Genomic DNA, 56636 nt, shown 5'->3' with positions numbered 1-56636 from the left:
TGCCCTGTCTGCTGGAACTCGCCCTGCTGCACCCCGACCCCGACGACATGGACTGGCTCGTCCCGACCTCTCCGCAGGAGGTCATGACCCGGCTGCTGCGCGGGGTGTACGACGAGATCAGCGTCAGCCAGCGCCGGATGGGATCGGCCGTCGCGGCCTTCGAGTGGTACGCCGGACTGGGCGGCCAGGCCCCGTCCTCCGAGGGCGTGGCGATCCGGGTCCTGGACGGACCCTCCCGCATCCAGGCCGCGCTGGACGAGGCCACGGCGGCCTGCGCGACCGAGGTGCTCACCGTGCAGCCCGGGGGCATCCGGCGCGAACACGAACTGTCGGAGGGCCTGCACCGGGCGCTGGCGCTGCGGGGGCGGGGCGTGCGGATGCGCGACCTGTACAACCACGTCGCGCGGCACGGCCAGGGCCTGCTGAACTACCTGGAGCTGATGGGCGACGCGGTCGAGGCCCGGACGTTGGACGAGGTCATCGACCGACTGATCCTCTTCGACCGCACGGTCGCCTTCATCCCGGCCAACGCCGAGCGCACGATGGCCCTGGAACTGCGGCACCCCGCCCTGGTGGAGTACCTGGTGACGGTCTTCGAGCGGTTGTGGCGGCTGGCGATCCCGCTCACCGCGGCGCTCCCCGACACCGGCATCGAGGGCATCTCCCACCGCGAGCAGTCGATCGCGGCGCTGCTGGCGGAGGGGCACCAGGACGCCGTGATCGCGGAGCGGCTCGGCATCAGCGTCCGTACCTGCCGGGCCCACATCGCCCGCCTGTCGGAGACGCTCGGGGCGGCGAGCCGGACGCAACTGGGCGTCCGGATAGCGCAGGTCGGCCTGGACGGCCCCGCACGGCCGCTGTCCGCCGCCGAGCTCACCCTTCCCGACCAGGGCTCCCCGACGGCCCGCTGAGGCCCGTGACGGCCCCGCTCCCGGCCTCTTCGGCGCCCTGGCAGCCGCTCAGGGCCCTCAGGCCCCCGCTTCTCACTGTCCCCGTTCCAGCATCCCCGACTGTGCGATGAGATAGCCCAGCTGGGCGCGGCTGCCGCTGCCCAGGGCGGTGGCGAGCTTGGCTATGTGGGCCCGGCAGGTGCGGACGTTCATTCCCAGCCGCCGGGCGATGGCCTCGTCGACGTGGCCCTCCACGAGCAGCTTGGCGATGGAGTACTGGACCTCGGAGATGCCGTCGGGCGCGGTCTCGTAGGGGGCGCCGGCACTGAGCGGGACCGCTCGGCTCCACATGAACTCGAAGACCTTGATCAGGTAGCTCACCAGTCCGGGGTGGCGCAGTTCCAGGGCGACCTGGCGGTCGTCGCGGACCGGGATGAAGGCCACGCTCTCGTCGCAGATGATGAGCCGCTCGACCAGTTCGTCGATGGTGCGGTACTCCGCCTTCCCGTCGGCGAACTGTTCCATGTAGGCGAGGCGTTCGGGGCTGTAGCGGGCGGTGTGCTGGTACAGCGTCCGGATCCGCACCCCGCGCTCGATGAGCGTGCGATCGCGTTCCATCGCCTCGATGAGCCGGTTCTCGGGGCGCTTGCCGCGGCTCGGCTGCACCGTGAGCACCTCGGACCGGCACTGGGCGGTGGCCAGGTCGAGCGCGTCGTTGATCCGGTCCAGGCCCTCCAGGACGGTGATCGAGTGCGCGGGTGTGATCTGCTGGGCGCTCAGGGCCATGAACGGCTCGAAGGCGTCCGCGAGTTCGATGGACGTCCGCCGGCGCTCGGTGATCTCGCGCTCAATGGGATTGAGCCGTTGGGCCAGGGCGACGGACGGCGGCAGCGGCAGCAGCCAGTTCGGGTCGTCCGGATCGGGGTGGAGCAGCGCGAACTCCATCAGGCAAGGCGCGGCTTCCACCTCCGTACGGGCGATACGTCCTGTACGGAGGGCGTTGGCATAGAGACGACCGCCTTCGTCACACAGCTCGGTCACCGCGTGAGGATGCGTCGCCTTCGTCCCATTCGATGCCAAATCTCCACCCCCCAGGGTCCTGAACATGCAGGAACATGATGCATCGATTGTGTGGCCATGACGTGCCTGAATGAGCCATCGTCTTATCCGACGGGGGAAGAGGGGACCTTCAAGTGAGGACGAAGCCGACTATGCGTAAGAGAATGCTTCGCTCGGTGCTTGTCGCCGCCTTCTCCGCCGTTGTGGCCTTCGGAACGCTGAGTGGCCTCTCTGGTGCGAAGAGTGATGCGGCGACGGACGTTGTGCGGTCAGCATCAGTGGTGTCCGGTGATGGAGACGCGCTGGCGTTCCCGGCTGACACCACCTGGGACTGACCATGACCACTCCACCCGACGATCGCTCCTTCCGTAGAGAGATGGCCACCGCCTACCGATCCGGCTGGCACTTCATCGACCTGGCCACCGCCATCCCCCACAGCGGTGACTCGTTGATGGTGACCGTGTTCGGTGAGCCCGTCGTCGTCACCAGGGACGACGACGACGATGTGCGGGCATACCGGTGCCTGCGGCGGCCTCGGGGGGCGCCGCAGCCGGTGCGGTGCGCCATCCGGTACGGAATGATCTTTGTGAACCTGGACCAGCGTGACCATCGTCTGGCGGAGCCGGAGCCGTCCGCCGCCATGACCATCTCGGCCACCCCCCGCAGTGCCTGACGCGATTCCCCCGTCGTAACAGATCGCTCAGGTGCTTCCCCCCGCAGCGGCGTCACCGTGACCTGAACACGGTGACCCCGCTGCAGTTTTTGCGGATTTTTCGCGCTATCCCGGTCTATCGCACCCCCGTTCGAGTGTGGCCGGAAAGAGCCGCTCGATGCCGATGGCGCGTTCCAGGCTTCCTCCGGGTACTCCATAGAGACCCCGGGTCGCTCCCACCTATGCCCTTGAGTGGAATAGACTCAACTTTGTGGAAGTTGCCTGAGTCAGTCGCTCACGCAAGGAGGAGAACGGACACGTGGACGCCGAGCTGACCAACCGGAGCCGGGACGCGATCAGCGCGGCCGGCAACCGGGCCGTGACCGAGGGGCACGCCGACCTCACCCCCGCGCACCTGCTGCTCGCTCTGCTCCAGGGGCGGGAGAACGAGAACGTCACCGACCTGCTGGCCGCGGCAGACGCCGACCAGGCGGCCGTACGGGCCGGCACCGAGAAGGTCCTCGCCCAGCTGCCCAGCGTGACCGGGTCGACGGTCGCGCCCCCGCAGCCCAACCGCGATCTGCTCGCCGTGATCGCGGACGCCCAGGCCAGGGCCCAGGAGCTCGGGGACGAGTACGTCTCGACCGAGCACCTGCTGATCGGGATCGCCGCCAAGGGCGGCGCCGCGGGCGAGGTGCTGACGCGCAACGGCGCCGACGCCAGGAAGCTGCTGGCCGCCTTCCGTACGGCCCGCGGGGGCCGACGGGTGACCAACGCCGACCCCGAGGGCTCGTACAAGGCCCTGGAGAAGTTCGGGACCGACTTCACCGCCGCCGCCCGCGAGGGCAAGCTCGACCCGGTCATCGGGCGGGACCAGGAGATCCGGCGGGTCGTGCAGGTGCTGTCCCGGCGGACCAAGAACAACCCCGTGCTGATCGGTGAGCCGGGTGTCGGCAAGACCGCCGTCGTCGAGGGGCTCGCCCAGCGGATCGTCAAGGGCGACGTGCCCGAGTCGCTGCGCAACAAGCGGCTCGTCGCGCTCGACCTCGGCGCCATGGTCGCCGGGGCGAAGTACCGCGGTGAGTTCGAGGAGCGTCTGAAGACCGTGCTCGCCGAGATCAAGGACTCGGACGGGCAGATCATCACGTTCATCGACGAGTTGCACACCGTCGTGGGCGCCGGGGCCGGCGGCGATTCGGCCATGGACGCGGGCAACATGCTCAAGCCCATGCTCGCCCGCGGTGAGCTGCGCATGGTCGGCGCCACCACCCTCGACGAGTACCGCGAGCGGATCGAGAAGGACCCGGCGCTGGAGCGCAGGTTCCAGCAGGTGCTGGTCGCCGAGCCCAGCGTCGAGGACACCATCGCCATCCTGCGCGGGCTCAAGGGGCGCTACGAGGCCCACCACAAGGTGCAGATCGCGGACAGCGCGCTGGTCGCCGCCGCCACCCTGTCGGACCGGTACATCACCTCACGCTTCCTGCCCGACAAGGCCATCGACCTCGTCGACGAGGCCGCCTCCAGGCTCCGGATGGAGATCGACTCCTCGCCGGTCGAGATCGACGAACTCCAGCGCGCCGTCGACCGGCTGAAGATGGAGGAGCTGGCCCTCAGCAAGGAGACCGACGCCGCCTCCCGCGAGCGTCTGGACAAGCTGCGCCGTGACCTCGCCGACAAGGAGGAGGAGCTGCGGGGCCTGAACGCCCGCTGGGAGAAGGAGAAGCAGTCCCTCAACCGGGTCGGTGCGCTGAAGGAGAAGCTCGACGAGCTGCGCGGGCAGGCCGAACGCGCCCAGCGCGACGGCGACTTCGACACCGCCTCCAAGCTGCTGTACGGGGAGATCCCGGGCGTGGAGCGGGACCTGGAGGCCGCCTCGGAGGCCGAGGAGGAGGCCGCCAAGGACACCATGGTCAAGGAGGAGGTCGGCTCCGACGACATCGCGGACGTCGTCGCCTCCTGGACCGGAATCCCGGCCGGCCGGCTGCTGGAGGGCGAGACGCAGAAGCTGCTGCGCATGGAGGACGAGATCGGGCGGCGGCTCATCGGGCAGACCGAGGCCGTACGCGCGGTGTCCGACGCCGTACGCCGCTCCCGGGCGGGCATCGCCGACCCGGACCGGCCCACCGGCTCCTTCCTGTTCCTCGGCCCCACGGGCGTCGGCAAGACCGAACTCGCGAAGGCGCTCGCCGACTTCCTCTTCGACGACGAGCGGGCCATGGTCCGCATCGACATGAGCGAGTACGGCGAGAAGCACAGCGTCGCCCGGCTCGTCGGCGCCCCGCCCGGGTACGTCGGCTACGAGGAGGGCGGACAGCTGACGGAGGCCGTGCGGCGCCGGCCGTACAGCGTCGTCCTGCTCGACGAGGTCGAGAAGGCGCACCCGGAGGTCTTCGACGTCCTGCTCCAGGTGCTGGACGACGGGCGGCTGACGGACGGCCAGGGGCGGACGGTCGACTTCCGCAACGCCATCCTGGTGCTGACCTCCAACCTGGGCAGCCAGTTCCTGGTGGACCCGATCAGCAGCGAGCAGGAGAAGAAGGAGCAGGTGCTGGAGGTGGTCCGGGCCTCGTTCAAGCCGGAGTTCCTCAACCGCCTCGACGACCTGGTCGTCTTCTCCGCGCTGAACAAGGACGAGCTGAGCCGGATCGCCCGGCTGCAGATCGACCGGCTGGCCCGGCGGCTCGCCGAACGCCGGCTCACCCTGGAGATCACCGACGCGGCGCTGGCCTGGCTCGCCGACGAGGGGATGGACCCGGCGTACGGGGCCCGCCCGCTGCGCCGTCTCGTCCAGAGCGCGATCGGCGACCGGCTCGCCAAGGAGATCCTCTCCGGCGAGATCAAGGACGGCGACACGGTACGGGTGGACACCTTCGAGGGCGGCCTGATCGTGGGACCGGCCACGGGCAAGACGCTGTAGCCGCCGCGCGGATGCTTCTCGGCGTCACGGACCGCGCGGCACCGTGAACGCCGAGAAGTACACCCGGACGGTGCCGGCGCCCTCCGGGTGCACGGCCACCCGCACCCCGTGCGCCTCCACGCCGTCGGGAAGACCGCCCGGGGAGCGGCCGAGGTCGAGGCACAGGACCGCGTCGGCGTCCGCGCAGTCGGTCCGCGGGGCCGGGGCGTCCGGGTAGGTGCGGGCCAGCCAGCCGCGCAGGTCCGCGCGGGGCAGCGGGAAGTCCGCCGCGAAGGCGGTGGTGATCCCGTGCGTCACCGCGCACGACGCGGTCCCGGCGTCGGGCGGCAACGCGGCCCCGCCGAAGCCGAGCACCCGCGCGCAGCTCGCCGTCCCGGGGGTGGGGCTGCCGGTGTCCTCGTCGCCGGTGAAGAGGAAGGCCACCACCACGGCCACCGCGAGGAGGCCCGTCAGCAGGGCCGGCACGGCCGCGATCGCCGCGAAGACGCCCCACCGCGTCCGGCCGCGCAGGACCGCCCCCGCCGTCGTCGCGATGTGCCGCTGTCCCGCCATGGCCCCGCCCCCGCCTCCCGGTACCGGCCGACCGGCCGGATCGCGTCCGCCGACGGCTGACAGACTACGGCGGGGCTTGCCACCCCCCTCCCCGCATGGGGGAGGATGGCGGAATCCGTACGAAGGGAAATTCACGGTGACCATCGACCCGTCCTCGATTCCGAACTTCGGGGGCAAGCCCCAGCCCGAGCCCCAAGGGCCGGCGGGCCCCGTCGTCCCGGATCAGGACCTTGTGAAGCAGCTCCTCGACCAGATGGAGCTGAAGTACGTCGTCGACGAAGAGGGCGACCTCGCGGCGCCGTGGGAGCAGTTCCGTACGTACTTCATGTTCCGCGGCGAGGGTGACCAGCAGGTCTTCTCGGTGCGGACGTTCTACGACCGCCCCCACCCGATCGACGAGAAGCCGCAGCTTCTGGAGTCCATCGACGACTGGAACCGGCGGACCCTGTGGCCGAAGGTCTACAGCCACACCCACGACGACGGCACGGTCCGTCTCATCGGCGAGGCCCAGATGCTGATCGGCACCGGGGTCAACCTGGAGTTCTTCGTCTCGTCGACGGTCAGCTGGGTGCGCGCGGCCATCGAGTTCGACCGCTGGCTGGTCGAGCAGCTCGGCCTGGAGAAGGAGATCAACGACTCGGACGAGCCCGAGGGCGACGAGTAGGACGGCCCAGAGCCCTTCGGGAGCCCGGTCAGGGCACCGGCCGCGACGGCCGGGTGCCTGGGCCGGGCTCTGCCGTGTCCGGGGGCCCGGGAGCGGTCAGGGGAGCCTGTCGCCGTCCCTGAGCCCGGTCCGCCTCACCCCGCGAGAGTCTTCAACCGCTGTACGGCCTCCTCCAGCACCGCCCGCTGCTTGCAGAACGCGAACCGTACGAACGGCGCCCCCGCCTCGCGGTGGTCGTAGAAGACGGCGTTCGGGATGGCGACGACGCCCGCGCGCTGCGGCAGGGCGCGGCAGAAGGCGATGCCGTCGCCCTCTCCGAGGGGGCGGATGTCGGTGGTGACGAAGTAGGTGCCGGCCGGCTTGAAGACCCTGAATCCCGCGTCCGCGAGGCCCGCCGACAGCAGATCCCGCTTGGCCAGCATGTCGTCGCGGAACCCGGTGAAGTACGCGTCCGGCAGCGCGAGGGCCTCCGCGACCGCGTACTGGAAGGGCCCCGACGCCACATACGTGAGGTACTGCTTCGCCGACCGCACCGCCGTCACCAGCCCCGGCACGGAGGTGATCCACCCGACCTTCCAGCCGGTGAACGAGAAGGTCTTGCCGGCGGACGAGATCGTCACCGTCCGCTCGCGCATACCGGGGAAGGCCGCCAGCGGCACGTGCACGGCGTCGTCGAAGACGAGGTGCTCGTACACCTCGTCGGTCACCACCAGCAGGTCACGCTCGACGGCGAGCTCGGCGATCGCGGTCAGCTCCGCGCGCGTGAGCACGGTGCCGGTCGGGTTGTGCGGGGTGTTGATCAGCAGCAGGCGGGTGCGGTCGGTGACGGCGGCGCGCAGCTCGTCGAGGTCCAGCCGGAACGAGGCGCCCCCCTCGCCGTCCGGCCGCAGGGTGACCGGTACCCGGGTGCCGCCCGCCATCGCGATGCACGCCGCGTACGAGTCGTAGTACGGCTCGAAGGCGATCACCTCGTCACCGGGCTCCACCAGCGCCAGCAGCGCTGCGGCGACGGCCTCGGTGGCGCCCGCGGTGACCAGGACCTCGGTGTCGGGGTCGTAGGACAGTCCGTAACGGCGCTCCTGGTGCGCCGCGACGGCGGTGCGCAGCTCGGGAACGCCGGGCCCCGGCGGGTACTGGTTGCCGCGCCCGTCGCGCAGGGCCCGTACGGCCGCCTCGCGGACCTCCTCGGGGCCGTCGGTGTCGGGGAAACCCTGGCCCAGATTGATCGAGCCCGTGCTCAGGGCCAGCGCGGACATCTCCGCGAAGATCGTCGTCCCGAACTCGGCGAGGCGGCGGTTGAGGAAGGGGCGCTCGGTGGAGGTCATGGCCGTCATCCTGCGCGCAAGCTCTGGAGTTCCTCAACTCTGCTTTGGGCCGGGCGGCGGCCGGGCATCCCCACCGCACGCAAGAGAACGAGGCGCCCACGGGGGGCCGCTTCGGGGGAAACGGAAGGAGGGTGACGCCATGGTCTTCGGCATCATCCTGGCGCTCTTCATGGCCTTCGTGCTCGTGTGCATCGTGGCCTCGGTCCGCAGTGGCAGGAGGACGGTGGGCAACCGCTCGCGCCGCGGCAGCGGCTCGTCCGACGGCGGCGGCGGCTGGTGGGCCGGCGGCGGGGACGGCGGGTCGGGCGGCGACTCCGGGGGCGGCAGCTCCTGCGGGGGCGGCGGCTCGTCCTGCGGAGGCGGCGGTGGATGCGGGGGAGGCAGCTGACACGGGGCAGCTGAGCTCCGGCAGGGGGAACCGCATCCCTGCCGCGCGGCGCCCGCCGGGCAGCGGTCCGGCCGGGCGCCGCCCGCGCGCCGTCCGTGCGCCGGGCCGTCGTGGTTCACGCTCGCTCCGGCGTACGCCAACCTCGCTCAGTCGTACGCCCTGGTTGAACAGTTGAGCTGACGAGCCCTCTGAGGGATGGAAACCGCACGAAGTTGGGTAAAAACGCTGTGGCGTAGCCAGAGTTCATGATTCCCTCTACATCACCAACGCGGCCCTCGGACGTCCTGCGGACCCCGCCACCGACCGGGCTCCTGACAGATCCGCCGGGCCGATCTCCCGGTGTCGACCGGGGTGCGCCGGACCCACCCCGCCTTTCTTTGCGTGCTAGCGGAGCCGACCCATGCTCACGACCCTGAACACCTCCTACACCGACACGCGCGCGGCCGACCTCGCCTGGGCGCTGGGCCGTGAACCACTGCCCGCTCTCGCCGCCCTCGACCTCGAACTGGAGGGCGCGAAGCTTCAGTTGCGCCTCCTCGGCGCGTCCCACCAGGTGCTCCTGGAGGAGGAGCGGAGCAGCTGCTCGGAGACGGTGGCGTGCATTCCGGGCAGCAGCACACCGCTGCCGCTCGGCGTCGCCAAGCGGGTGGGGGACTGGGAGTACGAGTTCGCCGCGCGCGTCGAGGCACTGTCACCCGGTTCCTTCGCGGGCCGCGCCCAGGAGTTGCTGGCCCTCGTCTCCGACCACCCCCACGGCCTGGTCGGTGTCTTCCCCGGCAGCCCGCACGCCTTCACGGCCCTGCTCGCCCAGCACCACGAGGGCCAGGTCCACTGGCGCACGTGGCACGCGTACCCCCAGGACGGCCAGTTGGTCGCGACCCGGACGCGGGTGGGGGTCCGGCCGGCGCCTCACCGGCCCCGGGCCTCCGCCACCAGCCTGTCCGGCGACTGAGGGAGCTTCCGGGCGGGCCCGAGGGGGCGGTGCGGGGGGCGCCGCCTCCTGCGGCGCCCGTTCAAACGCCGCGGGCCCCGACGGCGCGCGGTTCCACACGTGTGGGTGACGAATACCTCCGCATCTGTGACGTAACGTCGCAGTTGTGATCGACCCGCACGCGCCAGCCCCACCCGGCACCCCGCCCGCCTGGCGCGCCCCCGCGCGGATCCCCGTACAGCAGACGACCGGACGGTTCCTGGTCCTCGCGGGAGTCTTCGTCTGCGCGGCCTGTGGACTGGTGTACGAGCTGGAACTGGTCGCTCTGGCCTCGTACTTGATCGGTGACTCGGTCACCCAGGCGTCGGTCGTGCTGTCCGTCATGGTCTTCGCGATGGGCATCGGCTCGCTCGCCGCCAAACGGCTGCGCCGTCACGCCGCCGCCGGGTTCGCCGCCGTCGAGGCGACCCTCGCCCTGGTCGGCGGGTGCAGCGCGATGGCCCTCTACGCCGTCTTCGCCTGGACCGGCGACTGGGGTGGCCTGTGGGCCGACGGCCCCCGCTGGCTCCTGGTCGCCTTCTCCCTCGGTATCGGGCTGCTGATCGGCGCGGAGATCCCCCTGCTGATGGAGCTGATCCAGCGCGTCCGCCGCCAGGACGCGGGCGGCGCGGTGGCCGACCTGTTCGCCGCGGACTACGTCGGAGCCCTGGTCGGCGGCCTCGCCTTCCCCTTCCTCCTGCTGCCGTTCCTCGGCCAGTTGACGGGTGCCCTGCTCACCGGCGCGGTCAACGTCGTCGCCGGCGGCTGCCTCGTGCTCGGTCTGTTCCGGCGCGATCTGACGTGCCGCGCCCGCCGGCTGCTGATCGTCGCCAACGTCTGCGTCCTCGCCGTCCTCGCCTCGGCCGCCGTCCTCGTCGACGACTTCGAACGCGCCGCCCGCACGGCCGTCTACGGCGGGGACGTCCGCGTGGCCCTGCGGACGGACGTCCAGGAGATCGTGCTGACCGGCGGTACCGAGGGCCGCCCCCTCGACCTGTTCATCGACGGCCGGCTGCGCGTCAGCGGCCGCGACGAACGCCGGTACCACGAAGCGTTGGTGCGCCCCGCGATGAACGGCCCGCACGCGCGCGTGCTCATCCTCGGCGGCGGCGACGGACTCGCCGCCCGCGAGGTGCTGCGCCACCCCGGCACACGCCGCGTCGACGTCGTCGAACTCGACGCGGAGGTCGTGGAGTTGGCGTCCAGGGATCCGGCACTCTCCGACCTCAACGACCACGCGTACGACGATCCGCGGGTGCACGTCACCGCGGCGGACGCGTTCCGCTGGCTGCGGGGCGCGCCGGCGGGTGCGTACGACGTGGTGATCGCGGATCTGCCCGACCCGGGCATCACGGACAGCGCCAAGCTGTACTCCCACGAGTTCTACGGCCTCGCCCGGCGCGTGCTGGCGGACGGCGGCCGGCTGTCCGTGCACGCCGGGCCGGTCCGCTCCCGCCCGGAGGTGTTCTGGACGGTCGAGACCACGATCCGGGCGGCGGGCCTGCGCACGGCCCCGCACCGGGTGGCCGGACAGGACTCCGCGTCCACCGCCGGCCGCGCCCCGCACGACTGGGGCTTCGTCCTGGCCGCCCCCGGGGGCACCCCGTCCGCGGGCGCGGACGCCGACGTCCCGGTGCCGCGTGTCACGGGGCTGCCGGCGTCCACGCTGGTGCATCCGAGGTACTGAGGTCACCGCAGAGACATCGAGCGAGTTGCCGTCGGGGGAGCGTACTTTCGGTCACCCCGGGTAGGCTCCGTCGGCATGGAGCATGAGGTGTTCGTTCCGGTTTCCCCCGCCCTGCTGGGCGCGGCGCTGGCCGACCCCGCCCGGGTCGCCCGGGCCGTTCCCGGGCTCCAGCAGGAGGCGGGTGCCGAGCCCGTCGCCGGGCGGCTCAAGGTGCGGGTCGGCAGTCACTCCATCACCTATCGGGGCACCCTGCGCGTCACCGCGCGGGACGACGGGTCGTACGCCGTCGAGGGCGAGGCCTCCGAGGCGCGCGGCACCGGCGCGGTCAAGCTCGCGCTCACCGTCCGGCTCCGCGACACCGACGGCGGCACCACGCTCACCGTCCAGGGCGGCGCCTCCGCCGACGGCCGCATCACCGAGCTGCCCGCGGACACGGTCCACTCCGCGGTGACCCGCCTGCTCGACCGCACGGCGGAGAAGCTGGCCACCGACGCCGGACAACGCCAGGAAGCCTCGAAGGCGCCGGTCGAGGAAGGCAAGGCCGGGGAAGGCAAGGCCGGGGAAGGCAAGGCCGGGGAGGGCAAGGCCGGGGAGGGCAAGGCCGGGGAGGGCAAGGCCGGGGAGGGCAAGGCCGGGGAGGGCAAGGCCGGGGAGGGCAAGGTCGGGCAAGGCAAGGTCGGGGAAGGCAAGGTCGGGGAAGGCAAGGTCGAGGAGGGCACAGCCGGGGAAGGCAAGGTCGAGGAGGGCAAGGCCGGGGAAGGCAAGGCCGAGGGAGGCCAGGTCGAGGAATCACAGGGCGGGGACGACGCCGCCGAGGCCCCCGCCGCGCAGCGGCCGGACGTGCCGCAGGCCCCCGACGAGGAGTGGCACGACGTGCCCGAGGTGCCCGACGACGAGGCGCCTCCGATCCTCGGCGCCGAGGTCCCGCCCCCGTCCCTCGACCCCACCACCGACGACCCCGACGTCCCGGAGAGCGACGTCGGGCAGCCCGGCGGCGACCAGGATTCCGACGACGCCACCGAGCCCCCCGCCGAGGCCGCGCACGCGCGCCGGACGATGATCGGCCGCAGCGCCGAGGAGGTCGACCACGCCCCGCCCCGCGGCCGCTACGCGCCCGTCCCGGCCCCGCAGACCGTCGCCCAGAACCCCACTCTGCGCTGGGCGGCCCCCGCCGCCGCGCTGGTCGTGGCCGGCGCCATCGTGCTCGGTCGCGCCCTGCGCCGCCGGCAGTGAGCGCGCACGACACGACGGGCCCTCTTGATCGCCCCAGTAGGGTCGTCCCGTGAGTAACGAACCCATCACGCTGACCGCGGGCGACGCGGAACTGACCGTGCGGCCGGACAACGGCGGCCGTGTCGCGGGACTGCGCGTCGGCGGCACCGAACTCCTGCGCCAGGGCGAGCGCTTCGGCTGCTTCCCGATGGTCCCCTGGTGCGGCCGGACCCGGGACGGCCGGTTCCACAACGGTGCCGTCGTCCACCAGCTGCCGCTCAACGCCCCGCCGCACGCCATCCACGGCACCACCCGCGACGGCGCCTGGACCACGGCCCGGGTCACGGACGACGAGGCGGTGCTGACGTACGACCTCGTGGACCCCTGGCCCTACCCCGGGCGCGTCACCCACGTCATCGGCCTCACGCCGGACGCCCTGACGCTGACCATGGCCGTGGAGACGTACCACGACTCCTTCCCGGCGCAGATCGGCTGGCACCCGTGGTTCAACCGGAACCTCGACGGCGCCGACGCGCGGCTCGACTTCGCCCCCGCCTGGCAGGAGGAGCGCGGCGACGACCACCTTCCCACCGGCAACCGTGTCGACCGCGGGCCCGGCCCCTGGGACGACTGCTTCGGCATGCCCGGCGGGGTCGACGTCACCGTCACCTGGCCGGGCCGGCTGGAGCTGAGGGTGACCAGCCCCGAGGAGTGGGTCGTGGTCTACGACGAGCAGGAGGCCGCCGTCTGCGTGGAACCGCAGACCGGCCCGCCCAACGGGCTCAACACCCTCCCGCGCCTGGTCACCCCCCTGGAGCCGCTGGAGGCCACGACGACCTGGCGCTGGACGCGGCTCTAAGCTGGGCTGCATGACCGACTCACGCGGCGCGCTGCTGCAGCAGATCAAGGACAAGGCCGTGGTGCACGGCAGGGTGACCCTCTCCTCGGGCCTGGAGGCGGACTACTACGTCGACCTGCGCCGTGTCACGCTCGACGGCGAGGCCGCTCCGCTGGTCGGCGAGGTACTGCTGGACCTGACCTCCGACCTGGAGTTCGACGCCGTCGGCGGGCTCACGATGGGCGCCGACCCGGTCGCCGCCGCGATGCTGCACGCCGCCGCCGCGCGCGGCCGCAGGCTGGACGCGTTCGTCGTCCGCAAGGCCGCCAAGGCGCACGGCCTGCAGCGCCGGGTCGAGGGGCCGGAGATCGCCGGCCGCCGGGTGCTGGTCGTCGAGGACACCTCCACCACCGGCGGCTCCCCGCTCACCGCCGTCGAGGCGGTGCGGGAGGCCGGTGCCGAGGTGGTCGCCGTCGCGACGATCGTGGACCGGTCGACCGGCGCCGCCGAGAAGATCCAGGAGGGCGCCGGGGTGCCCTACCTGTACGCGTACGCGAAGGACGAGCTGGGACTGGACTGAGTCACCCCTGCCGGGGCCCCTCGGAGCATCCCGTTTCGTCTGGAAGGATGGGGCCGACGATGACGTCGCACCCCAGGTCTAGGTCAGGGCCGTAAGTACGCAGAACGCCCACCCGCACATACAAGGAGCGGACAGATGCCCATCGCAACCCCCGAGGTCTACAACGAGATGCTCGACCGGGCGAAGGCAGGCAAGTTCGCCTACCCGGCCATCAACGTCACCTCGTCCCAGACCCTGCACGCGGCGCTGCGTGGCTTCGCCGAGGCCGAGAGCGACGGCATCATCCAGATCTCGACCGGCGGTGCCGAGTTCCTGGGCGGCCAGCACAACAAGGACATGGTCACGGGCGCGGTCGCCCTGGCCGAGTTCGCGCACATCGTCGCCTCCAAGTACGACGTCACCATCGCCCTGCACACGGACCACTGCCCGAAGGACAAGCTCGACGGGTACGTCCGTCCGCTGATCGCGGTCTCCGAGGAGCGCGTCGCGCGCGGCGAGAACCCGCTCTTCCAGTCGCACATGTGGGACGGCTCCGCCGAGACCCTGGCCGACAACCTGGCCATCGGCCAGGAGCTGCTCGCCCGCGCCGCCGCCGCCAAGATCATCCTCGAGGTGGAGATCACGCCCACCGGCGGCGAGGAGGACGGCGTCACCCACGAGATCAACGACAAGCTCTACACCACGGTCGACGACGCGATCCGCACCGCCGAGGCGCTGGGCCTGGGCGAGAAGGGCCGCTACCTGCTGGCCGCGTCCTTCGGCAACGTGCACGGCGTGTACAAGCCGGGCAACGTCGTCCTGCGCCCCGAGCTCCTGAAGGAGCTCAACGAGGGCGTCGCCGCCAAGTACGGCCGTCCCGCCGACGCCAAGGTCTTCGACTTCGTCTTCCACGGCGGCTCCGGCTCCACCGAGCAGGAGATCCAGACCGCGCTGGAGAACGGCGTCGTCAAGATGAACATCGACACCGACACGCAGTACGCCTTCACGCGTCCGGTCGTCGACCACATGTTCAGGAACTACGACGGCGTCCTGAAGGTCGACGGCGAGGTCGGCTCGAAGAAGACCTACGACCCGCGGACCTGGGGCAAGCTGGCCGAGGCGGGCATGGCCACCCGCGTCACCGAGGCCTGCCGGCACCTGCGCTCGGCCGGCACCAGGCTGAAGTAACCACGGGAATTCAGCACAGGCGATACCGCTGTTCATCGGTCGGGCCCGGCGCGAGTGCGCCGGGCCCGCTGTATACCTGGGAACATGCCCGATGTCCGGCTCTCCTCCCCCCAGGGCAAGTGGATCCTGTTCACCACCGTCCTCGGCTCCAGCATGGCCCTGCTGGACTCCACCGTCGTCAACGTCGCCCTGCCCCGCATCGGCGAGGACCTGGACGCCGACCTCGCGGCGCTCCAGTGGACGGTCAACGCGTACATGCTCACGCTGGCGGGACTGATCCTGCTGGGCGGCTCGCTGGGTGACACCTACGGCCGCCGGAAGATCTTCGTCGTGGGCGTGGTCTGGTTCGCGGTGGCCTCGCTGCTGTGCGGGCTCGCGCCCACCGCCGAGGTGCTGATCGCCGCGCGGGCCCTTCAGGGCATCGGCGGAGCGCTGCTCACGCCCGGCTCGCTGGCCCTCATCCAGGCCTCCTTCCACGCCGACGACCGGGGGCGGGCGGTCGGCCTGTGGTCCGGTTTCGGCGGCATCGGGGCGGCCGTCGGCCCGTTCGTCGGCGGCTGGCTGGTGGAAGGCCCCGGCTGGCGCTGGGTCTTCCTGCTCAACGTGCCGCTGGCCCTGGTCTGCGTGCCCGTGGCGCTGCGGCACGTCCCGGAGTCGGCCGACGGCCGCAAACACGGCCGTTTCGACGTGCTCGGCGCGGTGCTTGCCGCGCTGGCGCTGGCCCTGGTGACGTACGCGCTGATCGAGTCCGCCCAGGGTTCCCTGGTGGTCGCCGTGACGGCGACCGCGGGGGTGGCGGCGGGCGTGGCCTTCGTGTACCGGGAGAAGCACCACCCCGACCCGATGATGCCGCTCGACATCTTCTCGTCGCGCCAGTTCACCGCCGTCAACATGGTCACACTGTGCGTCTACGCGGCCTTCGGCGGCTTCTTCTTCCTCGCCACGCTCCAGCTCCAGGTGGTCTCCGGCTACTCGCCCCTGGCCGCCGGCACGGCCCTGCTGCCGACGACGGCCCTGATGCTGCTGTTCTCCGCCCGCTCCGGAGCGCTGGGTGAGCGCATAGGTCCCCGTGTCCCGCTCACCGTCGGCCCGCTGCTGGCCGCGGCGGGGATGCTGCTGATGGTGCGGGTGGGCGAGGACGCCTCGTACGTACGCGACGTCCTGCCGGCGCTGCTGGTGCTGGGCCTCGGCATGGTCACCCTGGTCGCCCCGCTCACCGCCACGGTCCTCGCCTCCGTCGACCCGGCCCGGGCCGGCCTGGCGAGCGGCATCAACAACGCGGCGGCGCGCGCGGCGGGCCTGATGGCGGTCGCCGCGCTTCCCCTGGTGGCCGGGATGGGCCCGGAGGCCTACCGCTCGCCGGCCGCCTTCGACGCGGCGTTCGGCCGGGCGATGGTGGTGTGCGCCGTGATCCTGCTGGCCGGGTCGGTCCTGGCCTTCACCTACGTCCGCCGCCCGGCACCGGGCTGCGAACGCCCCGAGTGCCGCACCCACGGCAACGTGCTGTCCCCGCCACTGGAGAGACCGGGTCCCGCGGAGGTGTAGCGCCGGGCGGGTGGCTGGGGCAGAGGGGGTGGAGCGCCGGGCGCGTGGCCGGCCAGGGGGGGAGTGCCGGGCGGGTGGCCGGGGCAGAGGTGTGTGGAGCGCCGGGCGGGTGGCCGGGGCGGAGGGGGGGGACGGCGGCGTTCCCGTTCCGCGGGGATGTACCAGACTGGTCCTATGACGATTCACGAGAACCTCCTGGGGGGACCGCCCCCGACCCACCTCCCCGACGACCCGGAGCCGCGTGAGCTGCTCGCGGGCGGTGCCGCGCCCACCGAGGTCGCCGCGCAGTACCCGACGTCCTCGCTGGCCTGGGCGCAGCTGGCCGACGAGGCGTTCGAACGGGGCAGCGTCGTCGAGTCGTACGCCTATGCCCGCACGGGCTACCACCGCGGCCTGGACGCGCTGCGCCGCAGCGGCTGGAAGGGCCACGGGCCCGTGCCCTGGGAGCACGAGCCGAACCGCGGCTTCCTGCGCGCCCTGCACGCCCTCGCCCGCGCGGCGGGTTCGATCGGTGAGCAGGAGGAGTACGAGCGCTGCAGCCAGTTCCTGAAGGACTCCTCGCCGACGGCGGCGCAGACGCTGGGCTAGACCGCTCTCGCGGGCCCGTCTGTGATCCAGGCGGGCCTTGCGATGTTCCGGGGCATCCTTGAGGATGCGGGTGGGGACCGGGGCCCCCGTGTCGACAATGGCAGGGGCGGACCGCTACCCGGAGTAACAACAGGAGACAGCGATGTCCCAAGAGGCTCACGAAACGCACGAGCCCGAGACCCCGCATCTCGATTTCGAGGGCACCACGCCGTACGAGGACTACGTCAAGGCGGACGTGCTCACCCACCTCCAGCACACCCTCTCCGACGATCCCGGAGAGATGGTCTTCCTGGTCACCACCCAGGTGATGGAGCTGTGGTTCACCGTCGTCGTCCACGAGTGGGAGACCGCCGCGAAGGCGCTGCGCGAGGACGACATCCCGGTGGCGGTGGCGGCGCTGAAGCGCTCCGTGCGCGAGCTGGAGGCGCTGAACGCCTCCTGGACGCCGCTCGCGCAGCTGACCCCGGCCCAGTTCAACTCGTACCGCTCGGCCCTCGGCGAGGGTTCCGGGTTCCAGTCGGCGATGTACCGGCGGATGGAGTTCCTGCTCGGCGAGAAGTCCGCGTCCATGCTGGTACCGCACCGCGGCGCCCCCCGCGTCCACGCCGAATTGGAGAAGGCGCTGCACGAGCCGAGCCTCTACGACGAGGTGCTGCGGCTGCTCGCCCGGCGCGGCCACGCCGTCCCCGAGTCCGTGCTGCGGCGTGACGTGTCGCGGCGCTACGAGCCGTCGGACGAGGTCGAGGCGGTGTGGGCGGACCTCTACACCGGCGACCAGAACGGCGAACTCGTCCGCCTCGGCGAGGCGCTGACCGATGTGGCCGAACTGGTGTGGCGCTGGCGCAACGACCACCTGGTCGCCACCCGCCGCGCGATGGGCGCCAAGGCGGGCACGGGCGGCTCGGCAGGCGTGGCCTGGCTGGAGAAGCGCGCCCGCAAGAACGTCTTCCCCGAGCTGTGGACGGCGCGGTCCCATGTCTGAACTCGCCCTGCGGGCACGGAAACTGGACGAGGCGGACGAACTCGCTCCGCTGCGTGCCCGGTTCGTCGTCGACGACGTGGTCTACCTGGACGGGAACTCCCTCGGCGCGCTGCCCGCGCACGTCCCGGACCGCCTCGCGGACGTCGTCCGCAGACAGTGGGGCGAACTGCGCATCCGCTCCTGGGAGGAGAGCGGCTGGTGGACCGCGCCCGAGCGGATCGGCGATCGCATCGCCCCGCTGGTCGGCGCGGCGCCCGGTCAGATCGTGGTCGGCGACTCGACCAGCGTCAACGTCTTCAAGGCCCTGGTGGCGGCGGTCCGGATCGCCGGTGAGGGGCGCGACGAGATCCTCGTGGACGCCACCACCTTCCCCACGGACGGCTACGTCGCCGGGTCGGCGGCCCGCATGACGGGGTGCTCGCTGCGCGCGGTGGCGCCGGACGAGGTGCGGGCCGCGCTGTCGGGGCGTACGGCCGCGGTCCTGCTGAACCACGTCGACTACCGCACGGGCCGCCTGCACGACCTGCCGGCCCTGACGGCCGCGGTGCGCGAGGCGGGCGCGGTGTCCGTCTGGGACCTGTGCCACAGCGCGGGCGCGCTGCCGGTCGGGCTCGACGAGCACGGCGTCGACCTGGCGGTCGGCTGCACGTACAAGTACCTCAACGGCGGCCCGGGTTCCCCCGCGTACCTGTACGTGCGCCGGGACCTCCAGGACCGCTTCGACTCGCCGCTGCCGGGCTGGAACTCGCACGTCGAGCCCTTCGGCATGCGCGACGCGTACGAACCGGCGCCGGGTGCGCTCCGCGGGCGCGTCGGCACGCCGGACATCCTCTCGATGCTGGCCCTGGAGGCCGCGCTGGAGGTGTGGGACGGCGTCCCGATCGAGGCCGTGCGCGAGAAGTCGCTGGCCCTGACGGACTTCTTCCTGGAGTGCGTGGGGGAGTACGTGCCGCACGGGCGGGTGGAGCCGGCGACCCCGCTCGCGCACGCGGAGCGCGGCAGCCAGGTGGCGCTGCGGTGTGCGGACGCCGGGGACGTGATGAAGCGGCTGATCGAACGCGGCGTGGTCGGTGACTACCGGGCCCCCGACATCCTGCGCTTCGGCTTCACACCGCTGTACGTGGGGTTCGGTGACGTGGAGCGGGCGGGGCGGGTGCTGGGGGAGGTGCTGGGGGCTTAGGGCCTGTCCGGGCAGGGGCGTGGGTGCGTGTGCTCACCGCGTGACGTACACGCCCGCCGCGGCGGCCGCGTGCGCGGCGTGCGCGGCGCGCTCCGCGGCGGGGGCGTCCGGGGCCACGCCGGTCGTCAGCAGCTCGTAGTAGAGGGGTGCCGAGACCGCCCGTACCACCGCCGCCGCGTCCGTGCCCCGGGGCAACTCGCCCCGTGCCACACCCTGTTCCACACAGGGCGCCCACTCGGCGACCCGGACCTCGTAGAACCGGCGCAACGCGGCCGCCGTCCGCTCGTCGCAGACGGCCGCCGCGATCACCGCCCGGAACAGCGCACCCTGCCGGGGGTCCGCCAGGGTCCGCCCCACCAGGCGGGCGTTGGCCAGCAGGTCCCCGAGCACGGACCCGGTCTCCTCGCGCGGCAGCGACTGTTCGGCCATGTCCACCAGCAGATCGGCCACCAGCCCGGTCACCGATCCCCACCGCCGGTACACGGTCGTCCTGCCCACCTCGGCCCGCCGTGCGACGTCCGCGAGGTCGAGGTGTGCGAAACCCTGCTCGGCCAGCACGTCCCCGGCCGCCCGCAGGACGGCCGCACGCACGCGTGCGGTGCGCCCGCCGGGGCGCACGGTGCCGGGTTCGGCGATCATGGGGGTCTCCTCGGGGCTGCTCGATACGCGCGCGGGCGTGGGACGACCGTGACCCATCAGCGTAAACGAAACGGCGGAACCGTTTACCGCTCCCTCGTCGCCCTCACCCAGCGTGACATCCGCGTGCAGCCCCACGTCACCGGCCTGATACCGTCCCGGCCAACGGCCGATCTCCCCTCTGGTCCGCCAAACCCGTTACGTCGTTGAGAGGTTGGAGCATGCCGGACGACGCCGCAGCAGCCCGGACCGCCGCCGAGGAGCAGTCCGCCTTCTCGCATCCGGCCGTCGACCCCGACGCCACGGCCGCGTACGGCGACCACCCGGACCAGCTGATCGACTTCTACGCCCCGCGCGGCACGGAGGCCGCCGGCTCCGCGGCCGTCGCCCCGCTCGTCGTGGTGCTGCACGGGGGCGCGTGGCGGGCGCCGTACGACCGCCGGCACATCAGCCCGTTCGCGGGCTTCCTGGCCCAGCGGGGGTTCGCCGTGGCGAACGTCGAGTACCGCAGGGGTGCGGGTGGGGGTGTCGACGGGGGCGCGGGTGTCGGCGGGGTGGTCGCCGGTCGTTGGCCGGAGACCTTCGACGACGTCGCCGCCGCGCTGGACGCGCTGCCCGCCCTCGTACGGGAGGCCGTGCCGCAGGCGGACTTCCGCCGTACGGTGATCACCGGGCATTCGGCGGGCGGGCACCTGGCGTTGTGGGCGGCCGCCCGGCACGTCCTGCCGGCGGACGCGCCCTGGCGCACCGACCGGCCCGCGCCGCTGCGGGGCGTGGTGGCCCTGGCCCCGATCGCCGACTTCGCGGTGGCCGAGAAGCTGGACGTGTGCGGGGGCGCGGCGGGACAACTCCTCGGTGGGGCCGAATGGTTCGCCGAGCGTCGGCCGTCCGCCGACCCGGCGCTCCTGCTGCCGACCGGCATCGCGACGACCCTCGTCCAGGGGCGGGCGGACGAGGTGGTCCCCCAGGCCGTCGCCGAGTCGTACGCGGACGCGGCGGCGAAGGCGGGGGAGGTGGTGGGTCTGACCCTGCTGGAGGACGTCGGGCACTTTCCGCTGATAGATCCGGTGGCGGACGCGTGTGCGGTGGTGGCGGAGGAGATCGCGCAGTTGGCGTGGTGACGGCGGGGACCGTGGGGGGCCGCGGGGGCGGCGGGGCGATGAGGGCCGCGGTCGGCCGCGGGGGCGGCGTGCGACGGGGCGGTGGGGGCCGCGGTGGTGCCTCCCTCATACCCGTAGTGCCTGATACCCGTAGTGCCTGACACCCGTAGTACCTGATACCCGTAGTACCTGAGAGCTACCTGCCGTAAGAGCTCCCTGGCGGGACGCGGACGACGTGTCCTGATCCGTAACTTCCTCATCAGAGAAGCCCGATGGGCGGGCGGCGGGGAGGAAGACGGTCATGGGGCTGGGGTTCGGGGTCGTCGCCGGGGCGGGCGGTCGGACGACGAGAGAGGCGAGGGCACCTGTCCTCACCGTCCGGCGTCTACGCCGTTCCCTGCTCGCGCTGCTCATCACCGGTGCCGTCGTGATCCCCCTCTCGGCGGCGGCCCGGCCCCGTGTCCCGGCTCCCGCCCCGGCCGCTGTCCCCCCTGTCACCGCATCCACCCTGGACGAGGTCTACGCCGCCCACCGCGCGAACGCCGCGGTGGCGTCCCGGATGGCCGCGGCGCACGGCGACCACGGCCGCGCCGCCGCCGACCACGACCTGGCGGACCCGTCCCGGCATCTCCTCGCCTTCGACGGCCGTGGTTCCGGCCTGGCGACCGAGGTGTTCGGCGACCTGGCCCACGCCGACCGCATAGCCGTCCTGGTCCCCGGTGCCGACACCACACTGGACACCTACACCCGCTTCCGCGCCACGGCCACGGCCCTCTACGGCCGCCTGACCCGCGACGCCCCGAAGGGCTCCCGTCCGGCGGTGCTCGCCTGGCTCGGCTACGAGACCCCGCGCACGATCAGCACCACCGCCCTCACCACCCTCCGCGCCGACCAGGCCGCCCCCCGGCTCGCCGCGTTGATACGGCAGCTGCACGTCGTCGCGGGACCCGAGGCCCGCGTCTCGCTGCTCTGCCACTCCTACGGCTCGGTCGTCTGCTCCCGCGCCGCCTCCGCCGGACCCGGCGTCAGCGACCTCGCGTTCGTCGGCAGTCCCGGCACGGGCGTGGACTCGGCGGCGGGGCTGCGCACGTCCGCGCGCGTCTGGGCGGCCCGGGGCGGCGACGACTGGATCGCGGAGGTCCCCTACGTCAGGGCCGACCTGTTCGGCACCACCGTCGGCTTCGGCACCGACCCGGTGTCACCGGCCTACGGCGCCCGCGTCTTCGCGGCCGGCGACGGCGGCCACAGCGACTACTGGACGCCGGGCTCGGTCTCCCTGGCCAACCTCGCCCGGATCGTCCTCGGCCACACCTCGGCGGTGACCCGTGCGTGACCCGCGCGAACGGATCCTTCGCCACGTCCGGGAGTCCGCGGCCCGAGTCGACGCGGCCACACCCCCGGGCCGGGACCGCGCGGTCGACGCCCTGCGGGCCTTCGCGATCCTCGGGGTCGTGCTCGGCCACTGGCTGGTGACCGCCCTGGTGGCGGACGGCGGAACGCTGCGCGCGTCCAGCCCGCTCCAGCACATGCCCTGGCTGTCGCCGATCTCCTGGGTCTTCCAGACGCTGGCCGTGTTCTTCCTGGTCGGGGGAGCGGTGGCGACCCGGAGCCACGCCTCGGCGCGGGCGCGCGGCGTGCCGTACCGGAGCTGGCTGGCCGCCCGTCTGGCCAGACTCTTCGTGCCCGTGGTCGCGCTGCTGACGCTGTGGACGGTGGTGACGGTCGCGCTGCTGCTGAGCGGCGCGGAGCTCACGACGACCCGCACGCTGGTCCAGCTGGCCCTGTCGCCCCTGTGGTTCCTGCTGGTGTTCGCCGTCCTGACGGCGGCGACGCCCTTGCTGACGCGGGTCAACCCGCTGTGGCCGCTGGCGGTCGTCCTCCATGTGGACCTCGTGCGCCTCGGCCTCGGCGGGCCGCCTTGGCTCGGCTGGGTGAACGTGGCCGCGGGCTGGCTGGTGCCGTTCACCCTGGGGGCCGCGTGGTCCCGGGGCGAGTTGGAGCGCCGCCGCGCCGGATGGGTCCTGCTCGTCGGCGGGGCGGCGGTGACGACGGCCCTGGTGTCCTGGGCCGGCTATCCGGCGTCGATGGTCGGCGTGCCCGGCGCGGACCTCTCCAACCTCGACCCGCCGACGCTGGCGGCGGTCACCTTCGGCCTCGCCCAGTGCGGGCTCGCCCTGCTGCTGCGCGGCCCCCTGCGCCGGGGCATGCGCCGGCCGCCGGCCTGGGCGGCGGTCGCGCTGCTCAACCTCTCGGCGATGACGATCTTCCTGTGGCACCAGACGGCCCTGATGGCCACCACGGCCACCGGCCTCCTCGCCGGCCACCTGCCGGGCCTGCACACCCGCCCTGACAGCCCCGCCTGGACAGTCGCCCGCCTCGGCTGGCTCCCGGTGTTCGCCCTGGCGTTGGCGGTCTGCTGGGCGGCGTTCCGCGCCCACGAACCGCGCACGGACGGCCGGGGCCCGCGCGGCGGCCGGCGCACGCGCCTCCCCCGCTCACGCGTCGTCCGCGTCCATCCCACCCCTGAGCCGACCCCGGCCGTCCGGCGACCACCCGCCCGGCCGGACGCCCCCACCACCACACCGTCTGTCTAGGGTGAGCGGCATGACGGGCAGGAGGCTCCCCGAAGAGCCGCACGGGCAGCGGGCCGAGGGGGATGCGCGCGGAAAGCGGTCGCGCATCGAGAGGAGCATCGGCATGGAGCTGAACGACGTCGACGGGGACGCGCCCACCCCCGACTCCCACTCCTCCGGCCCTGGTTCCACCAGCTCCGCCTCCCCTGTGACCTCCCTGCGCGCCCGCGCCCTTCCCTACCTGAAGAACACCCTCCGCACCCTCCGCGACGACCTGTGGACCGGCGCGATCAACCCCCTGCCGCCCTCGACATGGCTCCGCTGGTTCCCGCACGGTCTGGTGTTCCTGGTGGCGATCGGCACCCTGATCGCCAACGCCGACCAGATGGGCGACGGCTACGAACTCGGCACGGAGTACGGCCTGCTGTGCGCCACGGCGCAGGGCGTGGCCGTCGCGCTCGCGCTGTGGTGGCCGGTCCCGGCGTGGTGGCTGTCGACGACGGCGACGATCGTGGCGGCCATGGGCGCCCGGATCCATCTGATCGCCGACCAGGTGCCCGGCGAACCCGGCTGGCCGTGGGGACCGCCCGCACTGGTCGCGCAGGGCCTCGTGCTGTTCCTGCTCGCCCTGCGCGTGCCCACCCGCGTCGCGGCCACGGTCCTCGCCGTGACGGCACTGGCCACCTGGATCATGCAGGGCCTGATCGGCGCCGCGAACTACTCGTCCACCGGCACCCTGGCGGTCACCCTCTTCGCGGGAGTCGTCCTGCTCGGCACCGCCCTCAGGGGCCGCCGCGAGGCGCGGACCCAGCTCGTCGAGCAGGCCGGCATCACCGCCGAGGAACGCGCCCGCCGCACCCTGCTGGAGGAGCGCAGCCGGATCGCGCGCGAGCTGCACGACGTCGTCGCGCACCACATGTCGGTGATCTCCATCCAGGCCCAGGTCGCCCCGCACCTGGTGGAGAACCCCTCCGAGGAACTGCGCGAGAACCTCGACGGCATCCGCAAGAACGCCCTGGAGGCGCTCACCGAACTCCGCCGCGTGCTCGGCGTCCTGCGCTCGGAGCACCCCGACGACCCCGACGGCCCGTACGGGCTCGGCGGCGCCGGCACCGGCACCGCCCCCGACGCGCCGCAGCCCACGCTCGACCGGCTCGACGCCCTGATCGACAACACCCGGGCCGCCGGGCTGCACGTGGTGACCGACATCCGGGGTGAACCGAACCTGCCGTACTCGCCGGGCGTGGAGCTGTCGGCGTACCGGATCGTGCAGGAGGGCCTGAGCAACGCCCTGCGCCACGCGCCCGGCTCCCAAGTCCGCGTCGAGATCACGCACTTCCCCGAGGGCCTCTACCTGGGGGTCGTCAACTCCCGTCCGCAGCGACCGGTCCAGCCCTCCCCGGGCGCCGGACACGGCCTGCTCGGCATGCGGGAACGCGTGACGATGCTGGGCGGCCACCTCACCGCGACCCGGACACTGCACGGCGGCTTCGCGGTCTCGGCCTTTCTCCCGAAGGACGGCCGGCCCCGGCCGGAGGGCTCCCCCGTCCCGGACCCCGACCCCCGGCTGCCCGCCCCGGAGCTGTACTTCCCCCCGCCCGGCATGGCGGACATGAACCTCGGGTCCCTGGACCCGCTGACCCCGCCAGGAGAAGAGACCCCATGACGAGCGGCACCATCCGTGTACTCATCGCCGACGACCAGCAGATGGTCCGGCAGGGCTTCACCGTGCTGCTCAACACCCAGCCGGACATCGAGGTGATCGGCCAGGCGGTCGACGGCCTGGACGCCGTGGCCAAGGTCGCCGAGCTGGACCCGGACGTCGTCCTCATGGACATCCGCATGCCCGAGCTCGGCGGCATCGAGGCCACCCGGCGCGTCACCGCCGCCGGCGCGACGCCGAAGGTGCTGGTCCTGACCACCTTCGACCTGGACGAGTACGTGTACGAGGCGCTGCGCGCCGGTGCCTCCGGGTTCCTGCTGAAGGACGCCTCCGCGGACCAGCTGGCGGAGGCGGTCCGCGTGGTGGCCGCCGGTGACGCGTTGCTCGCGCCGGGCATCACGCGCCGGCTGATCGCCGAGTTCTCCCGGCTGGAGGGTCAGCCGCGGACCCCGCTCAAGGAGCGCGTCGGCGGTCTGACGGAACGGGAGACGGAGGTGCTGGCCCTGATCGCCCGGGGCCTGTCGAACGCGGAGATCGCCCAGCACCTGGTCGTGGCGGAGCAGACGGTGAAGACCCATGTGGGGCGCATCCTGGTCAAACTGGGCCTGCGCGACCGCACCCAGGCGGCGGTCTTCGCGTACGAGTCGGGCCTGGTCAGACCCGCCGGCTACTGACGGACGCCACCGGTCGGACGGCCGGGTGGGCGGTGGGCGGCGGACCCGTAGTACCTGAGAGGGATGCCGAATGACCCCTCTCACTGGTGACGACCGCGGCCCCCGTCGAGCCGTACGGTTCTGAACGTGACCGAGACGACCCAGACGCACAGGACCCCGACACCGCCGAGCGGTGCCGCGGCGCGCAGCCCCGAGTACCGGCTGGCCCAGGATGCCCTGCGGGGGCTGCGCCAGGATCTGTTCCACGACGCCTTCGCCTACCGCCCGCTGCCCCGCATGAGCGTCGACGGGCCGATAACGCGCCGGCTGAAGGGCCGGCTGCGGCGCTACGCGGCGTGGACGCCGCACGCGGTGGTCACGTCGGCGGGCCTGCTGGCGATGCTCGTCGGGTACGAGTCGAGTCGCGGCGAGACCCTCAGCGCGCTGGTCGGTCTCCTCGCGCTCGCCCCGGTCCTGCTGACCCTCGTGCGTCCCGTCGGCGCCTTCTGGGTCTCCCTGGCCGCGGCCCCGGTCTCGGGCATGTTCTACGGCGGCTGGTACGAGTGGCCCTGGCCCCCCGGCAGCTTCCTGACCCATCTGACCGTGCTGACGATCGTCGCCGTGCGCACCCGGCCGCGCACCGCCGCGTGGATGTGGGTGCTGACCCTGCTCTACGGCCTCTTCGCGGACTCCTTCCTCAGCGCCGGCTACTACGACTCCAACACGGGCCCGATGCTCGTCCTGTCGGCGCTCGTCCTGCTGGTCGTCGCCGTGCTGCACATCCGCCGTGAGGCCCGGCAGGAGGTCACCGCCCAGCAGTCGGTCACCGAGCACGAGCGCTCCCGCCGCACCCTCCTGGAGGAGCGCACCACGATCGCCCGCGAGCTGCACGATGTCGTCGCCCACCACATGTCGGTCGTCGCCATCCAGGCGGAGGCCGCCCCCTACCGGGTGGAGAATCCACCGCCGGAGCTGGAGCGCGCCTTCGTCACCATCCGGGAGAACGCGGTCGCGGCGCTCACCGAGCTCCGGCGCGTCCTCGGCGTCGTGCGCGCCGAGGACTACGAGGCCCCTGAGGCCCCCCAGCCCACCCTCGGCGACCTGGACGCCCTGCTGGCCAATGTGCGCGACGCGGGCTTGACCGTCGACAAGACGGTGACCGGGGCGGTGCGCGAGCTTCCCCAGGGTGTGGAACTCTCGGCCTACCGCATAGTCCAGGAGGCGCTGAGCAACACCCTGCGGCACGCGCCCGGGGCGAGCGCCCAGGTGGAGATCGGCTATGTCCTCGGCGGTCTGGGCCTGCGGATAGTCAACGGTCCGCCGCCGGCGCCGGCCCTCGTCAAGCCCTCACCCGGCGCGGGCCACGGCATCACGGGCATGCGCGAACGCGTCACCATGCTGAACGGCGAGATGACGGCGGGCCCCACGGACGAGCACGGCTACGAGGTGACGGTGTTCCTGCCGGTGGCCACGGTGAGCGAAGGTGACGCATGACCATTCGCGTGCTGATCGCGGACGACCAGATGATGGTGCGCGAGGGCTTCTCGGTCCTGCTGAACGCGATGCCGGACTTCGAGGTCGTCGGCGAGGCGGTCAACGGCCGGGAGGCGGTCGAGAAGGTCCGCGCGCTCTCGCCGGACGTGGTGCTGATGGACATCCGGATGCCCGAGCTGAACGGCATCGAGGCGACCCGGGAGATCATCGCGGCGGACGGCGCGGCGAAGGTGCTGGTGCTGACGACGTTCGACCTCGACGAGTACGTGTACCAGGCGCTGCGTGCGGGAGCCTCCGGGTTCCTGCTCAAGGACGCCTCGGCGCGGCAGCTCGCCGACGGGGTCCGGGTGGTGGCCGCCGGCGAGGCCCTGCTGGCCCCGTCGGTCACGAGACGGCTGATCACGGAGTTCTCCAAGCTCTCCGACGCTCCGGGCATCCCGGCCACCGCGCAGGCGGCGTACGGGGATCTGACCGAGCGGGAGACGGAGGTGCTGGTGCTGATCGCCCAGGGCCTGTCGAACTCGGAGATAGCCGGGCGGCTGGTCGTGGCCGAGTCGACGATCAAGACCCACGTCAGCCGCATCCTGGTGAAGCTGGGACTGCGGGACCGTACGCAGGCGGCGGTGTTCGCCTACGAGGCACGGCTGGTGACGCCGGGCTGAGCGCCCGGGCCCGCACAGGGTGGGTCAGCTCTGCCCACCCTGGTCAGGGAGTGCGCTTCCGGGCTAGCGTCCGTCCATGGCAGCTGCTTCCGACCTCGCCTTCGACCCGTGGGACCCGGCGTTCCTGGCCGACCCGTACCCCGCCTACGCGCGGCTGCGCGCCCGGGGCCGCGTGCACTACTTCGAGCGCACGGACCAGTGGCTGGTCCCGCACCACGCGGACGTCTCGGCGCTGCTGCGCGACCGGCGCCTCGGCCGCAGCTATCAGCACCGGTTCACGCACGAGGACTTCGGGCGCACCGCGCCCGCGCCGGAGCACGAGCCGTTCCACACGCTCAACGACCACGGGATGCTGGATCTGGAGCCGCCGGACCACACGCGGATCAGGCGCCTGGTGTCGAAGGCGTTCACCCCGCGCACGGTGGAGCGGCTGAAGCCGTACGTGGAGAAGCTGGCCGGTGACCTCGTCACGGCGCTGGCGGCGGCGGGCGGCGGCGATCTGCTGACGGACGTGGCGGAGCCGCTCCCGGTCGCGGTGATCGCCGAGATGCTCGGCATCCCCGAGGCGGACCGGGCCCCGTTGCGGCCCTGGTCGGCGGACATCTGCGGGATGTACGAGCTGAACCCGTCGCCCGAGACGGCGGCGCGGGCGGTGCGGGCGTCGGTCGAGTTCTCCGCGTACCTGCGGGAGTTGATCGCCCTGCGCCGCAAGGAGCCGGGCGAGGACCTCGTCTCCGGGCTGATCGCGGCGCACGACGAGGGCGACCGGCTGACCGAGCAGGAGATGATCTCGACGGCGGTGCTGCTGCTGAACGCCGGCCACGAGGCGACGGTGAACGCCACGGTCAACGGCTGGTGGGCGCTGTTCCGCAACCCGGACCAGCTGGCCGCCCTGCGCGCCGACCACTCCCTCGTCCCCTCCGCCGTCGAGGAGCTGATGCGCTACGACACCCCGCTCCAGCTCTTCGAGCGCTGGGTCCTGGACGACGTCGAGATCGACGGCACCACGATCCCGCGGGGCGCCGAGGTGGCGCTGCTCTTCGGCTCGGCCAACCACGACGAGCGGGTCTTCGGCGCGCCGGAGCGCCTGGACCTGAGCCGCGGGGAGAACCCCCACATCTCCTTCAGCGCGGGCATCCACTACTGCATCGGCGCCCCCCTGGCCCGCATCGAGCTGGCGGCGTCGATGCGGGCCCTGCTCGAGAAGGCCCCCACGCTGGCCCTGTCGGCGGAGCCGCGGCGCAAGCCGAACTTCGTGATCAGGGGCCTGGAAGGGCTGAGCGTCACCGTCTGACGCGCGTCCGCCACGCCCACGGCTGGTGCGATCGGGTGACGCTGTCACGTGATCGGCCGCGTGTCGTCGCCCGCTGGCCCCCGGCCCTCACCTCGGCAGGAAGGATGACCGGTGAGTGGCGGGAACGCACGCATGGGGAGCCGACCAACCTGTGAGCATCCAGAACGAACACCAGGGCGCCGCGGCAGCCGAGGACTCGTACGAGAACGAGCTGCCGGTCAGGAGCAGAAAGCCCGGGAACGTGGTCGTGAAGTGGCTGACGACCACCGATCACAAGACCATCGGCACGCTGTACCTGTCGACGTCGTTCGCGCTCTTCCTGGTCGGTGGCGTGATGGCGCTGTTCATGCGCGCCGAGCTCGCCCGTCCGGGCACGCAGATCATGTCGAACGAGCAGTACAACCAGGCGTTCACGATGCACGGCACGGTCATGCTGCTGATGTTCGCGACGCCGCTGTTCGCCGGGTTCGCGAACTGGATCATGCCGCTGCACATCGGTGCGCCGGACGTGGCGTTCCCGCGGCTGAACATGTTCGCCTACTGGCTCTACCTCTTCGGCTCGCTCATCGCGCTGGCCGGTTTCCTCACCCCGCAGGGTGCGGCCGACTTCGGCTGGTTCGCCTACTCCCCGCTGTCGGACGCGGTCCGCTCGCCCGGTGTCGGCTCGGACATGTGGATCATGGGTCTGGCCTTCTCCGGCTTCGGCACCATCCTCGGCTCGGTCAACTTCGTCACCACGATCATCTGCATGCGCGCGCCCGGCATGACGATGTTCCGCATGCCGATCTTCACCTGGACCGTGCTGCTGACCGGTGTCCTGGTCCTGCTCGCCTTCCCGGTGCTCGCGGCGGCGCTGTTCGCCCTGGAGGCGGACCGCAAGTTCGGGGCGCACATCTTCGACTCGTCGAACGGCGGAGCGTTGCTCTGGCAGCACCTCTTCTGGTTCTTCGGGCATCCGGAGGTGTACATCATCGCGCTGCCGTTCTTCGGCATCATCAGTGAGGTCGTCCCGGTCTTCTCCCGCAAGCCGATGTTCGGCTACTCGGGCCTGATCGCGGCGACCATCGCCATCGCCGGCCTGTCGATCACCGTGTGGGCGCACCACATGTACGTCACCGGTGGTGTGCTGCTGCCGTTCTTCTCCTTCATGACGTTCCTCATCGCGGTGCCGACCGGTGTGAAGTTCTTCAACTGGATCGGCACGATGTGGAGGGGCTCGCTGTCCTTCGAGACCCCGATGCTGTGGGCGACGGGATTTCTCGTGACGTTCCTCTTCGGTGGTCTGACCGGTGTCATCCTGGCCTCGCCGCCGCTGGACTTCCACGTCTCCGACTCGTACTTCGTGGTGGCGCACTTCCACTACGTCGTCTTCGGCACCGTGGTCTTCGCGATGTTCGCGGGCTTCCACTTCTGGTGGCCGAAGTGGACCGGCAAGATGCTCGACGAGCGGCTCGGCAAGATCACCTTCTGGACGCTGTTCATCGGCTTCCACGGCACCTTCCTGGTCCAGCACTGGCTGGGCGCCGAGGGCATGCCGCGCCGCTACGCCGACTACCTGGCGGTCGACGGCTTCACCGCCCTGAACACCCTCTCGACGATCGCCTCGTTCGTGCTCGGCCTGTCGATGCTCCCGTTCCTCTACAACGTCTGGCGGACGGCCAAGTACGGCAAGCCGGTCGGCGTCCAGGACCCCTGGGGCTACGGCCGCTCGCTGGAGTGGGCCACCTCCTGCCCGCCGCCGCGGCACAACTTCGTCACCCTGCCGCGGATCCGCAGCGAGTCCCCGGCGTTCGACCTGCACCACCCCGACTTCGCGATGATCGAGGCCGAGGCCCACGGGCAACGGCGCTGAGCAGCCGGGGGATCACGTGCGAGAGCCACCCGGACCGGACACAGAGGGCAAGCTCGCCAACCAGGTGGAGGGATACCTGCTCTGGCAGGCCAGGGTCGCGGAAGCGGAACGGCGGGCGGATGAGTTCCTGCTCCCGCTGGAGTGGCTCACCACGTCCCAGCGCGCGGAGATCCAGCAGCGCTACGTGGCCGACGCGCTGCTGCGGGCCCGGGGCGACCTGGAACGCGTCCAGGCCCGGTGCCTGTCGCTGCGGGGCGAGTACGAGCACCGCTACCGCGCTCTGCGCATCCGCTGTGTCGGTGTGACGCTGACCGTCTGGGCGGTCCTCTTCGCCGCCGCCACCCTGCTGCTCGTCGAGTGAGACCGCCCCCATGACGCCCGGCGCGGCCCGGGTGGGGCCGGGCCGCTCCGGGCGAGGGCCGGGTCAGGAGCTGACCATGTTCCGGCGGCGCAGCCCGGCCAGCCCCGTTCCGACCAGCAGCGCCGCCAGCCCGGTCAGCAGCAGCACGGGGGCCCACCGCATCTCGCCGCCCGGCAGCTTGGGGAGGTGGCCGAAGGGCGAGAGGTCCAGCACCGCCTGGGGGACGTCCAGGGCCGGACCGACCCAGCCGATGAGCAGCACGGCCCCGGCGATGCCCCACGCGGCGGGCGCCAGTCGCGGGGAGCACCCGTGCAGGAGCACCGCCACACCGCCGATCACCCAGATCGCGGGGAGCTGTGCCAGGCAGGCGCCGAGGACAGGGCCGAAGTCCCTGCCGTAGCCGGCCGCGAGGCCCGCACCGGCCAGTAGCATGAGCAGTACCGAGCCGCCGAACGCCACCGCCAGATGGCCCGCCGCCCAGCGCAGGCGCCCGACCGCGTTCGCCAGCACCGGCTCCGCGCGCCCCGCGGTCTCCTCGCCGTGCAGCCGGAGCACCGACGCGACGACGTAGAGCGCGGCGACCAGGCCGAGCATCCCCACCATCGCCGCCAGAAACGCGTCCGTCAGGCCGGACTGGCCGCCCATCCGCTGGAAGATCTCGCGGGCGTTGTCGTTCTCGCCGACCAGGTCGGCCGCGCCCTCGGTCATCCCGCCGTACACGACCCCGGCGAGGAGGAAGCCGACGCTCCAGCCGAGCACACCGCCCCGCTGCAACCGCCAGGCCAGGGCCGCGGCCGTGCCGAGGCGTCCCTGTGCGGGCCCCGGCCGGCTGGGCAGGAAGCCCATGCCGACGTCGCGCCGCCCGGCGAGCCCGTACGCCACCGCCGCCTGCGCGGCCGTCACGCCGGCGAACAGCAGCAGCACCCACCACCGTTCGTGCGCGAACGGCCGCAGGTTCTCCAGCCAGCCGATCGGCGAGACCCACGTCAGCACCGAGGACCCGTCGTCCGTCGCCGAGTCGCCCGCCGCGCGCAGCACGAAGGCCGCGCCCAGCAGCCCGGCCGTCAGCCCGCGGGCCAGCCGGGCGCTCTCCGTGAACTGGGCGACGATCGCCGCCGCCGTCGCGAAGACCATGCCGACGCCCGCGATCCCGAGGCCGAGGGCCAGCGCGCCGCCCGCGCCGTGAGCCGCCAGACCCCCCGCGACCACCAGCGCCAGCACGGCGCAGGCGACCGCCGCCGTCAGGAGGGCGGCCGTCAGCGGGGCCCGTCGGCCGACCGCCCCGGCCGAGATCATCTCCTGCCGGCCGCTCTCCTCCTCGTCCCGGGTGTGCCGTACGACGATCAGCAGGCTCATCACCGCCGCGAGCGCACCCGCGTACACACCGACGCGCCACGCGGTCAGCGCGCCGAGGGAGTCGCCGAAGACCGGGCCGATCATGGCGCGCAGCGAGGCGTTGGTGGCCATCTGCCCGAGCAGGTCGGCGCGTTCGGCGGCGGTGCCGTACAGGCCCTTGAGTGTGCTCGGCATGGACAGCACCATCAGGGCGTTCACGCCGACCCAGATCGGGACCATGGCCCGGTCGCGGCGCAGTGCGAAGCGCAACAGGGTCCCGGTTCCGGCGAGTTGACGGGATCCGGTGCCCCGTGCGGCGTAGGTCGTGGCGGTCATCGCGCGGCCACCTCGTCCACCGTGTCCAGCGTGCCCTCGCCGTCCGTCCCGCCGGTCTCCTCCTGGTAGTGCCGCAGGAACAGCTCCTCCAGGGTGGGCGGCGTCGAGGTCAGGGACCGCACGCCGGTGGCGCTGAGGGACTTGAGGACGTCGTTCAACTTGTCGGTGTCGACCTGGAGCCGGACGCGGTGGCCCTGGACGTCGAGGTCGTGCACGCCGGGCAGGCGGGTCAGCCCGTCGGGCGGCCCGGCCAGCTCGGCGGTCACACTGGTGCGGGTCAGATGGCGCAGGTCGGCGAGCGAACCCGTCTCCACCGTGCGGCCCTTGCGGATGATGCTGACGCGGTCGCACAACTCCTCGACCTCGCTGAGGATGTGGGAGGACAGCAGGATCGTCCGGCCGCGTTCCCGCTCCTCGGCGACGCAGCGCTGGAAGACCTCCTCCATCAGCGGGTCGAGTCCCGAGGTCGGTTCGTCGAGGATCAGCAGGTCGACGTCCGAGGCGAAGGCGGCGACGAGGGCGACCTTCTGCCGGTTGCCCTTGGAGTAGGTGCGGCCCTTCCTGGTCGGGTCGAGTTCGAACCGCTCGACCAGTTCGGCGCGGCGCCGCTTGTCGAGGCCGCCGCGCAGACGGCCGTAGAGGTCGATGACCTCACCGCCGGAGAGGTTGCGCCACAGGGTGACGTCGCCGGGGACGTAGGCGATGCGGCGGTGCAGCGCGACGGCGTCCGCCCAGGGGTCGCGGCCGAGCAGCTGGGCGGCGCCGGAGTCGGCGCGCAGCAGGCCTAGCAGGACGCGGATGGTCGTGGACTTGCCGGAGCCGTTCGGGCCGAGGAAGCCGTGTACCTCACCGGACTCGACGTCCAGGTCGAGGCCGTCGAGCGCATGGGTCCGGCCGAACGACTTGTGCAGGCCGGAGACGGTGATTGCCTTGGTCATGATTCAGAACGTACGCTTCCTTCAGAAATTTGTGAAGTTAAGGAAGCGTATAAATCGTCGGTACACTCAAGGGTGGGCGCTGAGCAGGGGAGATGATGCAGCGATGACGGAACCGAGCCAGAGCGCGGGAGCGGGCGCGGCGGATCGGCGGGACCCCGCGACCGTCTCCCGTTTCGTCGAGCACTTCGCGGCGCAGCTCGTGGAGGCCGGCATGCCGAGGATGCCCGCGCGCGTCTTCGCCGCCCTGCTCGCCGCCGACGCCGGGTCCCTGACCTCTGCCGAACTCGGCGACCAGCTGCGGATCTCACCGGCCGCGGTCTCCGGAGCGGTGCGCTACCTCGCCCAGGTCCACATGGTCTCGCGCGAGCGGGAGCCCGGTTCGCGCCGGGAGCGGTACCGGGTGCACGGCGACCAGTGGTACGAGGCGCTCACCAACCGTGAGGCGGTGCTCAAGCGCTGGGAGGACGCCCTGCGCGACGGTGTCGACACCCTCGGCGCCGACACGCCCGCGGGCCGCCGGCTCGCGGAGACCCTCGCCTTCTTCGAGTACCTCGAAGGGGAGCTGGACGCGCTCATGGAACGCTGGCGGGCGCACCGGGAGGAGCTCTTCGGCCGGCGCTGACCTCGCCTCCCGCTCACCTCCCGGGCAACGTCAGCCCCCAGGCCCCCTCACGCACCCGCCACGTCCTGGTCCGCACCGGTCCGCTCACGCCCGCGTCCGAGCGGTAGCGGAAGTCCGCCCCCGACACGGTCACGGTCCGCCCCTCCGCCCGCAGCGGGGTGGCCTCCGCGCCCAGCGACAGCGGGCGCACCTCGATCTCCGCGGCGCCGGAGCCGTCCGGGGCGACAGAGACGGCCTCGACCGGCTGGTCCAGATCGACCAGCGTCACCCCGTCGACCTCGACCCGCAGCCGCGCCGGTCCGGGCGGGGGCACCGACGGCGAGCGCACCGGGCGGGCCGCCACGAGGGTGCGTACGAGGGACTGGCAGGTCCGCAGCCAGGGCGTCCGCGCCGGGACGGTGCCGCCCTCGCCGAGCGGTACCGGCGGGATCCGCAGCGCCCCCAGCACCACCCCGTCGCTGTCGTCGACGAGCAGGTCCAGGCGGCGTTCGGCCCCCTCCAGCACGGCCCGTGCCGCCGACACCGTGCTCACCGGCACCCCCAGTGCCGTGGCGAGACCGAGGGCGGGTCCCACGGGGACGAGCGACAGCACACTTCCGGCCAGCTCCCGCTGCCGGTGCAACAGGGCCACCGCGCGCACCAGGGCGCGGTCGTCACCGATCACCACCGGCCGCCGGGAGCCCCGACGGGCCAGCGCCCGGGCGAATTCCTCCGGGCCGTCCGGCAGGCACACCTTGGCCGACGCACCCGCGCTGAGCACGTCTTTCGCGATGCGGACGGACTCCCCGTCGGTCCTCCGAGCGACCGAATCGATGATCACCAGCAGCTGATCGGACGTCGGAGAAGTCGCCACCTCGGTCATGCCTCGCTTCCTCGGGTAGCATCTTTGTGCAAGAGCCCCTTGCGCTATTGCGCCAGGGGCTTCGTCTATTCCGGGGCATCCGGTCCGACGGTCGCGGCCAACGACGGCCGCGGGGCACGCGGCGGCACGACCCACCGCGTTCGCCCCTGACGTTGGACATGCCCCGCCCGGAAGGGGTGTACGCGCGTGCCCGCACTTGTGCTGCTCGGTGCTCAGTGGGGTGACGAAGGCAAGGGAAAGGCGACGGACCTGCTAGGCGGTTCGGTCGACTACGTGGTGCGTTACCAGGGCGGCAACAACGCCGGTCACACGGTCGTCGTCGGCGACCAGAAGTACGCACTGCACCTCCTCCCTTCCGGAATCCTGTCCCCCGGCTGTACGCCGGTCATCGGCAACGGCGTCGTCGTCGACCCGTCTGTCCTGCTCTCCGAGCTGAGCGGACTGAACGAGCGTGGCGTCGACACGTCCAAGCTCCTGATCAGCGGTAACGCGCATGTGATCACGCCGTACAACGTGACGGTCGACAAGGTGACGGAACGCTTCCTCGGAAAGCGCAAGATCGGCACGACGGGCCGCGGCATCGGCCCGACGTACGCGGACAAGATCAACCGCGTCGGCATCCGGGTCCAGGACCTGTACGACGAGTCGATCCTCACCCAGAAGGTGGAGGCGGCGCTCGACGTCAAGAACCAGATCCTCACCAAGCTCTACAACCGCCGTGCGATCGCCGTCGGCCAGGTCGTCGAGGAACTGCTCGGTTACGCGGACAAGCTCGCGCCGTACGTCGCCGACACCGTCCTGGTCCTGAACCAGGCCCTGGAGGACGACAAGGTCGTCCTGTTCGAGGGCGGCCAGGGCACCCTCCTGGACATCGACCACGGCACGTACCCCTTCGTGACCTCGTCGAACCCGACGGCAGGCGGTGCCTGCACGGGCGCAGGCGTCGGCCCCACGAAGATCAGCCGTGTCATCGGCATCCTCAAGGCCTACACGACCCGCGTCGGCGCGGGCCCGTTCCCGACGGAGCTCTTCGACGAGGACGGCGAGGCGCTGCGCCGCATCGGCGGCGAGCGTGGCGTGACCACCGGCCGGGACCGCCGCTGCGGCTGGTTCGACGCGGTGATCGCCCGCTACGCGACCCGGGTCAACGGTCTGACGGACTTCTTCCTCACCAAGCTCGACGTGCTCACCGGCTGGGAGCAGATCCCGGTCTGCGTGGCCTACGAGATCGACGGCCGGCGCGTCGAGGAGCTGCCGTACTCGCAGACGGACTTCCACCACGCGAAGCCGGTCTACGAGATGCTGCCCGGCTGGTCCGAGGACATCAGCAAGGCCAAGACCTTCGGCGACCTGCCGAAGAACGCGCAGGCCTACGTCAAGGCGCTGGAGGAGATGTCCGGCGCCCCGATCTCCGCGATCGGCGTCGGCCCGGGCCGGGACGAGACGATCGAGATCAACTCGTTCCTCCAGCCCGCCGTCCGGTAGGTCGTCCCCGCACGCCCGTCGTTACGCCCTCCGGGTGCGTCCGGCGGGCGCGTGGCGTGCGGGGGCGGTGCAATCGGCGTATGAGCAACCACGGAAGCGTGCCGTGCCGTGGCCCGTACGGCGGGGAGGGCGGCGACGCGGCGGGGTCGGAGTGCGCGGACCCCGCCGTCTTCGAGGTCGGGCGGCATCACCGGGCGCCCCTGCGGGTGTGCCCGGTGCACCTCGGGCCGTCCCTGCTGATGGCCTCCCAGGTGCTGTGGCCGCCCGTGATCACGCTGGTCGGCCGGGCCTGACCGGCTTTTCGGGGCGCGGGTGCCCCTCAGCTGAAGACGATCATCGAACCCTGCGCCAGGCTCCGTGTCGTCGCCGCGTGCAGGCCGAGCCAGACGTGGCGCTCGCGGGCGAACGGGCTCGGGTCGTACGGGGCGGGAACGGCGGGCTCCTCCAACTCCGTGGGAGCTGAGGGAGGTTGGGGGGCGGCCGGCGGGTTGGCCGGGTCGATGCCGATCGACGGGGCCACGAGCTCCAGCTCGCGCAGCAGCGCCTGCGAGGAGCCCAACGGGCCGCCGCCCGCGAGGAGCTCGTCGTCCGAGAGCGGGTGCGGGAAGTCGACGGGGACGTACGCGCCCGCGTGGTCGTAGTGCCAGACCAGGTGGGACTGCTGGGCCGTGGTCTCGAACATCTCGAGGAGCTGCTCGTAGTCGCCGCCCAGGTCGTCGACCGGCGCCACCGGCAGGCCGCACACCTGCAGAAGGTAGGCGCGGCGCAGGAAGTGCAGCGCGTCGTAGTCGAAGCCGGCCACCGGGGCGACCTCGCCGGACAGGCCCGGCATGTACTGGTACACCGGCACCGGCGGCAGCCCGGCCTCGGCGAGCACCTTGTTGTATTGCGCGAGTTCCTCGGCGAACGGGTTGTCGGGCGTGTGGCACAACACGTCGACGAGCGGTACCAGCCACAGGTCACAGGCCAAAAGAGGGCTCCTCATCACGCGGGCGGCGCGGGGTGTCGTCACGGGCAGCGCATGGCACGTCGGTCGGAGAAGAGTAATCCGTGCACTGCCGGGTGGGGCCCCGTGTGCAGGTCCCATACCCACGTCAGCCGTTGGCCAGCCGCTCGACGAGAGCCAGCGCGTGCGCGTTGTGCGCGGCGACGATGGAGCGTGCGGCGTCGATGTCGCGCCGGGAGAGCGCGTCGATCAGTTCGGTGTGGTCGGCCCACAGCCGGCCGCGCAGATCGGGCAGCCGGCGCAGATGCTGCACGGCGCACACCCACGACTGCACGCGCAGCCGGTGCAGGAAGTCCACCAGGTAGGGGTTGCCGAACAGGCTGCCCAACTCCCGCCAGAAGCGCAGGTCGTAGCCGATCAGCACGGTGAGGTCACCGGCGGCAGCGGCGCGTTGTGCCTCGTCGCCGCGCCGCCGTACGCCCGCGAGGGCGGCCGCCGTGTACGGGTCGCCGGGGTCCTGGAACCGCGGCGGGCCGCCGAGGCCCTTCTCCAGGGCGTGGAACATGCCGTCTATGACCAGGCTGCGCGCCTCGACCAGCCCGCGGAAGTCGGCGTAGGAGTACTCGCGCACCCGGAAGCCCCGGTGCTGGAGCGCGTCGAGGAGGCCCTGCGCGGACAGGTCGACCAGCGCCTCGCGGACCGGCGTCGCGGAGACCCCGTACTGGTCGGCGATCTCCTTGACCGTGAACTCCTGTCCCGGCTGGAGCCGCCCGGCCAGCACCTCGTCGCGTAGCGCGTCCGCGATCTGCTGCCGCAGGGTGCTGCGGGTCACGGCGCCGTTGCCGGGCATGGTCGGACGGTCTCCTCGTCACGTACGGGTGGCGTGCTCGTGGTACGGGCCCACGAGCACGCCACCATACGCGCTCGGATGCCGGGAGGTGGTTACTCGGTGTGCTCGTCGGCCACCGACAGGGCCGCGTCCAGCGCCGCCAGCCCTTCCTTCAGTTCGGCCTCGGTCACGTTGCACGGCGGCACGACGTGGGTGCGGTTCATGTTCACGAACGGCCACACCCCGCCCGCCTTGGCCGCCGCCGCGAACGCGGCCATCGGCGCGCCCGCCTCACCGGTCGCGTTGTACGGCACCAGCGGCTCGCGGGTCTCCTTGTTCCGCACCAGCTCCAGGGCCCAGAACATGCCGGTGCCGCGCACCTCGCCCACGCTCGGGTGCCGCTCGGCCAGCTCGCGCAGCGCCGGGCCGACGACGTCGGCGCCGAGCCGCGCCGCGTTCTCGACGACGCCCTCCTCGGCCATCACGTTGATCGTGGCGACGGCGGCGGCGCAGGCGAGGGGATGGCCGGAGTAGGTCAGTCCGCCCGGGTAGGGCCGCTTGCCGAAGGTCGCGGCGATCTCCGCGGAGATGGCGACGCCGCCGAGCGGCACGTAGCCGGAGTTCACGCCCTTGGCGAAGGTCATCAGGTCCGGCACGACGCCGAAGAGGTCCGCCGCGAACCACTCGCCGGTGCGCCCGAAGCCCGCCATCACCTCGTCGAGGACGAAGACGATGCCGTACTTGTCGCACAGCGCGCGGACGCCGGCCAGGTATCCGGGCGGCGGCACCATGATCCCCGCGGTGCCCGGGATCGTCTCCAGGACGATCGCGGCGATCGTCGCCGGGCCCTCGAAGGCGATCGTGGTCTCCAGGTGCTCCAGCGCCCGGGCGCATTCCTGCTCCTCGGTCTCGGCGTAGAAGCGGGAGCGGTACAGGAAGGGCGCCCAGAAGCGCACGACGCCGGAGGTGCCGCTGTCGTTGGCCCAGCGGCGCGGGTCGCCGGTGAGGTTCACGGCCTGCTGGGTGCCGCCGTGGTACGAGCGGTACGCCGAGAGCACCTTCGGCCGGCCGGTGTGCAGCCGTGCCATCCGCACCGCGTGCTCGACGGCGTCGGCGCCGCCGTTGGTGAAGAAGATCTTGTCGAGGTCGCCGGGCGTGCGCTCGGCTATCAGCCGGGCGGCCTCGGAGCGGGCTTCGACGGCGAAGGCGGGCGCGAAGGTGGACAGGGTCGCGGCCTGTTCCTGGATCGCGGCGACGACCTTCGGGTGCTGGTAGCCGATGTTGGTGTAGACGAGGCCGCTGGTGAAGTCGAGGTAGCGGTTGCCGTCGAAGTCCCAGAAGTACGACCCCTCCGCACCGGCGACGGCGAGCGGGTCGATGAGCTCCTGTGCGGACCAGGAGTGGAACACGTGCGCGCGGTCCGCGGCCTTCACGGCGGCGCCGGTGGCGGGAGTGGGCTGAGGGGTCATGCCGCCGAGGGTAAATGTCCGGGATGCGGACGCGACATCGGCGTCCTGTCTGCGGTCTCGCCCAATCCGCGACAGATTGTCGACGGCGGCCGGGTGATACGCGCCAGGTGGTGCGCGCCGGAGCGGGGCCGACCGTCAACCATTGACAGGATGCTGTCATGAGTGACAGCATCCTGTCATAGCCCAGCGCCGCACGACCCGAGGAGGAGCCATGAACAGCAGCCGCAAGCCCGTCCACCTGGCCGTGTACGACACCCTCGCCGACTGGGAGACGGGCCACGCCACCGCGTATCTCGCCCGCGCCGGCCACGAGATCCGCACAGTCGCCCTCACCACCGGCCCGGTCACCACCCTCGGCGGACTGCGGGTCCGGCCCGACCTCGCCCTGGACGAGGTGCGGCCCGAGGACAGCTCGCTGCTGATCCTCCCGGGCGCCGACCTCTGGGACACGGGGGACGACCTCGCCCCCTTCGCCCGCACGGCGCGGGCCTTCCTGGCCGCCGGGGTGCCCGTCGCCGCGATCTGCGGGGCCACCGCCGGACTCGCCCGCGAGGGCCTGCTCGACGACCGGGACCACACCAGCGCGATCTCCTTCTACCTGGCCGCGACCGGCTACCGGGGCGGCGAACGGTACGTCGACGCCGACGCGGTCACCGACCGCGGTCTGATCACCGCCGGGCCGACCGAGCCGGTCGCCTTCGCACGGGAGGTCCTCGGGCTGCTCGGCGTGTACGAGGGGGAGGTCCTGGACGCCTGGTACCGGCTGTTCCACGACTCCGACGCCGAGGCCTACGCCGTCCTCGAACAGGCGGGGACGCGGTGAGCCGGCGGCAGGACCTGCTCAGCCGGGGCGCGCTCGGCGTCTTCCGGCTGAGCGGCCAGTTCCTCGCGGTCGCGGAGGAACTGGCAGGCCCGGCCGGACTGACGGCGGCCCGGTGGCAGGTGCTCGGCGCGGTGCTGCCCGAGCCGCTGCCCGTCGCCGGGATCGCCCGGGCCATGGGCATCACCCGGCAGAGCGTCCAGCGCGTCGCCGACCTGCTGGTCGAAGGGGGCCTGGCCGAATACCGCCCCAACCCCGCCCATCGCCGCGCCAAGCTCCTCGCCCCCACCGCGGCGGGCTTCGCGGCGGTGCGCCGCATCGACCCCGGGCACGCCGAGTTCGCGGACCGGCTGGCCCGGGCGCTGGGCGACGAGGAGTTCGAGGAGACGCTACGGGTGCTGGAGCGGCTGTCGCGGGTCCTCGACGAGGTGGGGATGCCGACGGCCGACGCCGGATCGGCGCCGGATCCCGCCCCCTGACCCGCGCCGGCACCGCACCGGAACCGGTCACGGAACCCGTTACGGAACCGTGGAAAGCGGACCCGCCGTCTCCCTGTGTCGCCGCATTATTCTTCGGTCAACGCACAGGGGTGGATGGGGGGAGGGGTTCTCCGTGGACAGACTGGAGCCTGGGGATCCACCGCGGATCGGTGCCTACCGGCTGCTGGCGCGGCTCGGTGCCGGCGGTATGGGGCGGGTGTATCTGGCGCGTTCGGACCGGGGGCGGACCGTCGCGGTCAAGCTGGTGCGCGGTGAGCTCGCCGCGCAGGAGGAGTTCCGCGCGAGGTTCCGCCAGGAGGTGCGGGCGGCGCGGCAGGTCGGCGGTCACTGGACGGCGCCGGTGCTCGACGCCGACACCGAGGCGGCCGTGCCGTGGGTGGCCACCGGCTATGTCGCGGGCCCGAGCCTTCAGCAGGTCGTCGGGCGGGACCACGGGGCGCTGCCCGAGCGTTCGGTACGGATCATGGCGGCGGGGCTCGCGCACGCGCTCCAGGACATCCACGCCACCGGGATCGTGCACCGGGACCTCAAGCCGTCCAACGTGCTCGTCACCATCGACGGCCCCCGGGTCATCGACTTCGGGATCGCGCGGGCGATGGAGACGGTGACCGACGGCGGACTGACCCGGACCGGCGCGCTCGTCGGCTCGCCCGGCTTCATGGCGCCCGAGCAGGTGCGCGGCGACCGCGTCACGCCCGCCTGCGACGTGTTCTGCCTCGGCTCCGTGCTCGCCTACGCGGCCACCGGCCACCTCCCCTTCGGCGGCGCCGACAGCGGGGTGCACGCCCTGATGTTCCGTATCGCCCAGGAGGAGCCCGACCTGGACGGCGTGCCCGAGGGACTCGCCGACCTGGTACGCCACTGCCTGCGCAAGGAGCCGGAGGCCCGGCCCTCGTTGGACGACGTCCTGCGCCGCACAGGCGCGGAGGACACCGTGGCGGACGGGCGCTCCCGTGACCCCTGGCTGCCGAGCGCGCTGGTCGCCCAACTCGGGCGACACGCGGTGCAGTTGTTGGACTCGGAGGACCCGGAGGCGGCCGACGGCGCGGACGCCGACCGGGCCGCCTCACCCGAGCACGCGCCCGCCGCCGACGAGGCGGCGCCGGCGGCCACGGCGCAGGACGCGGGACCGCGGTCGCTGGACCGGCTGCCCACGCAGGCCGCCGCCCAGGGCACCGCGCCGACGGCTCCGCCGCACCCGGCGTACGGCTCTGCGCAGCAGGGGCACGGCCATCCCCAGCAGCCCCAGGGCCCGGGCTCGGCACCGGCCGCGGGACCGCCACCGCCGTACGTCCCGGTGTACGGCCCGCAGAACGGCGGTGCGCCGGCCGGCGGCCCGTACGCGGGCGCCCCGCACCACGCGGGCCCCTACGGCGACGGCGGCCTGCCGAACGGCCCTTACGGCAACGGTGGTCAGCCGCACGGCCCCTACGGCAGTGCTGGTCATCCGAACGGCCCTTACGGCGGAGGACCCGGCACCACCCCGCCCTACGGCACCGAGCCCGCCGGCACCCCCGTGGAGTCCCGCAGGAGCGGCCGCACCACCGTCGCGCTGGTCGCGATGGCCGTGGTCGTCGCGCTCGCCGCCGGCGGGACGGTGTACGCGCTGATGGACGGCAGCGAGGGCACGCAGGCCGATCCCACCGCCACCGCCACCGCGCCCGTCACCTCCTCCGGCCCGACGGACCCCGAGCCGTCCACGCCCGAGCCCTCGTCCCCGGCCCCCTCCACGCCCGCCGACGGGGGGATACCCGCCGGCTACCTCGGCACCTGGACGACCACCATCGACAACGCGAGCGGACAGCACACCCGGCAACTGACCGTCCAGCAGGGCGAGGTCGGCGACACCGTCCTGTCCCTCGTGGCGGACGGCCCCGCCGAGGGCGGCGGCAGCTACCACTGCCTCTTCGAGGCGGAGTTGGCGGAGCAGCCGGGCGCCGACGGCCCCGTGCGGGTCGGCCCGTCCACGGTCACGGTCGGGGAACCGCCCACCGCCTGCACACCGGGCGCGGCCACCGAGATCACCCTCCAGCCGGACGGCACCCTGCGGCGTGTGAACGGGAGCACCGGGGAGACGCTGACGTACCGGCGCGGGTGACGGGCCCCGGGAGGGGAGAAGTCTCGGGTTCCGTGGGGAAGTTGAACGCCCGGCGAACATTGCCGGGAGGGCCCTGACGTGCGGTTCGGACAGACGTACGGTGACCCCACCATCTGAGTTCCGGGAGTGGCGGGGGAAGACCAGTGGTGAACGTCGAGAACGTCATCGCCATCGGCACGTCCGTCCTGGGCCTCCTCGTGCCGATCGTGATGTTCCTCTACGACCGCCGGGTGCCGCGCCGCAAGCTGATCGGCTACCGCGTGCAGATGGACAGCCCCATAGGCGACGGCTCGTCCAACCCCCGCCTCGGCGACTTCGACGTGGACAACATGGCCGACGCCTCGCTGGTGCTGCTGCGCATCGAGAACGACGGCTCCCAGAGCGTCGCCGACAACGACTACACCTCGTCCGAGGTCCACGGCCTGACCGCCGAGTTCACGGGACGCACGGTCCAGGCCGTCGCGGTGACCCAGCCGTCCGGCATCGACCACATCAGCAGCCATTTCACGAACGCCAACGGCTTCGAGCACGTCGGCGGCGCCGTGACCATCCCCCGGGTGCCGCTGAACCCGGGCGACCACTTCAAGCTCCTCGTGCTGCTCTCCGGCGGGCCGGCGGAAGGGGAGGTCCGGCTGATCGGGGGCCTGCGGGACGGCAAGGTCCACCGCAACAGCGCTCCCAAGCCGGACGAGAAGCAGCGCACGTTCAGTCCCCCGGCCCGGCTGCTCAGCGCCGCGCTCACCCTCGCCCTGATCCTCCTCGCCGGCATCATCGTGCTGCGCGACGGCAACCCGATCGAGTGCGAGCAGGGCGAGCTGCGGGTGACGGGCTCGACCGCCTTCGAGCCCGTCGTCAGCACGCTCGCCAAGCAGTACGAGAACAAGTGCGAGGGCGCCGACATCGCCGTCGAGGCGCGCGGCAGCGAGGACGGCGTCGCGGCGCTCGCCGAGCTGGGCGGGCAGTCCAAGAACGCCGCGCGGTCGGTGATCGCCTTCTCCGACGGCCCGATGGGTGAGCGCTGGAACCTGACGGGGGAGGGGGTCGCGCTCTCCGTGTTCACCCTCGTCGTCCACAAGGACGTCGAACTCGGGGCGCACGGACTGTCCCTGGAGGAGGTGCGGGACATCTACGCGGGGCGCTACCAGCGTTGGGGGCAGGTCGTCCCCGGTGTGCAGGAGATCGCCGACCTGCCGATCGTCCTGGTCAGCCGAGGGGACGAGTCGGGTACGCGGCAGATCTTCCAGGACCGGGTGCTGCGCGGCTGGGAGCGGGCGCCCAGCACGTCCCTGGACTGCCGGCCGCCCGCGCGGGCCGGTGACACCGTCACGCGTTGCGAACTCGGTTCGACCCGGGCCGTGCTGGACAAGGTCGCCGAACAGCCCGGCGCCATCGGCTACAGCGAACTCAGCCTCGCCAGGGAGCGGGGCGACGACGTCAACAGGGTGCCCCTGGGCGGCGACCGGCCCGACGACCGGCAGATCGAGCTGGGCGGCAGCCGCTACCCGTACAAGGACGTCGAGTACGCCTACACCTACGGCACGCCCCGTCCCGGCTCCCTCGCGGCCAGCTTCCTCGCCTACGTCGACGAGTCCACCAGCCAGGACGTCATCCGGGACAAGGGCCACCTGCCGTGCCTGCGCGACCCGTCCCTGTGCGGGTGAGCTTCGCCGCTTCGGGGCCGGCACGTCCGGGCACGGGGTGCCCGGCCTCCACGGCGGTCGTGTGCTCGGTGCTGCGGCGGGGTGCGGCGAGTGCCTCCTCGCGCAGGTCTCGCGGGTTCCAGGGGCGCGCATTCGAGCACGCGGGTGGTCGCATCCGGCGGCGAGGTGCCCCCGCGGGTTGCCGCGGACGCGCCGGCGGACGGACCGGCGCACCCCTCTGCCCGGCCGCCGTGGCGGGGCGCGTCAAGCGGGGCTCCTGAGTTCCGCGGCGCTCGCCCGTGCGGGTGCCCGTCGGTCCGGCTCGGCGGGGCCGGGGGGCGTACGCCGCGCGGCCTGGCCAGGACAGGTGGCCATACGTGGTGGTGACCGTGGCGGAGGCCGGTGGGGTGGGGCGGTCAGCGGGGCTCGGGCGGGCGTTGGCGGGGCATGTTGGGGCGGGCACCCGCTCCCGGGGGCAACGGGAACCTGCCGTGCCCGCCCGTTCCCTCGGGCCGGCCTCCCGAGGCCAGGGCCGACTGGATACCGAGCGCCGGCCCGGAGCGGAACTCGCCCATCCAGTCCGTCGTCTCCGTGCGCACCAGCTCCGTGACGTCCTCCGAAAACCTCCGCAGCACCCCCAGGCACCGCTCGGCCGCCTCACCCGCCGTCCCCTCGGTGGGCCCCAGCACCTCCCGCACGCTCTCCGCGGCCCAGTCGAACTGCAAGGCCTGCAACCTGCGTTGCACGGCCTGCGCGGTCGCCACGTCCCGCATCCACCCGGACGTCACCCCGAAGTACCGGTCCACCGCCACGCAGGACACCCCGAGCAGCAGCGCCAGATACCCCCAGGGCGCCACCCCGCCCACCACGCCGGTCAGGTCGAGGAACGGCAGCGCGGCCCCGGTCACGGCGCCCACCGCCGCCCCGCACCGCAAGCCCCGGGCCTGCCGCCGCTTCCAGACCCGGTCGGCCAGGTACCAGGCCGCCGTGTCCAGGGCCCCGCGCTCCACCCAGCGGTACAGCTCGTCCAGGCGCAGGGCGGGCTCCGCCCAGTCCCCGAGCGGGAACGACCGCCCGACCAGATCGCCCGGCCGCAGCTCGGCCGCACCCTCGCCCCGCCCGTCCTGAGGCGGACCCTCGGGCTGCATCTCCGGCTGACCCACCCGGCACTCCCTATCGACCACAACTGATCACGGTGCGTGACACATCGTGACAGCGCGCGCGTCGCCACGACATCCCGCCTGATGGTGACGCCGATGCGCCGTGACCCTTCCTACCGCCCAATGGGTGGCGGAGGGCCTGCTTTCCCCTGTTTTCCGCCCGGAAGTGGGCCTTGATCAGGTATAGGAAATGCAGTCCTCTCACTCGAAAGAGTGCTGGGGCGACGGCCGCGTGGACCACGTAGGCTCGTGCTGAGCGGGAAAATCCCGTGCTCGTGAGCCCCGGAAGAGGAGCTGATCGTGATCCCCGGTGGTGGCCAGCCCAACATGCAGCAGCTGCTGCAGCAGGCCCAGAAGATGCAGCAGGACCTGGCGAAGGCGCAGGAGGAACTGGCCCAGACCGAGGTCGACGGACAGGCGGGCGGCGGTCTGGTGCAGGCCACGGTGACCGGCGCCGGTGAGCTGCGCGCCCTGCGGATCGACCCGAAGGCGGTGGACCCGGAGGACACCGAGACCCTCGCCGACCTGATCGTGGCGGCCGTGCACGCGGCCAACGAGAACGCCCAGACCCTTCAGCAGCAGAAGTTGGGCCCGCTGGCCCAGGGACTCGGCGGCGGTGGTATTCCCGGACTGCCCTTCTAAGACGGGCCGCGGGAAACTACCGTACGTACGAACAACATGGAGAGGGGCGGCAGTCCGTGTACGAAGGCGTGGTCCAGGACCTCATCGACGAACTGGGGCGGCTTCCCGGCGTCGGTCCCAAGAGTGCCCAGCGGATCGCCTTCCATGTGCTGCAGGCCGAGCCGACGGACGTCCGCCGGCTCGCGCACGCCCTCCTGGAGGTCAAGGCGAAGGTCCGCTTCTGCGCCACCTGCGGGAACGTCGCGCAGGAGGAGCTGTGCGGGATCTGCCGTGACAGCCGCCGCGACCTGGCGGTGATCTGCGTGGTCGAGGAGCCCAAGGACGTCGTCGCCATCGAGCGCACGCGGGAGTTCCGCGGCCGGTACCACGTGCTCGGCGGCGCCATCAGCCCCATCGAGGGCGTCGGCCCGGACGACTTGCGGATACGAGAACTGCTGGCCCGCCTGGCCGACGGCACGGTGACCGAGCTGATCCTGGCCACGGACCCGAATCTCGAAGGCGAGGCCACGGCCACGTACCTCGCCCGCATGATCAAGCCCATGGGCCTGAAGGTCACCCGCCTGGCCAGCGGCCTCCCAGTGGGCGGCGACCTGGAATACGCGGACGAGGTGACCCTCGGCCGCGCCTTCGAGGGGAGACGACTCCTAGATGTCTGACGCCACGCTGCACTCCACGACGCGGGACCCGGACGACTTCGCGGTCCAGATCGCGGACCAGGTAGAGAGCTTTCTGGTAGCCGTCACCGAGGTGGCCAGGGGCGACGAGCCGGCCTCGGCCGTCCCCTTCCTCCTGCTGGAGGTCTCGCAGCTCCTGCTGGCGGGCGGCCGTCTGGGCGCGCACGAGGACATCGTCCCGGACGAGCGCTACGAGCCCGACTCCGGACCCGAGCCCGACGTGGACGAACTCCGGGAGAACCTGGCCCGGTTGCTGGAGCCGATCGACGTCTACTCCGAGGTGTTCGACCCCTACGAGCCCCGCGAGGCCCCCGTCCCCGCCCGGATCTCCGACGACCTGGCCGACATCATCACCGACCTGCGCCACGGCATGGCCCACTACCGCACCGGCCGCACCACGGAGGCGCTGTGGTGGTGGCAGTTCTCCTACTTCTCCAACTGGGGCCCCACGGCCTCGGCCACCCTGCGCGCCCTGCAGTCGGTCCTCATCCACGTCCGCCTCGACCAGCCCCTGGCGGAACTGGACGGCCTGGACACCGACCAGGGCCTGGGCGACGACACCCTGGAGATCGAGGCGGGCAAGGTCATGCAGCAGGAGATCGCGGGCCCCCTGGGCGTGCGGGTGAAGTAGCGCGCGGTGCTTGAAAGTTAATTCAGGGCGTCCGGTAAGAGTGTTCTTTGTGATGCGGGGCACTTTTCCGAGTGGCCTCGGGCCCTTGCGGGCATGTGCCTCTCCGGAGCGGGCGGCGAGATCTCACCATGCGATATCGCGAAGGTGATTTTCGGCCGCTCGTTAGACTGAGCCGACCGCAGTGCATATGCGTATCTGTGGACTGCGGAAAACACGACGGACTGAGCGAGGAGCGCACGTGGGCCTTGTCGTGCAGAAGTACGGAGGCTCCTCCGTAGCCGATGCCGAGGGCATCAAGCGCGTCGCCAAGCGGATCGTGGAAGCCAAGAAGAACGGCCACCAGGTGGTGGCCGTGGTTTCCGCGATGGGCGACACGACGGACGAGCTGATCGATCTCGCCGAGCAGGTATCCCCGATTCCTGCCGGCCGCGAGCTCGACATGCTGCTGACGGCCGGAGAGCGGATCTCCATGGCCCTGCTGGCCATGGCGATCAAAAACCTGGGCCACTCGGCCCAGTCCTTCACCGGCAGCCAGGCAGGTGTCATCACCGACTCGGTCCACAACAAAGCCCGCATCATCGATGTCACGCCGGGCCGGATCCGGGACTCGCTGAACGAGGGCAACATCGCCATCGTTGCCGGTTTCCAGGGTGTCAGCCAGGACACCAAGGACATCACCACGCTGGGCCGCGGCGGCTCCGACACCACCGCCGTCGCGCTGGCCGCCGCGCTGGACGCCGAGGTCTGCGAGATCTACACGGACGTCGACGGTGTGTTCACCGCCGACCCGCGGGTGGTGAAGAAGGCCCGGAAGATCGACTGGATCTCCTTCGAGGACATGCTCGAACTGGCGGCGTCCGGGTCGAAGGTGCTGCTCCACCGCTGCGTGGAGTACGCCCGCCGCTACAACATCCCGATCCACGTCCGCTCCAGCTTCAGCGGTCTGCAGGGCACGTGGGTCAGCAGCGAGCCGATCGAGCAAGGGGAAGAGCACGTGGAGCAGGCCATCATCTCCGGTGTCGCGCACGACACCTCCGAGGCCAAGGTCACGGTCGTCGGCGTGCCGGACAAGCCGGGCGAGGCCGCCGCGATCTTCCGCACGATCGCCGATGCCGAGATCAACATCGACATGGTCGTGCAGAACGTGTCCGCCGCCTCCACGGGGCTGACCGACATCTCCTTCACGCTGCCGAAGACCGAGGGCCGCAAGGCCATCGACGCGCTGGAGAAGAACAAGCCGGGCATCGGCTTCGACTCGCTGCGCTACGACGACCAGATCGGCAAGATCTCGCTCGTGGGCGCCGGGATGAAGACCAACCCGGGTGTCACGGCGGCCTTCTTCGAGGCGCTCAGCGACGCCGGGGTCAACATCGAGCTGATCTCGACCTCCGAGATCCGCATCTCGGTCGTCACCCGCGCCGACGACGTCGCCGAGGCCGTGCGCGCCGTGCACACCGCCTTCGGACTCGACTCCGACAGCGACGAGGCCGTGGTCTATGGGGGCACCGGCCGATGACCGGACGACCGACGCTCGCGGTCGTGGGGGCGACCGGAGCCGTCGGCACGGTCATGCTCCAGATCCTGTCCCAGCACGCGGACATCTGGGGTGAGATCCGTCTCGTCGCCTCGCCGCGCTCGGCCGGCCGCAAGCTGGCCGTGCGCGGCGAGGAGGTCGAGGTGGTGGCCCTGTCCGAGGAGGCCTTCGACGGGGTCGACATCGCCATGTTCGACGTCCCGGACGAGGTCGCCGCGCACTGGGCGCCGATCGCCGCCGCCAAGGGCGTGGTGGTCGTGGACAACTCCGCCGCCTTCCGGATGGACCCGGACGTGCCGCTGGTCGTGCCGGAGGTCAATCCGCACACGGTGCGCTCCCGGCCGCGCGGCATCCTCGCCAACCCGAACTGCACCACGCTGTCCATGATCGTCGCCCTCGGCGCCCTGCACGCCGAGTTCGGCCTGCGCGAGCTCGTGGTCTCGTCGTACCAGGCCGTGAGCGGCGCCGGGCGGGCGGGCGTCGAGACGCTGCGCCGGCAGCTGGCCCTGGTGGCCGGCACGGAGCTGGGGACCCACCCCGGCGACGTACGGCGGGCGGTGGGGGACAGCACCGGGCCGTTCCCGGAGCCGGTCGCGCTGAACGTCGTGCCCTGGGCGGGGTCGGTGCGGGAGGACGGCTGGTCCTCGGAGGAGATGAAGGTGCGGGACGAGTCCCGCAAGATCCTCGGCCTGCCGCGGCTGCCCGTCGCCGTCACCTGTGTGCGGGTGCCGGTGGTGACCGCGCACTCGCTGACCGTGCACGCCCGCTTCCAGGACGAGGTGACGGTGGACCGGGCGCGCGAGATCCTCGCCACCGCGCCGGGCGTGGTCCTGTGCGACGATCCGGCGGCCGGCGAGTTCCCGACCCCCGCCGACGTGGTGGGCACCGATCCGACGTGGGTCGGGCGGGTCCGCCGGGCGCTGGACGACCCGACCGCGCTGGAGCTCTTCGTGTGCGGGGACAACCTGCGCAAGGGGGCCGCGCTGAACACCGCCCAGATCGCGGAGCTGGTGGCCGCCGAGATGAGGTGAGGGAAAATTGCCCCTCGCGATGTCCTGATCTATTTGTAGGATCAACGTAAGGATTTTCCTCCCCGGCCTCCGCAACCGTGCGGAGGCCGGGGAGCGTCTATGCCGTCGCCCTTCCTGGGCTGTGGGATGCGTTTGATCCGAGGCGTGGGGACGCCGGTGAGTGGGCGTGGGGACGTCCGCTCGTATGGGACATAGGGGAAGAGCGGGGCGCATGAGGGCATATGGGTCACCGTCAGTCGTGCTGCCTGACGCGAGAACAAGAGTGACGTCCGGCACGTACAACCCTGACGGGGGTGAACGTGTCCAACTGGCGTGGCAGAGGTACTCGACTTCCCCGCGGTGGCCGGCGGCACGGCCCTACGGCCGCCCAGGCGGCCCGTACGCACCCGTATGCCCGGCACGCCCGGCGGCATGCCGGTGATCGCGCCCATGCCCGCAGCGCGGCCCGCCCGCATCCCCGGTCAGCGTGACGGAGCCGAAGACGCCGCGGCGGCCGGCACCACCGTCGACCACCTCACCGAGACCTACCGCACGCACTACCGGTCGCTGCTCGGTCTCGCCGCGCTCCTCCTCGACGACACGGCCTCCTGCGAGGACGTCGTCCAGGAGGCCTTCATCCGCGTCCACTCCGCCCGCAAACGCGTCCGCGACCCCGAGAAGACGCTCGCCTATCTGCGCCAGACGGTCGTGAACCTCTCGCGCTCCGCGCTGCGCCGCCGCATCCTCGGCCTGAAGCTGCTCTCCAAGCCGATGCCGGACATGGCGAGCGCCGAGGAAGGGGCCTACGACCAGCTGGAGCGCGACTCCCTCATCAAGGCGATGAAGGGGCTGCAGCGCCGGCAGCGCGAGGTCCTGGTCCTGCGCTACTTCGCGGACATGACCGAGGCCCAGGTCGCCGAGACGCTCGGCATCTCGCTGGGCTCGGTGAAGGCGTACGGCTCCCGCGGCATCGCCGCGCTGCGGATAGCCATGGAGGCGCCGGCATGACCGGGAAGCCTCGTGAGCGGGGGGAGCCCGCGCGGTGGGGTCGGGCGCGTGAGGCGTCCGACGACTCCTCGTCCGATATCTTGCCCGAGCCCGCAGAGGCGCACGAGCAGGAGCCGAAGCAACCGCACGCTGGGAACGGAACTGTGAACCACGGCCTCGACGACCAGAGCCCCGACGGGCTCGACTCGGACGAGCTGGCACTGCGCAGGATGCTGCATCAGGCGGTGCACGAGATCGAGCCGCGCGACGGCACGCTCGACCATCTGCGGCGGGCGGTGCCCGCCCGCCGGGCGCGCAAGCGGCAGGCCGCCGTCGGCATGGCGGCGGCGGCGCTCTTCGTGTGCACCGCCGTCCCCGCGCTCGTCCACGTCTCCGGCTCCACCGGCCCCGACGCCAACCCCTCGATCGCCGGCCACGGCGCGCAGGCGCAGGGCGGCGCGAGCGAGGGCGGCAGCACCGAGGGCACCGGCGGCACCTCGGGCGGGTCCACGGGCACGGACCGGGACAAGGGCCAGGACAGCCCCGAGAAGGACGACAAGCGCACCGGCGCCAGCCCGAGCAGCGGCGTCGTCGACGACAGCACCGACGGCGTCTACCCGTCGGCCACCAGCGCGGTCACGGACCCCGTCTGCACGGCGGCCCAGCTCGGCTCGGCCACCGCGACGGCCGCGGTCGCCGACACCGCGGGCGCGGTCTACGGCACGTTCCGGATCACCAACGTCTCCGCCGCCGGCTGCACGGTCGGAGGCGCCGGCGCGGTGACCCCGCTGGCACAGGGTGCGGCGGACGCCACCAAGATCAGCGTCGCCGCGCACACGACGGGCGACGCGGCGGCCGGCCTGCCCGACCCGGCCCTGGAGGTCCCGCAGCTGGTGCTGGCCCCCGGCGCCGCATACGAGGTGCGGTTCGCCTGGGTGCCCTCGGAGACCTGTCCGGCCGACCCCGGCGGTGACAACGGCGGCGAGACCGGCGGCCCCTCGCCCGACCCGACGCCCACGGACGACCCCGGCACCACGACGTCGGGCAGCTCGACCGGCGGCGACACGGGCACGTCGACGCAGCTCATGACCGAGGTCGGTACGCAGGACGGAAGCGTCGTCGTCTCCTACACGGCGGAGGCCGGGTCGCCCACGGTGTCGGCGACGGTGCCGAACGCGTGCGCGGGGACGGTCTACCGCACCGGCGTGCTGTCGGTCTCGTAGGCGTCCGAGGAGGTCGCCCGCCCCGGGTCCGGCGCGCCGTCGGGCGGGGTGTCCGCGGCCAGGAGCCCCATCTCGGCGTCGCGCTGGAACTCCACCTCACGGCGGAACAACCGGAACCACATGAACACCACGAACCCGGCGAAGACGAACCATTCGCCGGTGTACCCGAGGTTCTGGAAGGCCTTGAGATCGAGCCCGGTGTCCGGGGCCGCGCTCACCGGCACGGCCCGCATCCCGGAGTCGCCCTTGTCGAGCGTGACCCAGGCGTCGTAGAAGTCGTACGGCACGAGGTTCACCAGCGAGGCGGAGCTGATCGCGCCGGTCTGGCCGGCCGGCAGTCCGGCCCGCGCGCTGACGCCGTTCTCGCCCGGGTTCTCCGAGGCCTGGAGCGCACCCCTGACGGTCACCTCGCCCCGGGGCGGGGCGGGCACCTCGGCCGAGCCGGGGTCGCCGGGCAGCCAGCCCCGCACCACCGGCAGCGCCTTGCCGCCGTCGGTGCGCAGCAGGGTCAGCACGTAGTAGCCCCGCTCGCCGTCCAGCTCGCGGTCCGGGACGAGCAACTGCTCCCCGTACCGGCCGTCGACCGTCGTCGGGTCGCCGGAGGTCTCCTTGTCGACGGGCAGCAGCTCGTCCAGCGGACGGGCGGCCTGCTTCCCGTCCGAGGAGGCCTGCTCCTCGGCGCTGCGATGATCCTCGACCCGCGCCTCGAACCGGCTCAGCTGCCAGGACCCCATGAAGACGCAGAAGGGGATGGCGAGCAGCACGAAGAGGTTGATCCCCCACCATCGGGGCGTCAGCAGAAACCGGTACACGCCCTCAAAGGTACGGGGGGAGCGGGGCGGCGCGGGCCGCGGGGTCCCGAAGTTATCCACAGGCTGGGGACCTCGGGAGCGGGATGCGGTCCGGGGCGGGCAGTATGGGGTCATGACTGAGAGCAACGGGTCCCCCTCGCCCGAGCGGCGCGAGGCCATGCCGAACTGGGAGAAGCGCTTCCGGGCGCCGCGGGTGTCCCTGCCCGACTGGGCGGAGGACGCCCCCGACCGCTCCCTGTTCGTGTCCAACGCGACGGGGACGTACGAGCTGTACGCCTGGGATCGCGCGACGGGTGAGCAGCGCCAGGTGACGAACCGGCCGAACGGCACGACGGACGGCCTGCTCTCCCCGGACGGCGCGTGGATCTGGTGGTTCGACGACAAGGACGGCGACGAGTTCGGCGTGTGGCGCCGCCAGCCCTTCACGGGCGGCGAGGACGAGCTGGCCGTCCCGGGCCTCGACCCGTCCTACCCCGCGGGCCTCGCGCTCGGCCGGGACGGGCGGACGGCGGTGGTGGGACGCTCCACCGACGAGGACGGGACGACGATCCATCTCGCGTACGCGGGCGAGGCGCCGGTGGAGATCTACCGGCACCGGGAGTCGGCGGGGGTGGGCGACCTGTCCCGCGACGGCTCGCTGATCGCCGTCGAGCACACCGAGCACGGCGACGCCATGCACTCGGCGCTGCGCGTGCTGCGCCCCGACGGCACACGGGTCGCCGAGCTCGACGACACCAAGGGCGGCACGGTCGAGCTGGGCCTCGAGGTACTGGGCTTCGCGCCGGTCGACGGGGACGCGCGGCTGCTCATCGGGCACCAGCGGCGCGGCCGGTGGGAGCCGCTGGTGTGGGACGTGACCACGGGCGAGGAGACCGACCTGGCGCTGGACCTGCCGGGTGACGTGAGCGCCGAGTGGTACCCGGACGGCTCGGGCCTGCTGATCGGGCACAGCCACGAGGCGCGCGGCGAGCTCTTCCGCTACGACCTCGGCACCCGCGAGCTGGTGAAGGTCCCGACCCCGACCGGCACGGTCTCGGGGGCGACGGCCCGGCCGGACGGCAGTGTGGAGTACCTGTGGTCGTCGGCGGCCGAGCCGTCGTCCGTGCGGTCCACGGCGGGCGGTGTGGTGCTCGACCCGCCGGGCATGAAGTCGCCCGGTTCGGTGCCCGTGGAGGACGTGTGGGTGGAGGGGCCCGGCGGCCGGATCCACGCACTCGTGCAGAAGCCGGCGGGGGCCACCGGGCCGCTGCCGACCGTCTTCGACATCCACGGTGGCCCGACCTGGCACGACAGCGACTCGTTCGCGGCGGGCCCGGCGGCCTGGGTCGACCACGGCTACGCGGTCGTCCGGGTCAACTACCGCGGCTCGACGGGTTACGGACGGGCCTGGACGGACGCCCTGAAGCACCGGGTCGGCCTGATCGAGCTGGAGGACATCGCGGCGGTCCGGGAGTGGGCGACCGACTCGGGGCTCGCGGATCCGGACCGGCTGATCCTCACCGGCGGCTCCTGGGGCGGCTACCTCACGCTCCTCGGCCTCGGCGTCCAGCCCGACGCCTGGACGATGGGCATCGCCGCGGTCCCGGTGGCCGACTACGTCACCGCGTACCACGACGAGATGGAGGCCCTCAAGGCCATGGACCGCACGCTGCTCGGCGGCACCCCGGAGGAGGTCCCCGAGCGCTTCGAGGCGTCCTCGCCGCTGACGTACGTCGACCAGGTCAAGGCGCCGGTCTACATCTCCGCCGGAGTCAACGACCCGCGCTGCCCGATCCGTCAGATCGAGAACTACGTCAAGCGCCTCCAGGCCCGTGAAGCGGTCCACGAGGTCTACCGCTACGAGGCCGGGCACGGCTCGCTGGTCGTCGACGAGCGCATCAAGCAGGTTCGGCTGGAACTGGACTTCGCGGAGCGCCATCTGAAGGCGCGCGCGGGGAAGTGACGTTCCTCTAGTGACCTCCGCGAAGTGACGTTCCCCTGAGGTTCTCCCGCCCGGGCCCAGCACCCCTGCCGTCCGTCGTGCTGGGCCCGCAGCGGCCGACAGTGCCCCGCTCCGGGCCGCTCTCGCCGCTGACCGTCGGCGCTCGGCGGGGCTCACGACCCGGTTCGCTGCCGGCGTCTACGGCCGAGGAGTTCCGCGAGCCCGCGGCGGGTCGCCGCCAGGACCACACGGTCCTCGGCACGCAGCACATAGGTGGGCGGCAGTTCCCAGACGAGGTCGGAGGCCGCCGCGCGGCCTCTGGACGCCGGGCTCGTCGCAAGATCGGCGCGGCGTTCCCCCGGGGCCGCCGTGTCCAGGGCCAGCACCCGCCAGGAACCGGCGCGGAAGGCGTCGGCCACCGTCCTGCCCTCCAACTGCCGGATGCCCCGCACCTCCACGGCCGCGAACAGCAGCACCCGCCGCTCGACGGGGATCGCCCCCAGCACCTGCCGCCCCATCATCGCCCCGGCGAACGACGGGGCCGCGAGATGCGTGACGCTGCGGCTGCGGGTGAGCGCCCTCGGGTGCGCGGCGCGCAGGGTGCGGTAGACGGCCGCGGCGAAGTCGTCGTCGAAGAGGCGGAGCACGACCCGCAGATCGGGCCGGACGGACCGGGCG

General features: G+C 72.4%; 53 protein-coding genes (2 of these 53 only partly in view). 40 read left to right on the top strand and 13 right to left on the bottom strand.

Annotation, left to right across the window (positions count from 1 at the left end; genetic code table 11):
- On the top strand, window positions 1-911 hold the 3' portion of the coding sequence (locus ACZ7LV_RS26425; protein WP_471942741.1) for a helix-turn-helix transcriptional regulator. It extends 121 nt beyond the left edge of the window; the window shows 911 of its 1032 coding nt (coding positions 122-1032); its start codon lies beyond the left edge, outside the window; its stop codon occupies window positions 909-911.
- A 72-nt stretch (window positions 912-983) separates the two neighbouring features.
- Here ACZ7LV_RS26425 and ACZ7LV_RS26420 read toward each other — a convergent pair whose 3' ends face one another.
- Window positions 984-1997 carry a helix-turn-helix transcriptional regulator gene (locus ACZ7LV_RS26420; protein ID WP_471942740.1) on the bottom strand — a complete coding sequence of 338 codons (1014 nt, stop codon included), beginning with the start codon at window positions 1995-1997 and terminating at the stop codon, window positions 984-986.
- 289 nt (window positions 1998-2286) lie between these two features.
- Here ACZ7LV_RS26420 and ACZ7LV_RS26415 point away from each other — a divergent pair, with 289 nt between their 5' ends.
- Entirely contained in the window at window positions 2287-2622 is a 336-nt protein-coding gene (locus ACZ7LV_RS26415) for a hypothetical protein (protein WP_401675470.1), read from the top strand.
- A gap of 298 nt (window positions 2623-2920) precedes the next feature.
- A complete protein-coding gene (gene clpB / locus ACZ7LV_RS26410) occupies window positions 2921-5518 on the top strand; it encodes an ATP-dependent chaperone ClpB (RefSeq protein ID WP_471942738.1) in 2598 nt (865 codons plus the stop codon).
- Window positions 5519-5542: 24 nt separating this feature from the next.
- Here clpB and ACZ7LV_RS26405 read toward each other — a convergent pair whose 3' ends face one another.
- Window positions 5543-6070, bottom strand: coding sequence for a hypothetical protein (locus tag ACZ7LV_RS26405; RefSeq protein WP_471942736.1), 528 nt, complete (start codon window positions 6068-6070; stop codon window positions 5543-5545).
- 136 nt (window positions 6071-6206) lie between these two features.
- Here ACZ7LV_RS26405 and ACZ7LV_RS26400 point away from each other — a divergent pair, with 136 nt between their 5' ends.
- The gene (locus tag ACZ7LV_RS26400) at window positions 6207-6734 is read left to right on the top strand and encodes a type III secretion system chaperone family protein (protein WP_401675476.1); all 528 of its coding nucleotides are present in this window, start codon (window positions 6207-6209) and stop codon (window positions 6732-6734) included.
- Window positions 6735-6868: 134 nt separating this feature from the next.
- Here the strand turns inward: ACZ7LV_RS26400 and ACZ7LV_RS26395 are convergent, their stop codons facing one another.
- Window positions 6869-8068, bottom strand: coding sequence for a pyridoxal phosphate-dependent aminotransferase (locus ACZ7LV_RS26395; RefSeq protein WP_471942734.1), 1200 nt, complete (start codon window positions 8066-8068; stop codon window positions 6869-6871).
- 130 nt (window positions 8069-8198) lie between these two features.
- Here ACZ7LV_RS26395 and ACZ7LV_RS26390 point away from each other — a divergent pair, with 130 nt between their 5' ends.
- The 11 genes from ACZ7LV_RS26390 to kynU all read left to right on the top strand — a co-directional run bounded on the left by ACZ7LV_RS26390 (window position 8199) and on the right by kynU (window position 19196).
- Window positions 8199-8447, top strand: a complete 249-nt coding sequence (locus tag ACZ7LV_RS26390) for a hypothetical protein (protein WP_471942733.1) — start codon at window positions 8199-8201, stop codon at window positions 8445-8447.
- A gap of 400 nt (window positions 8448-8847) precedes the next feature.
- The gene (locus ACZ7LV_RS26385; protein ID WP_471942731.1) at window positions 8848-9399 is read left to right on the top strand and encodes a DUF2617 family protein; all 552 of its coding nucleotides are present in this window, start codon (window positions 8848-8850) and stop codon (window positions 9397-9399) included.
- 145 nt (window positions 9400-9544) lie between these two features.
- Window positions 9545-11104, top strand: a complete 1560-nt coding sequence (locus ACZ7LV_RS26380; protein ID WP_471942730.1) for a polyamine aminopropyltransferase — start codon at window positions 9545-9547, stop codon at window positions 11102-11104.
- Between the two features lie 75 nt (window positions 11105-11179).
- Window positions 11180-12337 carry an SRPBCC domain-containing protein gene (locus ACZ7LV_RS26375; RefSeq protein ID WP_471942728.1) on the top strand — a complete coding sequence of 386 codons (1158 nt, stop codon included), beginning with the start codon at window positions 11180-11182 and terminating at the stop codon, window positions 12335-12337.
- 49 nt (window positions 12338-12386) lie between these two features.
- Window positions 12387-13175, top strand: coding sequence for an aldose epimerase family protein (locus tag ACZ7LV_RS26370; RefSeq protein ID WP_471942727.1), 789 nt, complete (start codon window positions 12387-12389; stop codon window positions 13173-13175).
- 10 nt (window positions 13176-13185) lie between these two features.
- Window positions 13186-13734, top strand: a complete 549-nt coding sequence (gene pyrE, locus ACZ7LV_RS26365; protein WP_471942725.1) for an orotate phosphoribosyltransferase — start codon at window positions 13186-13188, stop codon at window positions 13732-13734.
- Between the two features lie 135 nt (window positions 13735-13869).
- On the top strand, window positions 13870-14901 hold the full coding sequence (gene fbaA, locus ACZ7LV_RS26360) for a class II fructose-bisphosphate aldolase (protein ID WP_471942723.1): 1032 nt from the start codon (window positions 13870-13872) through the stop codon (window positions 14899-14901).
- Window positions 14902-14985: 84 nt separating this feature from the next.
- Window positions 14986-16446 (top strand): MFS transporter, encoded by a 1461-nt coding sequence (locus ACZ7LV_RS26355; protein WP_471942721.1) that lies wholly within the window; start codon window positions 14986-14988, stop codon window positions 16444-16446.
- A 174-nt stretch (window positions 16447-16620) separates the two neighbouring features.
- A complete protein-coding gene (locus tag ACZ7LV_RS26350) occupies window positions 16621-17034 on the top strand; it encodes a DUF3151 domain-containing protein (protein WP_471942719.1) in 414 nt (137 codons plus the stop codon).
- A 142-nt stretch (window positions 17035-17176) separates the two neighbouring features.
- Window positions 17177-18016 (top strand): tryptophan 2,3-dioxygenase family protein, encoded by an 840-nt coding sequence (locus ACZ7LV_RS26345; RefSeq protein ID WP_471942718.1) that lies wholly within the window; start codon window positions 17177-17179, stop codon window positions 18014-18016.
- Window positions 18009-19196: a kynureninase gene (kynU, locus tag ACZ7LV_RS26340; protein ID WP_471942716.1), complete on the top strand. Its 1188-nt coding sequence runs from the start codon at window positions 18009-18011 to the stop codon at window positions 19194-19196. Before ACZ7LV_RS26345 ends, kynU begins: the two co-directional genes overlap by 8 nt.
- Window positions 19197-19229: 33 nt before the next feature.
- Here the strand turns inward: kynU and ACZ7LV_RS26335 are convergent, their stop codons facing one another.
- The gene (locus ACZ7LV_RS26335; RefSeq protein WP_471942714.1) at window positions 19230-19835 is read right to left on the bottom strand and encodes a TetR/AcrR family transcriptional regulator; all 606 of its coding nucleotides are present in this window, start codon (window positions 19833-19835) and stop codon (window positions 19230-19232) included.
- Window positions 19836-20053: 218 nt separating this feature from the next.
- Between ACZ7LV_RS26335 and ACZ7LV_RS26330 the strand changes: the two genes are divergently transcribed.
- The 10 genes from ACZ7LV_RS26330 to ACZ7LV_RS26285 all read left to right on the top strand — a co-directional run bounded on the left by ACZ7LV_RS26330 (window position 20054) and on the right by ACZ7LV_RS26285 (window position 31484).
- Window positions 20054-20953, top strand: coding sequence for an alpha/beta hydrolase (locus ACZ7LV_RS26330; protein ID WP_471942712.1), 900 nt, complete (start codon window positions 20054-20056; stop codon window positions 20951-20953).
- 280 nt (window positions 20954-21233) lie between these two features.
- Window positions 21234-22265 (top strand): alpha/beta hydrolase, encoded by a 1032-nt coding sequence (locus tag ACZ7LV_RS26325; protein ID WP_471942711.1) that lies wholly within the window; start codon window positions 21234-21236, stop codon window positions 22263-22265.
- Window positions 22258-23526: an acyltransferase family protein gene (locus ACZ7LV_RS26320; protein WP_471942710.1), complete on the top strand. Its 1269-nt coding sequence runs from the start codon at window positions 22258-22260 to the stop codon at window positions 23524-23526. Before ACZ7LV_RS26325 ends, ACZ7LV_RS26320 begins: the two co-directional genes overlap by 8 nt.
- Before the next feature lie 10 nt (window positions 23527-23536).
- A complete protein-coding gene (locus ACZ7LV_RS26315) occupies window positions 23537-25171 on the top strand; it encodes a sensor histidine kinase (RefSeq protein ID WP_471942709.1) in 1635 nt (544 codons plus the stop codon).
- Window positions 25168-25842 carry a response regulator gene (locus ACZ7LV_RS26310; RefSeq protein ID WP_471942707.1) on the top strand — a complete coding sequence of 225 codons (675 nt, stop codon included), beginning with the start codon at window positions 25168-25170 and terminating at the stop codon, window positions 25840-25842. The genes ACZ7LV_RS26315 and ACZ7LV_RS26310 overlap by 4 nt, the downstream gene beginning before the upstream one ends.
- 126 nt (window positions 25843-25968) lie before the next feature.
- A complete protein-coding gene (locus tag ACZ7LV_RS26305) occupies window positions 25969-27315 on the top strand; it encodes a sensor histidine kinase (RefSeq protein ID WP_471942705.1) in 1347 nt (448 codons plus the stop codon).
- Window positions 27312-27977: a response regulator gene (locus ACZ7LV_RS26300; RefSeq protein ID WP_471942703.1), complete on the top strand. Its 666-nt coding sequence runs from the start codon at window positions 27312-27314 to the stop codon at window positions 27975-27977. Before ACZ7LV_RS26305 ends, ACZ7LV_RS26300 begins: the two co-directional genes overlap by 4 nt.
- A 76-nt stretch (window positions 27978-28053) precedes the next feature.
- Entirely contained in the window at window positions 28054-29271 is a 1218-nt protein-coding gene (locus tag ACZ7LV_RS26295) for a cytochrome P450 (protein ID WP_471942702.1), read from the top strand.
- Between the two features lie 151 nt (window positions 29272-29422).
- A complete protein-coding gene (ctaD, locus tag ACZ7LV_RS26290) occupies window positions 29423-31123 on the top strand; it encodes an aa3-type cytochrome oxidase subunit I (RefSeq protein ID WP_471942701.1) in 1701 nt (566 codons plus the stop codon).
- Window positions 31124-31139: 16 nt separating this feature from the next.
- Window positions 31140-31484 (top strand): cytochrome C oxidase subunit I, encoded by a 345-nt coding sequence (locus tag ACZ7LV_RS26285; protein WP_471942699.1) that lies wholly within the window; start codon window positions 31140-31142, stop codon window positions 31482-31484.
- A gap of 63 nt (window positions 31485-31547) precedes the next feature.
- Here ACZ7LV_RS26285 and ACZ7LV_RS26280 read toward each other — a convergent pair whose 3' ends face one another.
- Window positions 31548-33155: an ABC transporter permease gene (locus ACZ7LV_RS26280; protein WP_471942698.1), complete on the bottom strand. Its 1608-nt coding sequence runs from the start codon at window positions 33153-33155 to the stop codon at window positions 31548-31550.
- Window positions 33152-34093: an ABC transporter ATP-binding protein gene (locus ACZ7LV_RS26275; RefSeq protein ID WP_471942697.1), complete on the bottom strand. Its 942-nt coding sequence runs from the start codon at window positions 34091-34093 to the stop codon at window positions 33152-33154. Before ACZ7LV_RS26275 ends, ACZ7LV_RS26280 begins: the two co-directional genes overlap by 4 nt.
- A gap of 103 nt (window positions 34094-34196) precedes the next feature.
- Between ACZ7LV_RS26275 and ACZ7LV_RS26270 the strand changes: the two genes are divergently transcribed.
- Entirely contained in the window at window positions 34197-34715 is a 519-nt protein-coding gene (locus ACZ7LV_RS26270) for a GbsR/MarR family transcriptional regulator (RefSeq protein WP_471942696.1), read from the top strand.
- Between the two features lie 13 nt (window positions 34716-34728).
- Here ACZ7LV_RS26270 and ACZ7LV_RS26265 read toward each other — a convergent pair whose 3' ends face one another.
- On the bottom strand, window positions 34729-35577 hold the full coding sequence (locus tag ACZ7LV_RS26265; protein WP_471942695.1) for a diacylglycerol kinase: 849 nt from the start codon (window positions 35575-35577) through the stop codon (window positions 34729-34731).
- A gap of 186 nt (window positions 35578-35763) precedes the next feature.
- On the opposite strand from ACZ7LV_RS26265, the gene ACZ7LV_RS26260 reads away from it, so the two are divergent.
- The gene (locus tag ACZ7LV_RS26260; RefSeq protein WP_471942693.1) at window positions 35764-37062 is read left to right on the top strand and encodes an adenylosuccinate synthase; all 1299 of its coding nucleotides are present in this window, start codon (window positions 35764-35766) and stop codon (window positions 37060-37062) included.
- 80 nt (window positions 37063-37142) lie between these two features.
- Window positions 37143-37355 carry a hypothetical protein gene (locus ACZ7LV_RS26255; protein ID WP_471942692.1) on the top strand — a complete coding sequence of 71 codons (213 nt, stop codon included), beginning with the start codon at window positions 37143-37145 and terminating at the stop codon, window positions 37353-37355.
- A 26-nt stretch (window positions 37356-37381) separates the two neighbouring features.
- On the opposite strand, the gene ACZ7LV_RS26250 is transcribed toward ACZ7LV_RS26255, so the two are convergent.
- From ACZ7LV_RS26250 to ACZ7LV_RS26240, 3 genes are all read right to left on the bottom strand, one after another.
- Window positions 37382-38032, bottom strand: coding sequence for a hypothetical protein (locus ACZ7LV_RS26250; protein WP_471942690.1), 651 nt, complete (start codon window positions 38030-38032; stop codon window positions 37382-37384).
- Between the two features lie 124 nt (window positions 38033-38156).
- Complete coding sequence (locus tag ACZ7LV_RS26245; RefSeq protein WP_471942688.1) at window positions 38157-38858, bottom strand: GntR family transcriptional regulator; 702 nt, start codon at window positions 38856-38858, stop codon at window positions 38157-38159.
- Between the two features lie 92 nt (window positions 38859-38950).
- Entirely contained in the window at window positions 38951-40306 is a 1356-nt protein-coding gene (locus tag ACZ7LV_RS26240; RefSeq protein WP_471942687.1) for an aminotransferase class III-fold pyridoxal phosphate-dependent enzyme, read from the bottom strand.
- Window positions 40307-40517: 211 nt separating this feature from the next.
- Between ACZ7LV_RS26240 and ACZ7LV_RS26235 the strand changes: the two genes are divergently transcribed.
- The 4 genes from ACZ7LV_RS26235 to ACZ7LV_RS26220 all read left to right on the top strand — a co-directional run bounded on the left by ACZ7LV_RS26235 (window position 40518) and on the right by ACZ7LV_RS26220 (window position 45385).
- Window positions 40518-41129: a type 1 glutamine amidotransferase family protein gene (locus ACZ7LV_RS26235; protein ID WP_471942685.1), complete on the top strand. Its 612-nt coding sequence runs from the start codon at window positions 40518-40520 to the stop codon at window positions 41127-41129.
- Window positions 41126-41605, top strand: a complete 480-nt coding sequence (locus ACZ7LV_RS26230; RefSeq protein WP_471942683.1) for a MarR family winged helix-turn-helix transcriptional regulator — start codon at window positions 41126-41128, stop codon at window positions 41603-41605. The genes ACZ7LV_RS26235 and ACZ7LV_RS26230 overlap by 4 nt, the downstream gene beginning before the upstream one ends.
- Before the next feature lie 133 nt (window positions 41606-41738).
- Window positions 41739-43724, top strand: coding sequence for a serine/threonine-protein kinase (locus tag ACZ7LV_RS26225; RefSeq protein WP_471942681.1), 1986 nt, complete (start codon window positions 41739-41741; stop codon window positions 43722-43724).
- A 146-nt stretch (window positions 43725-43870) separates the two neighbouring features.
- A complete protein-coding gene (locus tag ACZ7LV_RS26220) occupies window positions 43871-45385 on the top strand; it encodes a substrate-binding domain-containing protein (protein ID WP_471942680.1) in 1515 nt (504 codons plus the stop codon).
- 395 nt (window positions 45386-45780) lie between these two features.
- On the opposite strand, the gene ACZ7LV_RS26215 is transcribed toward ACZ7LV_RS26220, so the two are convergent.
- Window positions 45781-46527, bottom strand: coding sequence for an SLATT domain-containing protein (locus ACZ7LV_RS26215; protein ID WP_471942678.1), 747 nt, complete (start codon window positions 46525-46527; stop codon window positions 45781-45783).
- A gap of 297 nt (window positions 46528-46824) precedes the next feature.
- Here ACZ7LV_RS26215 and ACZ7LV_RS26210 point away from each other — a divergent pair, with 297 nt between their 5' ends.
- The 7 genes from ACZ7LV_RS26210 (at window position 46825) to ACZ7LV_RS26180 (ending at window position 53225) form a co-directional block, all read left to right on the top strand.
- Window positions 46825-47166, top strand: a complete 342-nt coding sequence (locus ACZ7LV_RS26210; protein WP_141310988.1) for a YbaB/EbfC family nucleoid-associated protein — start codon at window positions 46825-46827, stop codon at window positions 47164-47166.
- A 56-nt stretch (window positions 47167-47222) separates the two neighbouring features.
- The gene (gene recR / locus ACZ7LV_RS26205; protein ID WP_365452088.1) at window positions 47223-47822 is read left to right on the top strand and encodes a recombination mediator RecR; all 600 of its coding nucleotides are present in this window, start codon (window positions 47223-47225) and stop codon (window positions 47820-47822) included.
- Window positions 47815-48471 (top strand): DUF5063 domain-containing protein, encoded by a 657-nt coding sequence (locus tag ACZ7LV_RS26200; protein WP_471942676.1) that lies wholly within the window; start codon window positions 47815-47817, stop codon window positions 48469-48471. Before recR ends, ACZ7LV_RS26200 begins: the two co-directional genes overlap by 8 nt.
- 238 nt (window positions 48472-48709) lie before the next feature.
- Complete coding sequence (locus ACZ7LV_RS26195; RefSeq protein WP_385379982.1) at window positions 48710-49987, top strand: aspartate kinase; 1278 nt, start codon at window positions 48710-48712, stop codon at window positions 49985-49987.
- The gene (locus ACZ7LV_RS26190; protein ID WP_471942674.1) at window positions 49984-51036 is read left to right on the top strand and encodes an aspartate-semialdehyde dehydrogenase; all 1053 of its coding nucleotides are present in this window, start codon (window positions 49984-49986) and stop codon (window positions 51034-51036) included. The genes ACZ7LV_RS26195 and ACZ7LV_RS26190 overlap by 4 nt, the downstream gene beginning before the upstream one ends.
- Before the next feature lie 390 nt (window positions 51037-51426).
- Window positions 51427-52023, top strand: coding sequence for a SigE family RNA polymerase sigma factor (locus ACZ7LV_RS26185; protein ID WP_401675831.1), 597 nt, complete (start codon window positions 51427-51429; stop codon window positions 52021-52023).
- A gap of 143 nt (window positions 52024-52166) precedes the next feature.
- A complete protein-coding gene (locus tag ACZ7LV_RS26180; RefSeq protein WP_471942672.1) occupies window positions 52167-53225 on the top strand; it encodes a hypothetical protein in 1059 nt (352 codons plus the stop codon).
- Here the strand turns inward: ACZ7LV_RS26180 and ACZ7LV_RS26175 are convergent.
- Window positions 53195-54037 carry an SURF1 family protein gene (locus tag ACZ7LV_RS26175; protein ID WP_471942670.1) on the bottom strand — a complete coding sequence of 281 codons (843 nt, stop codon included), beginning with the start codon at window positions 54035-54037 and terminating at the stop codon, window positions 53195-53197. The genes ACZ7LV_RS26180 and ACZ7LV_RS26175 overlap by 31 nt on opposite strands.
- Window positions 54038-54149: 112 nt before the next feature.
- Between ACZ7LV_RS26175 and ACZ7LV_RS26170 the strand changes: the two genes are divergently transcribed.
- Window positions 54150-55979 (top strand): S9 family peptidase, encoded by a 1830-nt coding sequence (locus ACZ7LV_RS26170; RefSeq protein ID WP_471942668.1) that lies wholly within the window; start codon window positions 54150-54152, stop codon window positions 55977-55979.
- Window positions 55980-56131: 152 nt separating this feature from the next.
- Here ACZ7LV_RS26170 and ACZ7LV_RS26165 read toward each other — a convergent pair whose 3' ends face one another.
- Window positions 56132-56636, bottom strand: partial view of an NAD-binding protein gene (locus ACZ7LV_RS26165; protein ID WP_471942848.1) — the 3' end only. Its footprint extends 1433 nt past the window's final position; 505 of the gene's 1938 nt are visible here — the last part of the coding sequence; its start codon lies off the right edge, out of view; its stop codon occupies window positions 56132-56134.

Source organism: Streptomyces sp. NPDC107562 (assembly GCF_055657325.1).
Note: the sequence above shows the minus strand (reverse complement) of the source record. Positions and strands in the feature narration are given on the sequence as shown.

Coding starts and splice junctions, on each gene's coding strand:
- ACZ7LV_RS26420 (WP_471942740.1), bottom strand. CDS start 1,997: ATGTTCAGGACCCTGGGGGGTGGAGATTTGGCATCGAATGGGACGAAG.
- ACZ7LV_RS26415 (WP_401675470.1), top strand. CDS start 2,287: ATGACCACTCCACCCGACGATCGCTCCTTCCGTAGAGAGATGGCCACC.
- ACZ7LV_RS26405 (WP_471942736.1), bottom strand. CDS start 6,070: ATGGCGGGACAGCGGCACATCGCGACGACGGCGGGGGCGGTCCTGCGC.
- ACZ7LV_RS26395 (WP_471942734.1), bottom strand. CDS start 8,068: ATGACGGCCATGACCTCCACCGAGCGCCCCTTCCTCAACCGCCGCCTC.
- ACZ7LV_RS26390 (WP_471942733.1), top strand. CDS start 8,199: ATGGTCTTCGGCATCATCCTGGCGCTCTTCATGGCCTTCGTGCTCGTG.
- ACZ7LV_RS26385 (WP_471942731.1), top strand. CDS start 8,848: ATGCTCACGACCCTGAACACCTCCTACACCGACACGCGCGCGGCCGAC.
- ACZ7LV_RS26375 (WP_471942728.1), top strand. CDS start 11,180: ATGGAGCATGAGGTGTTCGTTCCGGTTTCCCCCGCCCTGCTGGGCGCG.
- pyrE (WP_471942725.1), top strand. CDS start 13,186: ATGACCGACTCACGCGGCGCGCTGCTGCAGCAGATCAAGGACAAGGCC.
- fbaA (WP_471942723.1), top strand. CDS start 13,870: ATGCCCATCGCAACCCCCGAGGTCTACAACGAGATGCTCGACCGGGCG.
- ACZ7LV_RS26355 (WP_471942721.1), top strand. CDS start 14,986: ATGCCCGATGTCCGGCTCTCCTCCCCCCAGGGCAAGTGGATCCTGTTC.
- ACZ7LV_RS26350 (WP_471942719.1), top strand. CDS start 16,621: ATGACGATTCACGAGAACCTCCTGGGGGGACCGCCCCCGACCCACCTC.
- ACZ7LV_RS26345 (WP_471942718.1), top strand. CDS start 17,177: ATGTCCCAAGAGGCTCACGAAACGCACGAGCCCGAGACCCCGCATCTC.
- kynU (WP_471942716.1), top strand. CDS start 18,009: ATGTCTGAACTCGCCCTGCGGGCACGGAAACTGGACGAGGCGGACGAA.
- ACZ7LV_RS26335 (WP_471942714.1), bottom strand. CDS start 19,835: ATGATCGCCGAACCCGGCACCGTGCGCCCCGGCGGGCGCACCGCACGC.
- ACZ7LV_RS26330 (WP_471942712.1), top strand. CDS start 20,054: ATGCCGGACGACGCCGCAGCAGCCCGGACCGCCGCCGAGGAGCAGTCC.
- ACZ7LV_RS26325 (WP_471942711.1), top strand. CDS start 21,234: ATGGGGCTGGGGTTCGGGGTCGTCGCCGGGGCGGGCGGTCGGACGACG.
- ACZ7LV_RS26315 (WP_471942709.1), top strand. CDS start 23,537: ATGACGGGCAGGAGGCTCCCCGAAGAGCCGCACGGGCAGCGGGCCGAG.
- ACZ7LV_RS26310 (WP_471942707.1), top strand. CDS start 25,168: ATGACGAGCGGCACCATCCGTGTACTCATCGCCGACGACCAGCAGATG.
- ACZ7LV_RS26300 (WP_471942703.1), top strand. CDS start 27,312: ATGACCATTCGCGTGCTGATCGCGGACGACCAGATGATGGTGCGCGAG.
- ACZ7LV_RS26295 (WP_471942702.1), top strand. CDS start 28,054: ATGGCAGCTGCTTCCGACCTCGCCTTCGACCCGTGGGACCCGGCGTTC.
- ACZ7LV_RS26280 (WP_471942698.1), bottom strand. CDS start 33,155: ATGACCGCCACGACCTACGCCGCACGGGGCACCGGATCCCGTCAACTC.
- ACZ7LV_RS26275 (WP_471942697.1), bottom strand. CDS start 34,093: ATGACCAAGGCAATCACCGTCTCCGGCCTGCACAAGTCGTTCGGCCGG.
- ACZ7LV_RS26270 (WP_471942696.1), top strand. CDS start 34,197: ATGACGGAACCGAGCCAGAGCGCGGGAGCGGGCGCGGCGGATCGGCGG.
- ACZ7LV_RS26265 (WP_471942695.1), bottom strand. CDS start 35,577: ATGACCGAGGTGGCGACTTCTCCGACGTCCGATCAGCTGCTGGTGATC.
- ACZ7LV_RS26255 (WP_471942692.1), top strand. CDS start 37,143: ATGAGCAACCACGGAAGCGTGCCGTGCCGTGGCCCGTACGGCGGGGAG.
- ACZ7LV_RS26245 (WP_471942688.1), bottom strand. CDS start 38,858: ATGCCCGGCAACGGCGCCGTGACCCGCAGCACCCTGCGGCAGCAGATC.
- ACZ7LV_RS26240 (WP_471942687.1), bottom strand. CDS start 40,306: ATGACCCCTCAGCCCACTCCCGCCACCGGCGCCGCCGTGAAGGCCGCG.
- ACZ7LV_RS26235 (WP_471942685.1), top strand. CDS start 40,518: ATGAACAGCAGCCGCAAGCCCGTCCACCTGGCCGTGTACGACACCCTC.
- ACZ7LV_RS26200 (WP_471942676.1), top strand. CDS start 47,815: ATGTCTGACGCCACGCTGCACTCCACGACGCGGGACCCGGACGACTTC.
- ACZ7LV_RS26190 (WP_471942674.1), top strand. CDS start 49,984: ATGACCGGACGACCGACGCTCGCGGTCGTGGGGGCGACCGGAGCCGTC.
- ACZ7LV_RS26185 (WP_401675831.1), top strand. CDS start 51,427: ATGCCCGGCACGCCCGGCGGCATGCCGGTGATCGCGCCCATGCCCGCA.
- ACZ7LV_RS26170 (WP_471942668.1), top strand. CDS start 54,150: ATGACTGAGAGCAACGGGTCCCCCTCGCCCGAGCGGCGCGAGGCCATG.